The 47,916-nt window shown below is 34.5% G+C and carries 40 protein-coding genes and 1 tRNA gene (1 of these 41 cut by a window edge); 13 read left to right on the top strand and 28 right to left on the bottom strand.

What is annotated here, in order from left to right; genetic code table 11:
* From KBJ98_RS11960 to KBJ98_RS11995, 8 genes are all read right to left on the bottom strand, one after another.
* A protein-coding gene (locus KBJ98_RS11960; protein WP_210790979.1) for a hypothetical protein crosses the window boundary here: on the bottom strand, window positions 1-247 show its 5' portion. Its footprint begins 380 nt before the window's first position; 247 of the gene's 627 nt are visible here — the first part of the coding sequence; its start codon is at window positions 245-247; its stop codon lies off the left edge, out of view.
* An 11-nt stretch (window positions 248-258) separates the two neighbouring features.
* Window positions 259-942, bottom strand: coding sequence for a HupE/UreJ family protein (locus KBJ98_RS11965; protein ID WP_210790980.1), 684 nt, complete (start codon window positions 940-942; stop codon window positions 259-261).
* Window positions 943-1,010: 68 nt separating this feature from the next.
* Window positions 1,011-1,226 carry a hypothetical protein gene (locus KBJ98_RS11970; protein ID WP_210790982.1) on the bottom strand — a complete coding sequence of 72 codons (216 nt, stop codon included), beginning with the start codon at window positions 1,224-1,226 and terminating at the stop codon, window positions 1,011-1,013.
* 44 nt (window positions 1,227-1,270) lie between these two features.
* A complete protein-coding gene (locus tag KBJ98_RS11975; RefSeq protein WP_210790983.1) occupies window positions 1,271-1,699 on the bottom strand; it encodes a hypothetical protein in 429 nt (142 codons plus the stop codon).
* Window positions 1,700-1,950: 251 nt separating this feature from the next.
* On the bottom strand, window positions 1,951-2,304 hold the full coding sequence (locus KBJ98_RS11980; protein ID WP_225899122.1) for a hypothetical protein: 354 nt from the start codon (window positions 2,302-2,304) through the stop codon (window positions 1,951-1,953).
* 860 nt (window positions 2,305-3,164) lie between these two features.
* Entirely contained in the window at window positions 3,165-4,358 is a 1,194-nt protein-coding gene (locus KBJ98_RS11985; protein WP_210790984.1) for a nuclease-related domain-containing protein, read from the bottom strand.
* A 104-nt stretch (window positions 4,359-4,462) separates the two neighbouring features.
* Window positions 4,463-7,336 carry a type I restriction endonuclease subunit R gene (locus KBJ98_RS11990; RefSeq protein WP_210790985.1) on the bottom strand — a complete coding sequence of 958 codons (2,874 nt, stop codon included), beginning with the start codon at window positions 7,334-7,336 and terminating at the stop codon, window positions 4,463-4,465.
* 100 nt (window positions 7,337-7,436) lie between these two features.
* The gene (locus KBJ98_RS11995) at window positions 7,437-8,363 is read right to left on the bottom strand and encodes a tyrosine-type recombinase/integrase (RefSeq protein ID WP_210790986.1); all 927 of its coding nucleotides are present in this window, start codon (window positions 8,361-8,363) and stop codon (window positions 7,437-7,439) included.
* Between the two features lie 77 nt (window positions 8,364-8,440).
* Between KBJ98_RS11995 and KBJ98_RS12000 the strand changes: the two genes are divergently transcribed.
* Entirely contained in the window at window positions 8,441-9,538 is a 1,098-nt protein-coding gene (locus tag KBJ98_RS12000) for a restriction endonuclease subunit S (RefSeq protein ID WP_225899123.1), read from the top strand.
* Between the two features lie 49 nt (window positions 9,539-9,587).
* Here the strand turns inward: KBJ98_RS12000 and KBJ98_RS12005 are convergent, their stop codons facing one another.
* The 5 genes from KBJ98_RS12005 to KBJ98_RS12025 all read right to left on the bottom strand — a co-directional run bounded on the left by KBJ98_RS12005 (window position 9,588) and on the right by KBJ98_RS12025 (window position 15,527).
* Entirely contained in the window at window positions 9,588-10,817 is a 1,230-nt protein-coding gene (locus tag KBJ98_RS12005) for a restriction endonuclease subunit S (RefSeq protein WP_210790987.1), read from the bottom strand.
* Window positions 10,818-10,864: 47 nt separating this feature from the next.
* On the bottom strand, window positions 10,865-12,424 hold the full coding sequence (locus KBJ98_RS12010) for a type I restriction-modification system subunit M (protein WP_210790988.1): 1,560 nt from the start codon (window positions 12,422-12,424) through the stop codon (window positions 10,865-10,867).
* Between the two features lie 621 nt (window positions 12,425-13,045).
* On the bottom strand, window positions 13,046-13,786 hold the full coding sequence (locus KBJ98_RS12015) for a proton-conducting transporter membrane subunit (protein ID WP_210790990.1): 741 nt from the start codon (window positions 13,784-13,786) through the stop codon (window positions 13,046-13,048).
* Window positions 13,787-13,964: 178 nt separating this feature from the next.
* Window positions 13,965-14,681 carry an endonuclease/exonuclease/phosphatase family protein gene (locus KBJ98_RS12020; protein ID WP_132067606.1) on the bottom strand — a complete coding sequence of 239 codons (717 nt, stop codon included), beginning with the start codon at window positions 14,679-14,681 and terminating at the stop codon, window positions 13,965-13,967.
* A gap of 165 nt (window positions 14,682-14,846) precedes the next feature.
* Entirely contained in the window at window positions 14,847-15,527 is a 681-nt protein-coding gene (locus KBJ98_RS12025; protein ID WP_132067610.1) for a hypothetical protein, read from the bottom strand.
* A 251-nt stretch (window positions 15,528-15,778) separates the two neighbouring features.
* On the opposite strand from KBJ98_RS12025, the gene KBJ98_RS12030 reads away from it, so the two are divergent.
* Window positions 15,779-17,317, top strand: a complete 1,539-nt coding sequence (locus tag KBJ98_RS12030) for an IS1182 family transposase (RefSeq protein WP_225899124.1) — start codon at window positions 15,779-15,781, stop codon at window positions 17,315-17,317.
* 228 nt (window positions 17,318-17,545) lie between these two features.
* On the opposite strand, the gene KBJ98_RS12035 is transcribed toward KBJ98_RS12030, so the two are convergent.
* The 3 genes from KBJ98_RS12035 to KBJ98_RS12045 form a co-directional block, all read right to left on the bottom strand.
* Complete coding sequence (locus tag KBJ98_RS12035) at window positions 17,546-18,460, bottom strand: hypothetical protein (RefSeq protein WP_210790992.1); 915 nt, start codon at window positions 18,458-18,460, stop codon at window positions 17,546-17,548.
* Window positions 18,461-18,638: 178 nt separating this feature from the next.
* Window positions 18,639-19,628 (bottom strand): restriction endonuclease, encoded by a 990-nt coding sequence (locus KBJ98_RS12040; protein WP_225899125.1) that lies wholly within the window; start codon window positions 19,626-19,628, stop codon window positions 18,639-18,641.
* 414 nt (window positions 19,629-20,042) lie between these two features.
* Complete coding sequence (locus KBJ98_RS12045; RefSeq protein ID WP_113666504.1) at window positions 20,043-20,321, bottom strand: helix-turn-helix domain-containing protein; 279 nt, start codon at window positions 20,319-20,321, stop codon at window positions 20,043-20,045.
* A gap of 879 nt (window positions 20,322-21,200) precedes the next feature.
* Here KBJ98_RS12045 and KBJ98_RS12050 point away from each other — a divergent pair.
* From KBJ98_RS12050 to KBJ98_RS12060, 3 genes are all read left to right on the top strand, one after another.
* Entirely contained in the window at window positions 21,201-24,194 is a 2,994-nt protein-coding gene (locus KBJ98_RS12050) for a SusC/RagA family TonB-linked outer membrane protein (RefSeq protein ID WP_210790994.1), read from the top strand.
* Window positions 24,195-24,213: 19 nt separating this feature from the next.
* Entirely contained in the window at window positions 24,214-25,623 is a 1,410-nt protein-coding gene (locus KBJ98_RS12055) for a RagB/SusD family nutrient uptake outer membrane protein (protein WP_225899126.1), read from the top strand.
* Window positions 25,624-25,687: 64 nt separating this feature from the next.
* Window positions 25,688-28,210 carry a S9 family peptidase gene (locus tag KBJ98_RS12060; protein WP_210790996.1) on the top strand — a complete coding sequence of 841 codons (2,523 nt, stop codon included), beginning with the start codon at window positions 25,688-25,690 and terminating at the stop codon, window positions 28,208-28,210.
* Window positions 28,211-29,173: 963 nt separating this feature from the next.
* Here the strand turns inward: KBJ98_RS12060 and KBJ98_RS12065 are convergent.
* Both KBJ98_RS12065 and KBJ98_RS12070 read right to left on the bottom strand, forming a co-directional pair.
* Window positions 29,174-29,485 carry a DUF6922 domain-containing protein gene (locus KBJ98_RS12065; RefSeq protein ID WP_210790998.1) on the bottom strand — a complete coding sequence of 104 codons (312 nt, stop codon included), beginning with the start codon at window positions 29,483-29,485 and terminating at the stop codon, window positions 29,174-29,176.
* 48 nt (window positions 29,486-29,533) lie between these two features.
* Window positions 29,534-30,223 carry a nucleotidyl transferase AbiEii/AbiGii toxin family protein gene (locus KBJ98_RS12070; protein ID WP_210791000.1) on the bottom strand — a complete coding sequence of 230 codons (690 nt, stop codon included), beginning with the start codon at window positions 30,221-30,223 and terminating at the stop codon, window positions 29,534-29,536.
* 216 nt (window positions 30,224-30,439) lie between these two features.
* Here KBJ98_RS12070 and mobA point away from each other — a divergent pair, with 216 nt between their 5' ends.
* The 4 genes from mobA to KBJ98_RS12090 all read left to right on the top strand — a co-directional run bounded on the left by mobA (window position 30,440) and on the right by KBJ98_RS12090 (window position 34,100).
* The gene (mobA, locus tag KBJ98_RS12075) at window positions 30,440-30,871 is read left to right on the top strand and encodes a conjugal transfer protein MobA (RefSeq protein WP_132067459.1); all 432 of its coding nucleotides are present in this window, start codon (window positions 30,440-30,442) and stop codon (window positions 30,869-30,871) included.
* Entirely contained in the window at window positions 30,868-32,157 is a 1,290-nt protein-coding gene (gene mobB / locus KBJ98_RS12080; protein ID WP_210791002.1) for a conjugal transfer protein MobB, read from the top strand. Before mobA ends, mobB begins: the two co-directional genes overlap by 4 nt.
* A gap of 280 nt (window positions 32,158-32,437) precedes the next feature.
* Complete coding sequence (locus KBJ98_RS12085; protein ID WP_165355347.1) at window positions 32,438-32,593, top strand: hypothetical protein; 156 nt, start codon at window positions 32,438-32,440, stop codon at window positions 32,591-32,593.
* Window positions 32,577-34,100, top strand: a complete 1,524-nt coding sequence (locus KBJ98_RS12090) for a recombinase family protein (RefSeq protein WP_210791004.1) — start codon at window positions 32,577-32,579, stop codon at window positions 34,098-34,100. The genes KBJ98_RS12085 and KBJ98_RS12090 overlap by 17 nt, the downstream gene beginning before the upstream one ends.
* Here KBJ98_RS12090 and KBJ98_RS12095 read toward each other — a convergent pair.
* Together KBJ98_RS12095 and KBJ98_RS12100 are read right to left on the bottom strand one after the other, a co-directional pair.
* Window positions 34,091-34,165, bottom strand: a tRNA-Val gene (locus tag KBJ98_RS12095). The genes KBJ98_RS12090 and KBJ98_RS12095 overlap by 10 nt on opposite strands.
* 86 nt (window positions 34,166-34,251) lie before the next feature.
* The gene (locus KBJ98_RS12100; RefSeq protein WP_210791006.1) at window positions 34,252-35,472 is read right to left on the bottom strand and encodes a bifunctional folylpolyglutamate synthase/dihydrofolate synthase; all 1,221 of its coding nucleotides are present in this window, start codon (window positions 35,470-35,472) and stop codon (window positions 34,252-34,254) included.
* Window positions 35,473-35,600: 128 nt separating this feature from the next.
* Here KBJ98_RS12100 and KBJ98_RS12105 point away from each other — a divergent pair, with 128 nt between their 5' ends.
* Window positions 35,601-36,296 carry a MotA/TolQ/ExbB proton channel family protein gene (locus KBJ98_RS12105; protein WP_210791008.1) on the top strand — a complete coding sequence of 232 codons (696 nt, stop codon included), beginning with the start codon at window positions 35,601-35,603 and terminating at the stop codon, window positions 36,294-36,296.
* A gap of 1 nt (window position 36,297) precedes the next feature.
* Window positions 36,298-36,693, top strand: coding sequence for an ExbD/TolR family protein (locus KBJ98_RS12110; protein ID WP_210791010.1), 396 nt, complete (start codon window positions 36,298-36,300; stop codon window positions 36,691-36,693).
* Window positions 36,694-36,883: 190 nt separating this feature from the next.
* Here the strand turns inward: KBJ98_RS12110 and KBJ98_RS12115 are convergent, their stop codons facing one another.
* The 4 genes from KBJ98_RS12115 to KBJ98_RS12130 all read right to left on the bottom strand — a co-directional run bounded on the left by KBJ98_RS12115 (window position 36,884) and on the right by KBJ98_RS12130 (window position 40,709).
* Entirely contained in the window at window positions 36,884-37,777 is an 894-nt protein-coding gene (locus tag KBJ98_RS12115) for an energy transducer TonB family protein (protein ID WP_210791012.1), read from the bottom strand.
* A 178-nt stretch (window positions 37,778-37,955) separates the two neighbouring features.
* On the bottom strand, window positions 37,956-39,182 hold the full coding sequence (locus KBJ98_RS12120) for a Glu/Leu/Phe/Val dehydrogenase dimerization domain-containing protein (RefSeq protein WP_210791014.1): 1,227 nt from the start codon (window positions 39,180-39,182) through the stop codon (window positions 37,956-37,958).
* A 67-nt stretch (window positions 39,183-39,249) separates the two neighbouring features.
* Window positions 39,250-39,699, bottom strand: a complete 450-nt coding sequence (locus KBJ98_RS12125; protein WP_317192497.1) for a ribosomal maturation YjgA family protein — start codon at window positions 39,697-39,699, stop codon at window positions 39,250-39,252.
* Window positions 39,642-40,709 (bottom strand): anhydro-N-acetylmuramic acid kinase, encoded by a 1,068-nt coding sequence (locus KBJ98_RS12130; protein ID WP_210791018.1) that lies wholly within the window; start codon window positions 40,707-40,709, stop codon window positions 39,642-39,644. Before KBJ98_RS12130 ends, KBJ98_RS12125 begins: the two co-directional genes overlap by 58 nt.
* Before the next feature lie 88 nt (window positions 40,710-40,797).
* Between KBJ98_RS12130 and KBJ98_RS12135 the strand changes: the two genes are divergently transcribed.
* The gene (locus KBJ98_RS12135; RefSeq protein WP_210791020.1) at window positions 40,798-41,940 is read left to right on the top strand and encodes an acyl-CoA dehydrogenase family protein; all 1,143 of its coding nucleotides are present in this window, start codon (window positions 40,798-40,800) and stop codon (window positions 41,938-41,940) included.
* Window positions 41,941-42,122: 182 nt separating this feature from the next.
* Here KBJ98_RS12135 and KBJ98_RS12140 read toward each other — a convergent pair whose 3' ends face one another.
* Window positions 42,123-43,364, bottom strand: coding sequence for a glycosyltransferase (locus KBJ98_RS12140; protein ID WP_210791022.1), 1,242 nt, complete (start codon window positions 43,362-43,364; stop codon window positions 42,123-42,125).
* Window positions 43,365-43,473: 109 nt separating this feature from the next.
* Between KBJ98_RS12140 and miaE the strand changes: the two genes are divergently transcribed.
* Complete coding sequence (miaE, locus tag KBJ98_RS12145; RefSeq protein ID WP_166137921.1) at window positions 43,474-44,055, top strand: tRNA-(ms[2]io[6]A)-hydroxylase; 582 nt, start codon at window positions 43,474-43,476, stop codon at window positions 44,053-44,055.
* A gap of 54 nt (window positions 44,056-44,109) precedes the next feature.
* Here miaE and KBJ98_RS12150 read toward each other — a convergent pair whose 3' ends face one another.
* From KBJ98_RS12150 to KBJ98_RS12160, 3 genes are all read right to left on the bottom strand, one after another.
* Window positions 44,110-45,975, bottom strand: a complete 1,866-nt coding sequence (locus tag KBJ98_RS12150) for an OmpA family protein (protein ID WP_210791024.1) — start codon at window positions 45,973-45,975, stop codon at window positions 44,110-44,112.
* 19 nt (window positions 45,976-45,994) lie between these two features.
* Window positions 45,995-46,912: a PorP/SprF family type IX secretion system membrane protein gene (locus KBJ98_RS12155; protein ID WP_210791025.1), complete on the bottom strand. Its 918-nt coding sequence runs from the start codon at window positions 46,910-46,912 to the stop codon at window positions 45,995-45,997.
* A 63-nt stretch (window positions 46,913-46,975) separates the two neighbouring features.
* Window positions 46,976-47,916, bottom strand: a 941-nt coding sequence (locus KBJ98_RS12160; protein WP_210791027.1) for a gliding motility-associated C-terminal domain-containing protein, incomplete at its 5' end; no start/stop codon positions are given.

The following is a 47,916-nucleotide window of genomic DNA, read 5'->3' on the forward strand; positions in this document are numbered from 1 at the left end:
AACCTGCTTTTTCCATTTTTATTAAAGGAAATACTTTTTGAGTCGTTGTTTCCTGCTGATTTTCTTCCGCATTTTCTGGAACATGAAGTTTGCTGAACCCAAACAATTTGCCTGTTCCTATTGGATCTATTCCATATTCAGCAGGTAAAACTGCGCTTACTAAAATTATTACAGAAAGTACTAAAGCGAAGATAACAGCTTTGATAATTTGTTTTTTTTCTACTGTTTGATGATTTATTTCTGACATTTTTTAATTTTTTAAGATGTAAAATAACCTGTTAACTGATATCCGATTAATGTAAATCCAGCCGCCATAAGCAGCGTATTTGTTATTGTTGAAAATTTCATAAAGCTGGAATGTCTGCGCCATAAAGTAATCAGAATTAGCACAAAAGTTAATGCTATGAACTGACCAATTTCTACACCAATATTGAACCCAAGCAGATTGGTAAACAATCCTTCTTTTTCAAATTTGAAGTCTTGCAATTTGCTAGCAAGCCCGAAGCCATGAAACAATCCGAAAATCAAAACAGCTGCTTTTGTATTGGGTTGCGTTCCGAAAAATCTCTTGAAACCACCTAAATTATCAAAACCTTTATACACTATTGAAAGTGCAATGATGGCATCAATTAAATACGCATTGATTGATATATTACTCATAACGCCAAACAACAATGTTGCACTATGACCAATCGTGAAGAAACTTACATAAAGCAGTACTTCTTTAGGGCGATAGAGGAAAAAGATAACGCCAACTAAAAAAAGCAAATGATCGTAACCCGTAAGCATGTGTTTTGCACCAATGTAAAGAAACGGACCAAAAGCAACACCATCATTTCCTGACAAAAAAGTTTGTGTATTTTCATCGACACCATGAGCAAAAACGACTGTGATGCCAACAAAAAAAAGTAAAACAAGAAATATTATTTTTTTTGAATTCATTTTTATTTTCTTTTAAAAACTACTCCTCTCCTGAAATTTTCGGAAGAGAAGCAGCCTGTTAAATTATATTAATGCGTGTGTCCGTGAGCCGCATCAACTTTGTCTTGCTCCACTTGATTAATACTATCCATACTTTTTTGGTTAGTAGTATCTGTCATTACTTGCACCTGTTCTGTGGTTTCCGTAGTTTGAACTTCAGTGTTTTTAGTTTCGTTATCTGCTTTTTTGTTGCAAGAAATAAACATTCCGATTGCGATCGTTGCTACGATTAAATTTTTTTTCATAATTGTAAATTTAAATTGGGTTTATAAAGAATAATAAAATTGAATTAATGTTGATGTCCATGATTAATATCTTGTTCAGAAACTTCGCTGTTTCTAAATTTAGAAGAGATTGTTTTTCCATTTACTAGTAATGTAATTGTACAATAAGCATATATATTTGCTTTAGGAACATAGACAAATAAAGAATTGTTGGTGTCCAAAGAAACTGGATTAGTTGCTTTTGTTTTATTGAAAAATTCAAAAACAGCCGATCCAGTAATTTTTTTATTTGAAACTGTTTTTCCTTTTGCATTGAGTACGTAAAAACTAATATTGTTTTCTCTTTCGACCATTTCTATTTTGTAGTCGCCTGAATTTTGTATTATTCCACCGTGTGGCGTTTTGACAGTATTAGTGCTTACTTGTGCCTGTGAAATTGTTGTGCCTGCAATAGTTAACAGTATCGCAGCTGCAATGGATCTAATTATTTTCATCTTTGATGTTGAAGTGTTAAAAGTAATTGAGTATGTCTTAGACAGTACTAAAAAGTCAATTCATAGCGTATACGGCTAAAAAATGATTTTAGTTATTCGGATGCATTAACACACTAAAAACTTGTTTTTTTAATACAGAATGTTAGTGAAATTGATTCACAGAAAAATCCGCTATACGTATATAGCAAAGTACTTTTAATACTTAATTAGAAATATTCACAATATCATTAATTAAGCATTGAAAAATTAATTTAGCTCAATTTGGGTGGAAGCCAGATGCATGCAAAAACATCGGAATTGTAAAATTCAGGAGTAAATGGAACTGAACTCTTTACAGAAATAATATTTGGCTGACGAAATGAAAACTCGGTTATGTTTTCAAAGGCAAGGACATTATTAACAGATTGGTTAATAGTCTTAAAAGGTAAATTTTGATGATTGTCTTTTTCCTGATTAGAATGATGTTGGCTATCATTATAATGAATAGCTATAAAATCTAAAAAAGAAATCCCGTGCTTATCATCATCTTGATCGTGATGTTCTGTAAAGTGTTCTGCTAAGTTGGATAGTTTCAATAATTGCCCTACCTCTGTGTTGGCACACAAAAATATGGAAAGGAATAATATGGCAATTATTTTTTTCAGAGAATTAATTTTTACAAAAATAGAAAAAGTTTAGTAAGTTACGACCATATCTAAATATTAATATTTTTTGTTTTAGGAAAAAGTATTATAATTTTCATCTTGGGAATTACAAAACCGTATTCATTTTTTGCACCAATGGTGCGAATTTTACAATATATACACGGAGTTGATTTATTCTTTGCTATTTGGATTTAATAACTGGTTGTATATGAACCGAAATCAAATATATAAATTATCCCTTTGGGCCAAGATAGTATTTGTTATAGAATTTAATTTGATAACTCATCTGGTTCAGAACCTTTACATGTCTTATTATAAGTGTATTATCTATTTTGTAAAAAATTAAAAAAAATAGTCGAACCATAAAAAAGTCAGTAAAACTAAAGGTTTACAAGTTTTTTAAATTTAATGGTGGTCCATACGGTACCGTTTACGAACCATTTTATGTAGGATTTGAAGAAATTGAGTAAGTTGTAAATCAAATTAATTTGGTTCAAATCCAATCATGGTCACACTTTTAAATGCTAATAAACGAGAACCTTGATATACAAAAATTTGAACCTTTTACTAGAAGATCTCCAGCTTCTAAGCGTTTAACCAATGTAATTTATTTTATTGCGCGAAATATTCAATTCATCAGAATTGTTGATACAGCAAATTCAAATAATGTTATTTCTAATACATTGACATTTGAAGAAAAGAGCAGTATTAGTGGTTTTTGCTTTAAAATGTTAGATGAAATGAGAGCTAACAAAAAAAATATTATAGATTGTTTCTTTAGTTTAAAGTCGACTATATAGTTTTAAAGACAACTTCAAATCCTATTTATCAATAATATTTAGCTTCATGTGAATATTCTCATTTTTCACAAAGGCTTCAACCCTTTCAATAAGCATTAGATTGAGGCGGTCATTACTTCCTCGCGCGTGACCTATATACTGCATAAATTCGCGTAAATCGATGACGTTAAGATATATTCTGTTTTCGGTCATTGCATTAAATATCTTATATTCTATTTCCTTCCAATCACCAAAAGGGAATAATTCAGAAACCAAAACAATGCAATGAAGAAAAGGAGCTTTGTCAAAAATAATTTCCTCCAAATGCTTATCATATATTGTTGTGTTGGCTGTGATTTTTTTCGAAGCCCCGACAAGCTGGTCAATTCCTGTGGAGATTTGCTTTTGCAGACCCTTAACCTTCTTCTCCATAGCTTTATTAGAGGGACTGTCTATGACCCCGAGTGCCTTACTTTCTATTAAAAAAATACCATTATCAGAAATTGCAAGAACATCAGTTAATTCACGATAACCTTTAGTGCGTGCAATTTGTGGATTCAAGAATAGCTTTTGTTTAAAAAGATCATCAAGAATGATTGTTACTTCTTTTTCGAGAATGCTCCCTTCATCTTTATCATCAACCGTTACATGGTTTGTTTCGTTAAATCCGATGACTGTATTTTTCATAATAATCCAGTCCTGTAGTTTTCCCTCGATTGCAATGGTTTCTATTTTGTAGACATTCTTGTGTTGACTTTCCATTTTAATACTGTGGTCAAAACAATCCAGCGAACGAGAAATTCTTTCATCAAATTTACCGCAGTACAGACTTTCGGGATTGATTTGTAGATTTAGTACTCGGAACTGGTCGGCAATGCTGAATGAGAGCTTTGCAGTTGCAACGCAAATGCTAAGTTCATTATGAAAATGAATGTGCGTAAAGCTACGGTTCATGATTGCAGCAAGAGAGTTATGCTCGTCGGGGAAACGTGCTGTCCCTATAACTGCAGCATAATTTATGAGATCGTCATAAATTCGTAGTCCCGAATGAAATATTGCTGGTTGATGTAAGCAGTCCTTGCCGAATAGAAATTCAATGACACAACCTTTCATTATTGATTTTATAAGAGGCGAAGTTATCTTTACCATGACCTTCGCTCCAAAATCATCATTGATAAACCAAATTGATGCAGGTTCGTGTAATAGTTCTTTGTATATCCTTTCCTCAATTGTCATAGTTATTGCCCCATTTTTTTATAAGATCATGATTTATGTTGAAATATACTTCGATTTATACAGCAAAAAATTAATGCGATATGGCATTGTAATTTTGTTCGGTATTACAGTCCAGATATACCATTAACAAAAGTATCTACGAAATCTAAAATTTTATTCAATATTCGGTCACCCACTTCTTTAGATTTTAGAACGCTAGGCCTTCCGTCTATGCGAAGGTCTAAAATTTCTTTTCTTAAAGGTTCACGTTCCGTAAAAAGATAATTTTCTATAAGTTTTTCTGTTTTTTCTTCAGAAAGGTTTTCTGTTTTTACCAAATCTTGGAGTGCTTTTTCTTGTTCTTCATTCCAGAATTTTTCAAATTCTTCGGGGATAATATCAGTATCCTCAATGTGAGGTAGACTTTCTTGAATAAATTTCTCAATCAGTTCTCTTTTACTTCTTAATGACACTTCGGTATTCAATAAGTTTGTGATCTCCTTTTCAATACTTTCTTTATCTTTTGAACTGTGTTTTAATTTAAACTTAATTAATAGTTGAATAATGTAAGTAACATTGATTGTATCGCGTCTAATCAACTCCAATTCGAAGTCAATGTCGTTTAAAATAGATGTTTTTTCTATGAAAGTACTGTTGCTAAGTTTATCTTTCAAATCCAGATACTTACTGGTGTAATCTGCAAATAGCTGTTCCTCTATTCGTAAATCATTCCAAGTAAATTCGGAATAATGACTCATTTTTTTGTGTAAGCGGATAAGTGCCCTGAATGTCAAAATAAACTGTAGCTTATCTTCTTCAGTATATAAATCATCTACTGCACTAATCTGAGGAACAATTTCTAATAATTTTTGAGTTACTTCATTGAATTTTTCTGTATAAACTTCATAAGGTTCAACAATAATTTCGTCAATTGCCTCCTTATTACTAAATAAGGCAATTGCTTCATCTGTTTTATCTTTTAGATTTCGAAAGCATACAATATTTCCCTGTGTCTTGTTTTTGTCTAATGTGCGATTGGTACGGCTAAAAGCTTGAATTAGTCCATGGTATTGTAGGTTCTTGTCAACATACAATGTATTTAGATTTTTACTATCATAACCCGTTAAAAACATATTAGCAACTAATAAAATATCCGTTTCATGTTTAGGATGTTTTGATTTTCTGGCAACAGCATTATAATAATTATAAAAGCCTTCACTATCCTTGATATTTTCTGCCATTCCAAATAGTTCGTTGAAATCTTGCACATAGGTTTCCAATAATTCTCTGCGATGTGGTTTGAAACCATACTGTTCTTGGGGCTCAGCAGCCATATTCAGTCGACTGGATAATTGATCCTCTATCTCTTCCTCGTTTTGGGCATAACTAAAAATAGTTGCTATTTTTAAATTATGTTCACCATTCAGTTTCTTATGCTTAAAAATTTCGTAGTACTCAATAACGGCATCAATATCTTGAACACACATCATCGCACAGAATTTTTTTGATTGTGTTTTCTGATCGTGGTGTTGAATGATATAATCAACTATCGCTTCTTTACGTTCAGGAGCTTCAAAAACTTCAGCTTCATTAATTTTTTCAACTTTCAAATCAATTATATTATCTTTTTTCTTGAAAGTTTGAATATATTCAATTGAGAATCTTAAAACATTTTCATCTCTAATAGCATCTGTAATTACATATTTGTGAAGGCATTTGCCAAATAAGCTAGCTGTGGTTTTTTCTCCATTGGCATTCTCAGCTAAAATTGGTGTACCTGTAAAGCCAAATAATTGAATATTTTCAAAATAGCTAACAATATTTTGGTGCGTATCACCAAATTGTGAACGATGACATTCATCAAATATAAATACCATTCTTTCGTTCTTAAGGCCTTTCATTTTAGCTAAATTCCGCCCTGAAATAGCATTATTAAGCTTTTGAATCGTTGTAACAATAATTTTTGCATTCGGATCATTGAATTTCCTGATAAGGTCATCTGTGTTGGTTGCTGAGCTTACTGAGCCTTTGCTAAAGCTATCGTATTCCTTATTTGTTTGATAATCCAAATCCTTTCTATCTACTACAAAAACTACTTTTTTAATAGCTGTGATTTTTGATAAAATTTGGCTGGCTTTGAAACTTGTTAAGGTTTTTCCACTTCCTGTGGTATGCCAGATATATCCGTTTTTCTCTACATTATATCCATTTAATATTTCGTTTTCGGTAACTTTTTTGATAATACTTTCCACGGCATAATATTGATATGGACGAAGTACCATTAACCTTTTATCAGTTTCGTTAAGTACAATATATTTACATATCATTTTACTGATATGACAGGGCTCTAAGAAAGTGTCAGTAAAACCGTTCAGAATGTTATTAAGAGGATTATTGTTCTCGTCGGTCCAATGGAACGTTTGTAAATATTCCTGTTTATGAGTGCCGAAGTTGCTGAAATACTTGGTGTTTACACCGTTACTAATAATAAATAGTTGCACAAAATGAAACAAGCCTTTTCCTGCTCCAAAACTATGTTTTTGATAGCGATTGATTTGGTTGAAAGCTTCTTTCATTTCCAACCCTCTACGCTTCAGTTCTATCTGCACTAATGGTAATCCATTAATTAGCAAGGTTACATCATACCGATTTTCGTATTTACCTTCCTGTGTAATCTGATTTGTAACCTGATATTCATTTTGGCACCAATGTTCTATGTTTAGAAATTCAAAATAGAGGTTATCACCATTATCTCTTAAGATATGATGTTTTGTTTCACGCAAAATTTTGGCTTTTTCAAATACTGACCCTTTGTTAACAATATTCAGTACTTTTTCAAATTCAGTCTCACTAAATTGAATGTTATTGTGCTTTTCAAGTTGCGTTTTCAAGTTTGTCAACAACTCTTTTTCATTCGCAATAGTCTTATATTTATATCCTAATTTTTGTAATTGGATTATAAGTTGTTCCTCTAAGATTTGTTCAGACTGTTTGCTCAAAATAATTATGAATTAGGAGTTGTTATGTTTAGCTTTAAAATATCAAATTTAACAAAATAAAGAGGTTTCTTCCACTTCTCCTAATTCATAATCTAAAAGTTTACCTCAAAGCTTTAAACATTTGTTCGATTGCTTTCTTTTTCTGTTCCATATTGGGATGAACATAGAGATTTAAGGTTGTACTGATATTAGAATGTCCCAAAAGGACACTTACGGTTTTGTAATCGCAATTACTTTCAATACACCTAGTAGCGAAACTGTGCCTTAGCCCATGAAACTTCAAATCTGGCATCTTCAAATGTTCCATTAAGTTTTTATAATAACTGCGATAAGTCCGGGGCTCAGTTGGCTTTGCATCGTTGGTTAAAACAAAAAACGATGGGTTAACAATTTTTTTAAATGGTTTGAGTATTCTTAATAAATCTTTACTTATTGGGATTTCACGTATAGAATTTTTTGTTTTTGGTGTGTCTAAAATGAGTTCTGTTTTTCTACTTCCATCTTCAATAACGTAAATACGTTGGATAGTTCTGTTAACGCTGATAACACCATTGTCTGTATCAACATCTTCCCAAGTAAGGGCACAAACTTCTCCTATACGCATACCAGAGCTTAAGCAAATATAAACCCCTAAATTTCGAAATGTAAAATGCTCTTGTATGTAATTCATAATTTTTTTCTGATCTGAACGGTTTAATACCTCAATCGTATATTTTTCTCGTTCTGTTGGAAATTGTATGTCAAATGGAATATAATCCGTCCACTTGTGTTTAGCACCATACTTAAGAATCATTTTCAGAACAATTAGAATATCCTTGATTGTTTTTTGACTTAAACCTGATTCCAATTTTTGAAATACAAAAGCCTGCACTTCTGCTTCCTCAATCGAATATTTATTACCAAATATGGGTAGTATGTGATTTTCGATTAAAAGTGTATAAGCAGAAAAACTTGATTTTTTCACGTACTGTTTTTTGTTTGTTTTCCATAGGTCAATTACCTCTAAAATTTGTTTTTGATCATTCATTATTAATTAATTTTTTTATTAATTTCAAAGGAAAGAAATAAAGAATTGAGGATTTAAATATCACTAAGGTTCCTAATTTGAGATTTCCAGGGTTTACTGAAGAATGGGAAACGAAGAAATTGGCTGATATTAATATTATAAATCCTAAAAATGAAAACTTGCCCTTTTCATTTATCTATATTGATTTGGAAAGTGTAGTTAACGGACGTTTGTTAAAAGAAGAAAGAATTTCAAAAGATGAAGCCCCGAGTAGAGCCCAAAGAAGATTAACAAAAGGTGATATATTATTTCAGATGGTAAGACCTTATCAGAAGAACAATTTGTATTTTGATAAAGAAGGTGACTATGTAGCCTCTACAGGATATGCACAAATTAGAACATTACAAAATTCTCAGTTCGTTTTTCAGTATCTACATAATCAAAAGTTTGTTGACAAAGTTATTGAAAGATGCACAGGTACAAGTTATCCGGCAATTAATTCATCAGATTTAGGAAATATTAAAATACATTATCCCAATTCCCTAGAGCAAAGCAGGATAGCATTTTTTTTTGAACTATTAGATAATCGTATTCAAACCCAAAACAAAATAATTAAGGGTTTAGAAACATTAAAGTTTACGTTGAGCAATAAAATTTTTTCCCAAGAATTGAGATTTAAGGATGGAAGTGGAAATGAATTTTCAGGATGGTCTGAACTAAAAATTGGTGACATTTTGAAAATTGGGAATGGAAAGGATTATAAACATTTAGTGCATGGTGATATTCCTGTTTTTGGAAGTGGAGGCTATATGACATCTGTCAATTCATATCTATACGATGGCGAAACAGTATGCATTGGAAGAAAAGGTACAATAAACAAACCGATGTATTACAATGGTAAAATTTGGACAGTTGATACATTATTCTATACTCATTCATTCCAATATTGTATTCCTAAATTTGTATTTCATCTTTTTCAGACAATTAATTGGTTAGAATACAATGAAGCATCGGGTGTTCCAAGTTTATCTAAAACTACAATCGAAAAAATAAAAGTAAAAATTCCATCTATTGAAGAGCAGCTTACAATTTCAAAGTTCCTTTCAGCTTTCGAACAAAAGATTGGGAACGAAAAAGAAATTTTGATGCAGCTTAAGAAACAGAAAGAATATTTATCACAGCAAATGTTTATCTAAAACTGTCTTTTTTTTTTAAAGTTTGTTGATTTTTGTAGATCGCCGTAGATTAAACAAACATATTTTGAAGCAGATACTTTTTCTGTTCTTCTAACTTTTTTAAATACCCCGTTTCCATATCAATTTTGTTATCAAAAGTACAAAGGAAATCAGCTATTTTATTCTGTTCTTCGATGCAAGGCATTTCAAATAGAATTCTTGCAAAATTTTCATAAAAAAGATAATCTCTAACTCCTCCTTCGACATTCTTAAGAACTTCTTTATTAAATTTTTCGGTTTTAAGATATTGAAATAAAAAATTATCATCTATATAGTCATTTGTTATAAAACAAACATACAAAGAACTTATAATGATGTTTTCTAAATCTCTGCTATATCCAATAGATCCAACATTTATTCTTGCAGGATTATATGCAAAAGTATACTTATCAATTACTTTGTAAAGTGTGATGTCATAACCTCTATCGTCACTGCTAATACCTTCAAATTGCTCATTTTGTGGCACAAAGCCTAATCTGTTATTTATGGAATAAACAGGTAATTTTTCATTGTTTTTATTTCTCTTGCTCACAGGCAGTGTTATCTCTCCTAACTTTTTTATTTGCCAATCAGGATAGCTAATTTCATTATCATTATTAAATCTCAATTCTCTGGAAAATATTTTTTTAATCAGCGTTTGCTTTGACAATTTTAAACCCTCAATTATTTTGTTTTGGGTTTGGATTCTTTCATCAAGCTTAGAGAGAAAAGCAGAAATTTTATTCTGTTCTTTTAAAGTTGGCAAATTAAGATTCAACATAGCTAATTGGCTTGAATATAAATGGACTACGGAAATTCCTTGTGCCAAATTTGCTATTTCCATCTTTTTTTTACTGTTTAAGTAATAGGATAAAAATACACCGTTATTTTGCGTTTTTATTATATTCAAATCACCTCCTAAGACAACTCCCGATTTTAAAACACATGAAGCAGTTGCAATATCGATCGTTGTTTCTCCAGATGCCGGAATGATAACATCATTTGCTTCACTAAGCACCAATCTTGATACATTAGCATTAGTTCTAGACTTTATTTCATCTATAGTTTCACCATAATATGTGTATAATTCTCCGTATCTTATACATTCGTAAGTACCGCCTTCTTCAATATCACTTTTTGAGATTCCTTTCCCTTTTGAAAACGTAGCTACTTCCCCCATCTTTCTAACTTCCCACTCATTATCAAACCCTGGAAATCTCAAATTAGGAACGTTACCTACTTTTAATTTTTTATTCGGCATCTCGATTATTTATTTTTCGTTATTAAAAACATTAAGGATTTAAGAAATTAAAAAACTAGTTCTAATTCTTTTAAATAAACATCTATTTCCTTATCGAGATTGGTTCGTTTTGCTTCAAGTTCTTTAATTTCGAACATTACCTTTTGGATATCAATTTCTTCTTGTTCTTCGAATGTATCCACATAACGAGGAATATTTAAATTATAATCGTTCCCAGCAACTTCTTTTAAACTAGCCAAATGACTGTATTTTTCAATTACTGTTCTATTACGATAGGTTTCTACAATCTTAGTGATGTGATTGTCTCGCAACATATTTTGATTTTTAACCTTTTCAAATTCTTTGCTGGCATCTATAAATAAAATATCATCCGGTGTTTCTCGACATTTTTTGAAAACCAAAATACATGTAGGAATACTGGTGCCATAAAAAATATTTGCAGGTAAACCAATTACTGCATCTAAGTAATTTTTTTGTTCAATTAGATATTTACGAATGTGTAATTCTGCTGCGCCACGAAACAATACGCCATGCGGCAATACAATCGCCATGGTACCGTTTTCCGCTAAATGATAAATCATATGCTGTACGAAAGCAAAATCGGCTTTACTTGCCGGAGCCAACTTTCCGTATTGACTAAAACGGTCATCATTCAGAAATAAAGGATTTGCACTCCAATTGGCAGAAAAAGGAGGATTTGCCACAATGGCTTCAAATGGCATATCATTCAAATGTTGCGGGTGCTCTAAAGTGTCCTCTTGTTTTATATTGAATTTTAGATAATGTATGCCATGGAGTATCATGTTCATACGGGCAAGATTGTACGTTGTGCGGTTCATCTCCTGTCCATAAAAATTATTGACATCTTTTACCTCTTTGGCAACACGCAACAATAGCGATCCTGAACCACAGGTAGGGTCATATACTGATTTTAATCTATTTTTACCTGTTGTAACAATCTTTGCCAGAATTTTAGAAACCTCCTGCGGGGTATAAAATTCTCCTGCCTTTTTACCTGCACCACTAGCAAACTGACCAATCAGATATTCGTAAGCATCACCTAATACATCTAGTTCAGTATGCTCCAGCTTAAAATCAATTTCATCAAGATGCACTAAAACTTTTACTATGATTGCGTTTCTTGCTTCAGCAGTCCGCCCTAAATTATTACTGTTTAAGTCCATATCTGAAAAAAGATCTTCGAAATCTTCTTCACTTTGAGTCCCCATCGTACTCAACTGAATATTGGTTAGGATTTTTTGTAAATCTTCCAGAATGAAATTATTACTACCACTGTTTCCTCTTTTTGCAATTTCACTGAAAAGCTCAGATGGCTTCAAAAAATAGCCTAAGTTTTCAAGAGCTTCCTCTTTTATTGCCTCAATATATTCTTGACCCTCTACTGTGTTTTCGTCAATATTCCTGAATTGAATATTATCATGTTCTAAAATAGAGTTGGCGAAAATTTCCATTTTTTCAGCCAAATATTTATAAAATATAAAACCTAGTATATAATCCCTGAATTCATCCGCATTCATCTTTCCTCGTAAAGTATTCGCTATATTCCAAAGCTGTTGCTCCAATATTTTTTTCTGTTCTTCTGACATTTGAAATAATTGTTTATTAAGATTAGGGATTAATAATCCTTAAGAAGGCACTAATGTAATAAACTTTTGGTGTTATGACTTATGGATATAACGAATAATCATTTTTTAGTAAAAGATAATAATCATGCAATTAAAAAGGCTCAACTAATTAGTTGAGCCTTAATTATAAATAAGAATTATCCCGAAGTAATTTATTGATTAGTTTTTCAAGTCGTTGCATCATTTCATCTTTCTCCTTCAGCATCCTCTCATACAAAGCAATCTTGTCATCGTATAGTTCAAAGGTATTTAAAATTCTTTAAAAAAAATCGATTTTTGGTAAAAACAAGCTTGCTTTTGTGAGATACAATTCCCCTTAGTCGTTACGGCACAATCTATTGCTTCCTTGCATGTACTAAACAAAAATACAATTTTTCGGATAAGTATAAACTAAAATTTAAAATTATGAGTGCAATTGAATTTTCATAGCAAAAAAGAGTTGAAGGAAGTAATTACAGACCACATTAAAACATATGCTATTTATTGTTTTGGCAGGCAAGTATCAACAAAGTTTCGGGTTTGCTCAATGATGTAAAATAAGAAAGCCGAGCATTTGCTCGGCTTTCTTTGTTCGACTACTTTTTACTTATTTCTAATAGAGACAACTTCTATATTTATCTCTTGCCCATCTTTTAAATATCCAGGATTATACATATCTCCACCCAATACATTTAAGCCAGACACTGAAATATCACATATTTTTGAAGAATCAATCTTAATTTTAACTGACCCCGTAGGATCTGTTACATATTGTCCTACTTTATCAAAAGTTTTCATTAAATACCCAATCCCTTCTTTTCTTACGATTACAGTATCAAATTTATTAACTCTACGTTGCTTGGTTTCTTTATCAACTGAATTAATTGTTATAGTAATTTGATTTTCTTTTTCCTCTTCTATTTTGGCTTTTTGGTTATCCCATACCATAGCTAAAGCATTAAAACCGAGAATTGGCGTATAATAAATAACTATAAAAACATATAAGTAAGTTAATTTGTTGAATAAGAACTCTATTGAATATGTTATAAATATTAAAAATGAAATCCAAAAAGTAAGTAATATTACCGAAACAGACATATTATTTATTAAAGAAGTTTCTACTCTTGCTAATCTATTTACTTTATCACAAAACATTAAACTTAAGACAGAAGAAGTTACACTAACTATAATACAAAATGCTAAAACAACAATATTACCTGCCAATTTATAAAAATCATTTCCAAATAAATAAAAAGATATGTACCAAAAGGGAACTAAAAATAATGAAATTGAAAGTCCTTTTATTGAAATATGTGATTCGTTTAATTCTTTTAATATTGACATTAATTGTGTATTTTCTGTTCGGTTCAACAAGCTGTCTGCCAACGTTCTGGTACTACAGCGGGTTTAGGATTAAATTAAGCCTTATTTTCGGATTTGCCAAATCATCCAAGTAAAAAACTAACTTTCCATTATGTCTAATACCCAAATCCGTTGTAGTGGCTGTTGGCGGTCGTTGTTTTTATTCACATTGTTCAATTTCACACATAATCGGCATATGGTCACTTATTTTTATCCATCTATCAAATTGTCCAATTTCAAATTTTATTATTTTTTCGGTAAATTTTTGAGTACCAAAAATGTAATCAATATGATAAGGTCTTGTTGATTTTTTTTGAAAATGTAAAGTTGGTATAGTTTCTTTGCCGTGAAGTTCTCCTGTAAACTTGTGATAAAAACTTTCGATACCAATTTCTTTAAATTCTTTTACTACATCAGAGTGATTCCACCATCTGTCCCATTCGTCCCAAATTGTGTTACTATTAAAGTCTCCTGCAATAATTGACTCATTTAATTTGTCTTTATTGACTTGTAGATATTTCCATAATTGACCTATGTAACCAAAATTAGGCGAATTATTTCTGTGTGTCCAAACAGCAAGCAAGTTAAAATCCATATTTATTTTACAAGGCAAAAAATGCTTTACTGAATGGTCTTTGAATTGGTTAGACCAATCTAATTTTTCCAACTTAATCTCTGGTTTTGCAAAAATTGCTAGTCCTTTATTTTTGTTATCTCCAATCCAAATATAATTTTCAGCCCATTCTTGATATTTTTTGTCTTTGGATTCGGATGGGTTTTCACATTCTTGAATAATATATATGTCAGCATTTAAGTCTGTAATGTTTTCAAACTTTTTCCTAAATGCTCCGTTACAATTCCAAGTTATTATTTTCAATTTCGTCTGTTTCGTTTTTTACTATGACGGCTAACGTCCCCGCGCTACAAGTAGTTTGGGATTAAATTAAGCCCATTATTCGGATTTGCTTAATCTTCCAAATACAAAACCATATTTAAATTAAGCCTAATCCCCAAATTGCTTGTAGCGTGTGTTACCTGCAGGTTATATATTCATTATCTTGTCAATTTTACTTTGAGTATTGTCTACCGTTTTTAGAAAATTTATTAAATCGGGATTTATCCATTCGACAAGACTGTATAGTTTTGTCCTTATATCAATTGCTTCAGAGCAATCAATATTATGAGCGTTAAAACATATTGGTTCACAGTGATTTACTCTATTTCTGAAACTTCGTAAATCATCAAGTTTTGAGTATAGGCTTGCTCTATCTTCTACTGCGGGTTTATTTGGGAATATGTATATAGGCTGACCACCAACTAGTGCATAATGATGTGGTAAAAAGAATGCCAACCAAAAACCAAAATTTTGATCGGATATTATTTTTCCACTTGTAATTGGAATTCCTCTCCGTGTCAAATTATTTTCTGTTTTACGGACTGAACTTCTAAGAAAATTATGAGAACTATTCAAAGAAGGATGACTCATAAAGCCAGATTTTTGATTAATTATCCAATCTGGGTCAGCAAAATGAGTTGACATTTTTAAACAAAGAGCATTTCTTAAAATAACTTCAAATTGGCTCAGAATAGGATGAAATGCTTGAGCTAATCTTATATTTGCATTATATAATCTTTTTGCTCTTTCATTATTATTCGCAGTTGCTGCTAAATAGCGATTATATCTTGGTCTCGATAAATATTTATAGCGTAAATCTTTTTTCATATGTGTTGCAATTTAAATATTTATTTGTAAATTTGCAACATATAGACTTGATAAAGCCTCTTTCCTTCGTGGAAACGTAATTAAGTAAAAGATTAAAAAAAGGGTTCTTAAATTTAAGAGCCCTTTTTGTTTTTAGTCCCATCGTGTTGATAACTTGCAGGTAACGTCAGTCTGTGAAAAAACCTCCGTTGTATTAGCACCAAATATAGCAAAATACTTGTATAAAAAGAAGATTATTCTTATTTTTAAGAATGCAACACATCACCGGAATTTCCCGCCAACAAATTCGTTTTTCAAGTTTAGAAGACACTATAGGTCCTGATAATCAGGTACGCTTTATTGATGCCTTTGTAGAGAATATGAACCTTTCTAAGCTCGAATTTGCTATAAAAACGCTCAAGACCGAAGGTCGCCCAAGTTTCAATAGTAAAGTGTTTCTAAAAATGTATTTATACGGCTATCTTAACGGAATCAGGAGTGGTCGCAATCTAGAAAAGGAATGTTTGAGAAACATCGAAATGCAATGGCTTTTAGAAGACATTCGTCCCAATTACCACAGTATTACCGATTTCAGAAAAAACAACCCAGTTGCTTTAAAGAACACCTTCAAACTATTTGTTTCCTTCTTGAAAGAAGCCGATTTGATAGGCGGAGAAACCATTGCTATCGATGGCACCAAAAGCCGAGCCCACAATAGCAAAAAAGCCAACTTCAACCAAAAGAAAATCGACAAACACCTTGAATATATTGAAAGTAAAACCCAAGAATACCTAGACGCTTTGGAAGAAAATGATGCTAAAGAAAACCCGGCTAAAATCCAAAACATTCAACAAAAGATAGAACGATTAAAGCAAAACAAAATCCGCTATGAATTGCTGGAAGAAAAGCTGAAAGAAAGTGGTGAACCTCAAATAAGCACCACCGATGGCGATGCCAGGGCATTGTTGGTTCAAGGGCAGGTGGTTGAAATCTCCTTCAATATGCAAGCGGCAGTAGATGCCAAACACAATCTTGTGGTGGCTACCCACACGATCAACCGTAATGATCGCAGTGCTTTATCGGCAATAGCTATCGAGGCCAAAGAGAATCTAGGGATTGACACCTATACAGCTTTAGTTGATAAAGGCTATCATAACGGGCGGGAAATGGAAGCCTGCAAACAGGCCAAGATCACTACAATTGTAGCACAGCCCGAACAAGGAAAAAGTAACGAAAACGGCACAACTACCGATTATCTAGTAGCCCAATTTAAATACGACAAAACAACCGATACCTACACTTGTCCACAAGGAGAAACACTCAAAACTACAGGAAGGTGGCACAAGAAAACTAGCTTAAAAGACAGTTATGAGTTTAAAAAATATCGAACGCCAAAATGTAAAGAATGTCCAGTAAAGCATTTATGTACCAGTAGAGCAGCAGGTCGGGAAATAGACCGCAGTCAATATGCCGATGCCGTAGAAGAAAACAACAAGCGCTATCATGAAAATCCACAGCTCTACCGCAAGCGACAGGAAATCAACGAACATATTTTTGGCACCATCAAACGGCAATGGGGCTATAACCATACCAACTTAACGGGATTAGAAAAAGTAAATGGAGAACACAGCCTGATTATGCTGGTGTATAATATCAAACGCAGTATCAATATCCTCGGCGTTCCCGAGCTCATTGCCAAACTCAAAAAATGGAACCCACCCTACAAGGTAAAAGTCTTGTTTTTACTAAAAATGGAGCATTTAAAGCTAAATTTAGAACACTATTTCTATCAAACTAAATTTGTAGCCTAAAAAAAACGACTCGTTAAATGTCTTCTATTTTAGTCTTGAGCAGAATTATCTAAAGATTTTGAAAGTGAAATAAGGTTTTTTCACAGCCTGACGTTCTTGCGCTTGGCGAGGTTGGGGAATAAAGATGCGAGATTTTCGGTTAATCACTTTTAATTAAGTACAAAACCAACTTTCCATTAAGCCAATTGTCCAAATCCGTTGTAGTAGATGTTGGCGGTTAGCTTTTTCTTATGCCAAATAGAGTTTAACTTTCGAACTTATTGATTGTAGATTCGAAAGATATGATTCCATGACATTAAAATGCTTTTCTGTTATTGATTCCATATCTATGAATGCACTGTTAACTTGATTACCAATATCATTAATTTCAATCGCGTTCAAATCTTCCGGCACATATTCAAATGCGATATTAATTAAAGGTACAACGAACTCAGAATTCAATTTTGATCTGTCTTTTAATCCATTGTTATCGATAATCGACGTATCTTGGGACGTCTTCAAAATCAATTCAGTATATCTCGGCATAAATTTATCATCGTCGTGAAATTTCCATTTCTTTACACCCTCGTCTATAATAATTGATTCCGCCCTAACATTACAAATTGAAAAATACTTTGTATAAAGAAGTTGACGATATAAATAGAATTTACTTTCATGATAATTATATTTTTTCAAGTATGATCTAACTTCATCTCTTAACGACTCTCTAAAATCATAAAGTGTGTATAATGATGTCATCAAATTATTTATATTACTAATAGCCTCAATATTATTAAAACCAGCATTTTTATATAAATATTTGACATTTATAAATTGTAGAAAATCAACTTGAATGGCAGAATGAAATATTAATTTGAAATCTTTATTGACAATATAACTTTGTAAATCAATAATTTGTTTTTCAATAGCACTATTTAATTCTATTAGACTATTTTTGAATAATTGAACTTCTGAATTTTGAATGTTTAAATCTTCTGTATTTCTATCAATCTTCTCCTTTTTATAAATTCTTTCCGCAAGATAAAATGCAAGAAATATACTCGCAGTACTGATAACTAAAGAACTAATTAACGAAAACCAATCAAACCAATTGGGAGTAGCTTGACTAAATTCTCCAAATTGAAAATTAAAGAATGAATTCATATTATCTCTTTAGTATTTACGTTCTTTAAAATTACCGCCAATGTTCTGGTACTACAGCGTCTTTGGTACTAAATTAAGCCCTATTCTCGGATTTACCAAATCATCCCAAATACAAAAACAACTTCCCATTAAGCCTATTGCCCAAATCCGTTGTAGTGGCTATTGGCAGAAGTAATTTTTAAGGTTTTGAATATGGTTCTTTGTCAATTATTGCTTTTCTTATTTTTGCTTTAAAATATTGTGTCAAGTCTTTTTCATTTTCAAGAATATTAATAAATTCTTCAAGGTCAGTTAGCACTAAAATGGCTTTATTAACTAATGCTTCTTTACTTGCAATAATTCCTGAATCTGAAAAACCTGATGCAGAAATAAAAATTCCTTGCGCACTTGTTCTGTGATAAATTCTTCCTAAATGTGCAAAAATATCCTCACTTCCAATTTTGTCTTTTTTCCATTTCATTTCAACCAAATAAATTTGGTTATCAATTTCTATTACTCCATCAATTTGTTCAATAATTCCTTCACCATTATCTCCTTTGCGAGCAAATGCTTCTCTAACAAGTATTCCGTAAATGGAAAAAAGTGAATTTAAAACACCTTCTAATTTTTTACCTCTTTCTTGGGGATTAGTTATACTGAAAAGACCATAAAAATCTTTTTTAGTTAATTCAATCTGTTCAGTTCGCTTTTTTATTTCTGCAACTTTTTTATTATAATCTTCACTATGTTTTGCTTGTGCATTTTCTTTTTCCTGTTTCATTCTTGTAAATGTATCTTTTACGTTTACAATATTTCTAATTTCTGCAACAAGTCCTTTTGCTTTATATTGGTCCGTTTCCCAACAATTAGTAAATGATTCAAATTCTACAACACGTTTTAAAAGTTCCCTTCTTTCTCGAATGTAAGCATCTGTTTTTTCATTTATTCTTGTTAGAATAGTTCTGGCAATTTCATATTTATTAATACTATCCTTATTAGAATCTAGTTTATCAGAAAGGTCTTTAAGCAATTTATCTGCAATTCCTGCACCACGAAAAAATAAAATCACCGATTTTTTTGAACGGTTCAAGATGGGTATAGTTTCAACAAGAAGCTCAAAGAGTTCTGGTGGATAATGAAATGTGTCGGTTTGATTCATTTTAGTTTTTTCTGGTATTATTTCTGCCAACTAGTGGATAGTTCTGATAAAATCAGACCTATCACACCAAATTTAGAAAGATAGGTCTGACTGCGGTCAGACTTTGTTTCAGATCAAATGTATAAATATTTTTTTACAAATCATCAAATGGACTTTTTATCTGCTGAATACTTTTCGTACTTACATAAGTATAAATTTCAGTTGTTTTACTACGATTATGATCCGGTAATTCTTGTATATATCTTCGAACTGAGCTTAGTATATACATCCTTTTTGGTTAAATTACTGAAAGTTCATTTCGATAATTTATATTCAATAACTAACGTACAAAACCCTTTCTAAAATTCTTTACGGTTTTCCAAATAGGCAATAAAAAAAATGCCTAAGCATCTTTTTATTTCATTTTTTTTATCCGTTATAGTTCTCTATCTGTGTTTACTTATTTTACTTCCGTTTTGCATTCTCTTTAATAAACTTATCTACATTAATTTCTACATTTAAGATATTGATAGTTTTGAGATTTAATGCTTTTCCAAGAAAAATTAATTTTTCTAACGTAGGATTAGCACTACCTCTTTCGATTGTACCAATTAAATGTTTTGTTAAACCAATATTTTTATCAGCAAGTTCTTGCTGAGAAATATTTCCATTATTATAGTCTGAGCTTGGTATTTTTTCACGGAGTTTTCTCATTTCCTCTCCTAACTTTTCTTTTTCAGTCACATCGTTTTTATTAGCTTTTGCTAAAATTCATTCTTATTTACGAAATTAATGGTATGATATATCATACCGTGTTATTTTTTTTATTATGTTTGTAATATAATTGCATATTAAATGTAATTTTGCGATTCTTCATATAAAATATTTGAAGCATTCGCTTTGAATCTCGCGTCGAAAAACTGGTACTTTAAGCAACGAGATGATAAGTTAGATGCTCACGTCCCATGGCGTGGGCTCACTTATTGTTGCACGGTATACCAGTACCTTCGGCGCAATAAGCTGAGTTCCATGCCATTTTTTATGCGCAAAAGTTACTCCCTTTTATTCTTAGCAAATCTTCTTTTTATAGTATCGTAAATCAATGAATTTATTGAATTAGTTTGTTTGGAAACGCACTGCCTGCGTTGGGCTGCAACTGGCAACGGCAGTGTACTTTCCTAAAAAAAACAACATCAATTCAAAAGCCTTTGCACCCAAAAAAAGAGTGCTCTCAAGATCTGTGGTAACAGCAATAGCGCAAATCGAAATAATAAATTGAAAAACAGGAAACAAACAAGGAAAACATGAAATACTATAAAACTATAAAAGCTACTTTAATTCTAGCTTTCATTACACTGATAATTTGTTGGCTTTATGGTTCCGATGCTTTTATATAAATAGCAATAACTAAGAAAAATAACTATTTATTTTCACATCACACAGCGTGCTTAGATGTAATAACACCTAATAATATTCAGATAACGCCTATGACTTAAAAAATAAAAATCTATGCCTTAGCGCTTTCGAGGCTAATCACAAAAAAAGGCCCTCTAACTCTTCTTGGCGGACGAATAGAGGACCAAAGCAAACTAAACCGAAGTCTCATTTAACCAATTCAAAAGTATGAAAAAAAAATCATTTTTGAAGTTTTGGACAACAACACAACTGTCCAAACTGTACTGCATCCTTTTCCTGTGCTTCTTTGCAGGATTAAATGCTCAAACACGATCTATTAAAGGCAAAATCACCGATGATACCAGCACAGTTCCTGGCGTAACCATAAAGGTTAACAATAAGCCAACAACAGCATTTTCTGATGAAAATGGAAATTACACAATACTAGCAGCTGAGAATGATGTTTTGGTTTTTTCCTATCTAGGCTATAAAACGATTCAAATTGTAGTTGCAAATCAAGCAACTATTAATGTAAAATTGACTGAAGATGCAACGACTTTAAAAGAAATCGTAATAAATGCTGGATATTATTCTATTAAAGAAAAAGAGCAAACCGGTAGCATTGCGAGAATGACTGCGAAAGACATCGACAAGCAACCTGTCACAAATGTATTAGCCGCAATGCAAGGAAGAATGGCAGGTGTCAATATCATTCAAGATGGGGGAACTCCCGGCGGTGGTTTCCAAATTAAAATTAGAGGTCGTAACAGTATTCGCCTTGATGGAAATGAACCATTATACATTATTGATGGAGTTCCCTATTCAAACGAGTCCATAGGAAGTGCGAACACATCAACGGCATTACCAAGCCAAGCCAGCCCGCTCAACAGTATTAATCCCAATGATATAGAAAATATCGAAGTATTAAAAGATGCCGATGCGACTGCAATTTACGGCTCAAGGGGAGCAAACGGTGTGGTCTTAATTACTCGAAAAAAAGGAAAGTCAGGTAAAACAAACATTTCAGTAACTGCCTCAACAGCCGTTGGTACAGCGACTAAATTTGTAGATCTGATGAATACGGAGCAGTATCTGTCGATGCGTAAACAAGCATTTATCAATGATGGAATTCCAATATCGGATACTGATTATGATGTAAATGGAGCTTGGGATCAAACTCGATATACCAATTGGCAAAAGGAATTATTAGGCGGTTCAGCAAAAATTAATGACTTTAGAACCAGTATCTCTGGTGGTAGTGAAACAACACAATTCTTGATGAGTGGGAACTACAGAACCGAGGGAACAGTCCTTCCGGGAGATTTCAGGTACATTAAAGGAGGGATTCTTAGCTCAATAAACCACACTTCTTTAGATAAGAAATTCAAAATCTCTTTTTCGGGAAATTATACGGCACAAGACAATCTACAAGCAGCGACAGATTTGACATTAACAGCGCGTTATTTGGCACCAAACGCTCCCGCACTCTACGATTCAAATGGAAATTTAAACTGGGAAAATGATACCTTCGAAAATCCTTTGGCACCTCTAAAAAGCACCTACCGTGCGAACACCAATGACTTGGTGGCCAACAGTGTGTTGTCATATGAACTAATTCCAGGTTTAGAAATAAAATCAAACTTTGGTTTTACCGATTTAAAAACCAAAGAAGTGCGAACGATACCATCCACCATTTACAATCCCGTTTACGAAGTTGGGAGTGACAATTCCTTAATGTACTTAAACCTTACCAGCAGACAATCATGGATTATAGAGCCACAACTAAGAGGTTTCAAAAATTTTGGAAACCACAAATTTGATGTGCTACTGGGGATGACTAGCCAACAGCAACGTACAGAACGCCTATTCCAATCGGGTATTGGTTTTGCAAACAACAATCTGATTAACAACTTAGCTTCTGCAATTACAAAAAACACAACCAATAGCGATACTTTTTTATACCGTTATCAAGCTTTTTTTGGTCGCATCAATTACAGTTACGACGAAAAATACTTTTTAAACTTTACAGGTCGTCGGGATGGTTCCAGCCGATTTGGACCAGGCAAACAATATGCTAATTTTGGTGCTATTGGTGCCGCATGGATTTTTAGCAAAGAAAAATTCAATCCAGAAAACAGTAAAATGAGTTTTGGAAAACTCCGTTTTAGTTATGGAACTACGGGCAATGATCAAATTGGAGATTATCAGTTTTATGATACCTACGGTACAACTGGTGCTAATTATCAGGGCATAATTGGGTTACAACCTACACGACTTTATAATGCCGATTTTGGATGGGAAACCAATCGTAAACTAGAATTAGCTTTAGAAACTGGTTTTTTTAAAGACAGAATTTTTAGTACGCTAGCGTTGTATAGGAATCGTTCGTCGGATCAATTGGTGGGTATTCCTATGCCAGCTACAACAGGTTTCTTGTCATTGAATGCGAATCTTGATGCTACCGTTGAAAATTCAGGTTTTGAATTTTCCGTACGAACCCTAAATATTGATTCAAACTCTTTTAAATGGTCAACAAACTTCAATGTGGCCGTTTCAAAAAATAAATTACTTTCTTTCCCGAATCTTTCAGGTTCCACTTTTGCAAATCGGTATGTGATTGGACAATCAATTGATATTGTAAAATTATACCAAAGCAAAGGTGTTAATCCACAAACAGGATTATACGATTTTGAAGATTTAAATGGGGATGGAAGCATAACAGCAGGCGACAAGCAAATTATTAAGGACTTATCTCCTAAATATTTTGGAGGCATCCAAAACCAATTGGACTATAAAAATTGGCAATTGGATTTTTTATTGCAGTTCGTAAAAAGAGACAATTACGATTACATTTCAAATGTTCCGGGAGGTGGTCAAGTAAACCAAAGCAACACTATTGGCGATGCTTGGCAGCAAATTGGGAATCAAAGCAGTTCGCAACTGCATACTACGGGACTAAATGGTGCAGCGGTAAGCACCTATTATAGGTACATAGAAAGTGATGCCGTAATTACAGACGGCTCTTTCATCAGACTAAAAAATATATCACTTTCCTATGATATTCCGTTACAAGCGACCACTAATGTAAAATGCAAACTTTTTATTCAAGGTCAAAACCTACTGACATTTACATCTTACAAAGCAGGTGATCCCGAGTTTAAGTTCTCAGGATTCCTCCCTCCGCTAAAAGTGATCAGTGGCGGAATGACATTAAACTTTTAATCCTCAAAAAAATAGTAATATGAAAAATTTACAATTTATAATGGTACTAACAAAGCCATTCCAGCTGTATCGCATTCTTTTGGTTTTGGCACTAATACTGTCTTCAAGTTCCTGTAGTGATTTTGTCGAGGTTCCATTACCTAATTCTCAGCTTACAGGAACTACAGTTTTTGAAAGTGAATTGACAGCAAATGCAGCAATGGCACAAATCTATGCACAACTTCGTGACGGCGGCATCCTATCTGGATTACCTACTGGTGCATCTGTTAGAATGGGATTGTACGCTGATGAATTACAAGATTATACCAACTCTACAATTTCCTTACCTATTTACAACAATGCGCTTACGGCTGACAATGCTACTGTGGCGTCACTTTGGACTTCAAGCTATAGTCAAATATATAATGCAAATTCAGTTATTCAAGGTGTTGAAAATTCGACTGGGTTACCTATTGCGGTTAAAAACAGAGTGTCGGGTGAAGCACTATTCGTTCGTGCTCTAGTGCATTTTTATCTGTTGCAAATTTATGGTAGCATCCCCTATATTACAGGAACCAATTATGAAATTAATAGAAAAGTTACACGTAGTGCTGCTGATGAAGTATATGCAGCAATCGCGAAGGATTTAGAAATTGCCAGTTCTAGATTGCCTGAAAATTATAGTTCTTCGGATCGTGCAAAACCCAATAAAATGGTGGCCAAAGCCATGCTGGCGAGAGTATATTTATACATGAATAAAAATACAGCAGCAGCAAATGAAGCAACTACTGTTATCAATAGCCCGCTTTATGCTTGGGAAACGGATTTAAACAAGATTTTTCTAAGAAATAGTAAAACTACTATCTGGCAATTAGCATCAGCAACAGCGGTACGAAATAGTAATGAAGGTACAACTTTTATTTTCGTATCAGGACCGCCACCAGTTTGTGCGCTTCGTACCGATTTTATGAATGCATTTGAAACAGGCGACCAACGCAAAGTGAATTGGACAAAGTCAGTTACCACCGGACTAAATACTTGGAATCATCCCAATAAATACAAACTACGTACAGCAACAACAAGTTCGCAGGAATATTCTATTGTGTTGCGCTTAGCAGAACAATATTTGATCAGAGCCGAGGCTAGAGCAAAACAAGGCGATTTATCGGGGGCAAAAGAAGATTTAAATAAAATAAGAACGACCGCTGGCTTACCAGTAACTACATCATCTATCGCCACTGAAATTTTGGCTGAAATTCAAAAACAACGAAGATTTGAGTTTTTTACGGAACACGGGCATCGCTTTTTTGATTTAAAGCGCAGTGGAACAGCCGATGGAATACTATCTGTTTCAAAACCAGGTTGGAACAGTGCAGATATTTTGTGGCCTATTCCAGAGCTAGAATTGAACGCAAATCCTAATTTACAACCACAAAACACAGGATATTAAAGTTATGAAGCTATTAAAAAACCATAGTAATCACACTTTATGTTATTCTTGTAAAAAAACAATTTTGACATTTTGGATAGTAATATCCTGCTCTATTTACGGGCAGGATAAATCCAAAAAGAATATTGCTGTAGCAGAGTATGAAAGGTGGGGCAAATTAGAAAACAGAGCTATTTCCCAGAAAGGAAACTGGATATCATTTGATATGCAGTACAGCAATGGTTCAGATACATTATTTGTAAAACATACGCAGAAAAATATTGGATTTAGTTTTCCACTAGGAACACAGGGCAAATTTGGCGGTGAAATTACATTTGGTGCCTTTCAAGGAGATAAAGTAATAGTAACCAACTTAGAAAATAGTGAAAGTACTGTTATAGCGAATAGTGCTGCTTTTGAATTTGCAAATAATGGGAAAATTATTGTGACCTATTCCAATGATGGGGAATTAATGGTAAGGACCATAAAAAATAAAGAAACCATCCAACTTTCAAATGTAACAGAATACCAATTAGACCAGCTTAATAATATCCTGACTTATCTCACTAACACTAAAGGGAAAAGTAGTTTCGGAACAATAAATCTTAGGACAAACCAAAAAACAGAATATCACACATCGCAAAACAAATTATCTGGTCTGACATTAGCAGAATATGGAAAAGGTGTTTTTTGGGTCGAAGAGGGCATCAACGGGAAATACACAAAACTGAACTTTTACAAAAATCAAGATAACACTATTCAAACCTTTGAACCAAAATCATTCTTAAATTTTCCAAAAAAGCATGAAATTGTTACCACAAAATCTTTCAAAATTTCAAGTGATGGTAAAAGAGTGTTTTTTGGAATCGCAAAACTTAAAGAAGAGGCAACACCAAAAAAAGACGATGTCGAGGTTTGGGATACAGAAGATTTATGGATTTATCCAAAAGCAAGCAGGGAAAATTTAGAAGGGTATTCCACTTTATCGGTTTGGTTTATTGAAGAAAATCGCTGGAATACGATTACAAGTAAAGAACTTCCTTTTGTACAGCTTAACGGCAGTAAATCAGTTGCATTACTTTACAATCCAACTGCATATGCACCTCATTTTAAACGTTATGGTGAGGTTGACTATTTCTTGTACAATCTGGCTGATGGTACCAAAAAGCTATTTCTAGAAAAGCAACCTGGCGAAAATTACTTATTGTCTTTTTCTCCAAATGGAGCGTACATATGTTATTTTAAAGATAAAAATTGGTGGCTGTACAATATAAAAACACAATCTACGGTGTCAATTGTGCCACCTGCAGGTTCCGAATGGGTTTCAAATGATTTAAAGTACATAACAAGACCACATGTTTTTGGAATGAAAGGATGGAGTGATAATGGAGAATACCTTTTGGTACAAGACGAATTCGATGTCTATCAATTTCACATCAAAACAAGTAAACTAAAACGCATTACAAACGGACAAGAAAGCGATACTTACTTCACTGTAGATGGTTCAAACATCAAGCAAATAGGAAATGATAATTACAATGGTTGGGCTCTTACTGAAATTAATGCGACTAATAATTTAATCGTTTCATCAAGAAATGCGACCACCAAAGCACAACAATTCAAATTAATTTCGACTTCCAACGCTTTAATTCCAGTAGCAAATAATGATACAAAATCAGATGAATTGCGTAGAGCCAATAATGAAGTCTATGTCTATCGAGAACAATCACATAATGAGTCTCCAAGAATTGTATCATTTAAAAACGGTGTAAATAAGGTTCTTTTTGAAAGCAATACCCATGATAAAAACTTTAATCAAGGAAAGGTAGAACTAATTTCATTTTCGAATTCAAAAGGAGACAAACTGCAAGGATTATTGTATTATCCAGTAAATTATGAAGTAGGCAAAAAATATCCGATGATAATCAATGTGTATTCTCAAATCACTAACGCACTGCACGAATATTGCATTCCGACTTTATACAACGATACCGGTTTTAATGTAAAACATTTTGTGCAACGGAATTATTTTGTATTGATGCCTGATGTGAAATATTATGAAGGAGAAACTGGAAATAGCGCACTGGATTGTGTTGTTGCTGCAAACAATGCCGTTGTAAAAACAGGAATGATTGACACAAAGCGTATTGGTTTGATAGGGCATTCTTTCGGAGGTTATGAAACAAATTACATCATTACAAAATCGAAAATTTTTGCAGCTGCAGTGTCGGGTGCAGCAATTTCAGACATGGTAAGTTGGTATTTTAGTAACTCAAAAAGTCTCAATATCCCAGAATTGTGGCGAAGTGAATCGCAACAATGGAGAATAGGAAAATCTATTTTTGAAGACAAAGAGTTGTACCTAAAAAATTCACCAATACTTTATGCGGATAATGTTACTACACCATTACTTTCTTGGGTGGGTAAAATGGAGACTAATTTACCCTACGAACAAAGTTTACTTTTTTATAATGCATTGAGGAGAGCCAAGAAAAAGAATGTTTTATTGGTGTATCCAAAAGACCAGCATGTAATTGTAATCAAGGAGAATAAAATGGACCTTACTAAACGAATTACCGATTGGTTTGACCGATATTTAAAGGAATAAAATAAATAAGTGCAGTTTGAAAAAACTGCACTTATTCGTTAATCGTAAATCCATTTATAATTTTAATAAAACACCGACTTCGGAGGTGTTTTCCAGTCCCGCACGGGCAAGTGGTTTTGAGATGCTGAATTCATTTCAAGCATCTCAAAACACAACTTGCTATTTTCTCTCGAAAATATTATTACAGATGGTTTTAATGGAAAGGGCTTGAGGCCCTTTTTTTGTTTTGCGGATATTTAGGAATTGTTATGTGTTGTGATTGGCTTGAACAAAATCAACCTTGATAAGGCTGTGTAGAAATAGAATAGTGTTGACATTCCTGGCTTTAATGGGGTCAACTCTATAAATTCCAGAGAAGCTTAACTGCCGTTATCTGCCGAATTAGAAAATATGCATATATGTACCTTCAAACATAAATATTTAAATTTATCTTCTCATACTTATTGAGGTATCAATGCAATTTTGTACGTATGCACTGATTTAAAGAAGTATTTAATCCCATAAGTAAATGCGCTTTTATAGCTGTATGTATGTACACACGTTTTTACAGTTTTATGCTTTTACATATATATGCTTTTACGCAAAGACATGAATGCTCCCCTGTGTAAATAAGTAAATAAATAGACTTTTAGATACACACATATACCCATATCTTGAAACATAAATTTATTTTCCAAAGAAAACCGAAAATCGGAAAAAAGAAAAAGAAAGCAATTTCAAAGGACGGGATGCAGACAGGACAAAAGGAAACGGAATAAGTCCCGAAGGGTGGTTTGTGAGGCACGAGCTAACCATTATGCCGTAGTCTTTTGGACAGGCTCATCCAGCACGTCCTACCTTGGTTTTCTTTTTAATATTTCTTTGAGTAAAATATAAAGTCCAACCAGTCAAAAGAGACGGAACAAAGCAAAGATGAGGAATTAAACAAACCAAGAAAAACCCGTTTAGGGATTTAGGTATTCACTAAATCCAGCTGTAGGGTTTATCTTTACGGTTAAGATAGCAATACATCTCTTCCTTTTTGAGTTCGGAAAAGAATTTAAGAGCATTCTCAATGGCATAGTTGGGAAGAAAGAAAATCTCGTCACGGATAGAAGTAATTACTTTTTCACGACCATAAAAACGGACGATTTCGTCAATTTGATCCTGACCTCCACGCTCAACAATACGGGCAATTACCATTTTATATCCTCCATCCCAGTCAATACTGTCGAATCTAAAATCCCAGAAGAATTTAGGGTGAAGATTAGGTATATGTTTGGTTAATGGCTTCATTGTTTTTTTTAATTGGTGTAGTATCAAATATAAGTATTTTTTGCTTAATTACCTGCGAAATCCTCTATTTTTGTTGGGATTAATCGGTAAATCCTGGCTTTCTGATTTAAATTTATACAAAGGATTTTTTACTGCCAGTTCCAGCCGTTTTTGGATAATTTTCCAGTTTTGCTCTTTTTCTTTCAGCATATCTATACCTTCAAAGGTACTAATCTTGTCATATGTATTCAGACCTATGGAAGCCCAGTAGGGATCCTTATCGTATTTTCTCAGATAGGCTTGTAGGTAGAACTTTAATGGTTCTCGTTCAAGCATAAAGTACATGTCAACAAAATCCTTGTACCTGTCTCCGCTCTGATGAATCGCATGGAGTTTCATTGCTCCAATATCTTCATTGGAAATCATGCGGACTCCTTCAGCTGTTTCCACGGAATTCAGAAGAGGGTAATTGTGTGTAACAATATCGACTTTTATATCATCGATGTAGGTAAGAACAGTGTTCGGGAAGAACTGGCTTTCCTTTTCATTTACATCGTAAGTGTCATGCAGATATTTGAGCATCATCTGCGAATTAAAAGTTTTTGTTGTAAAAAGATCTAGATCCACTGATAAGCGATGTCCCAGTCGTAAGGCTAACGCCGTACCGCCAACCAATATATAGTCTTTCAATTTTTCATCTTTCATAAGCCTTTGGAGAAGTTCCCACATCTCCTTGCTAACTGTTTCTTTGTAGAGCATAATTTCACGTTTCTCATGAAATTAATCCCGAAAGCGAGGCACTCTTAGAAAGGGTCCTGTCGTGGCTTTGTTTGACGGAAGTTGTCCTTAAGGCGAAAATCAACATGCGGAAATAGTAAGCCAAATGCTTCCACATTCACCAATATTTAGAGGTCATTACTAATGATAAAGTATATTGGTTTTTAAATTGTTTAAACGAAACCAGTAATAACGGTAATGGAAAGCAACGGCAAAACCACCCCGCATAAAGGAGGCAGGCATCCCAAGAAAGATCCCGCCGTTCACCGCTATTCTATAAGTCTTAGTGCTGAGGAAAATGCACGATTCCTTTCTCTCTACGAAGCTTCACGCATGGATGTAATGGCACATTTTATTACGGCATGTATTTTCCAAAAAGCAATTACGAAGGTAACGGTTGACAAGGCAACCATGGATTACTATATGCGCCTGACTACCCTATTCGGACAGTTCAGGGCTGTAGGAACCAATTATAACCAAGTGGTAAAAATACTGTACCGCAATTTTTCTGAAAAGAAAGCCGCAGCCTATCTCTATAAATTGGAAAAACAGACAGCAGAAATGGCGGTATTGTGCCAAAAAATCATTCTACTAACTGAAGATTTTGAAGCAAAACACCTGAAAAAATGATAGCTAAGATAGGAAGAGGAAACAATCTGTATGGCGCATTGGCATACAATCAGCAGAAAGTGGAAAAGGAAAATGGGCAGGTTTTGTATACCAATAAGATAATTGAAACTCCTGATGGCATTTACGCCACTAGTCAACTGTTGCGTTCATTTGAACCGTACCTGCTGGCCAATCGAAAGACTGAAAAACCAATATTACATATCTCTCTCAATCCTGATCCGAAGGATAAAGTAAGTGATGAACAATTTGAAAAGCTGGCGCAAAAGTATATGCAGAAAATGGGTTACGCTGAACAGCCTTTTGTGGTATTCAAACATACTGATCTTGAGCGTACCCATATTCATATCGTATCAGTTTGTGTGGATGAAAATGGCAGGAAAATATCGGATAAATTTGAAAAAAGGCGTTCGATGGATGTCTGTCGCGAATTGGAAAATCAATACTGCCTGATATCGGCTATCGAGAAAAAGCAAAATCCACAAAATCAAATATTCAAACCCGTTGATTATAAGGCTGGTGACATAAAGAGCCAGATGGCTTCGGTAATCCGTAATTTGCCAAAGTATTACAAATTTGAGGGTTTCGGCACCTACAATGCCCTGCTTTCCCTTTTCAATATTACCGCTGAAGAAGTCAAGGGCGAATTTAATGGAATCCCAAAACAAGGACTGGTATATTTTGCATTAAATGAAAAGGGAGAAAAAGCAAGCAATCCCTTTAAGGCTTCGCTGTTCGGTAAACAGGCAGGATATGTTCAGCTTCAACAACACTATGCCCAGTCCAAAGAATTGTTGAAAAATGAGCCATCCGAAGCTTTGCTTAAGACAACCATTGAGATGTGCTTGCAGACGGCATCGAATGAAAAAGAATTCAAAAAACGGTTGTTGGAACGAGGTATTAATACCGTTGTAAGACGAAATACGCAAGGCAGAGTTTATGGAATAACGTTTATTGACCATAGTTCAAAATCCGTGTGGAATGGTTCGCAATTAGGCAAAAACCTTTCGGCTAACGTATTCAATGACTGGTGGAATAATGGCAATAAAATAGAGCAACCTGTGCAGGGAAATGGTGCTTCAAAGAACAATGCGACTATAAATGAAGATGTCAAACAATCACACAAGCTGTTTGACTTTTTGGTTAAGGAAAATATGTCCTATAGCCACGAAGAAAACAACCTTATTGAAGTCTTTGGAGGGGTATTATCCATTGGAAAAGCAGAAGACTATGATGAAGAATTATTTGTCAACCAAATGAAAAAGAAAGCCAGACGCAAAAAAAGATAGTGCATACTATCAATTTTAATCGCCAGCCTTTTTATTGATTCACGACAAAGGAGTGATTCATCAAATTGGCTGTACCAACTCTTTTTAAAAACAAAGACTGTCCTGACGATAAGGAGGGATTGTCTTTGTTTTTTTACAACTGTTTCTAATATTGCTTTGAGACTAATGCAGCCAAAGAGTTCCTCGGTGAGACTTTAATTACTCCTAAGCTGTCAGATGGTTTAAATTCATAAGACTTAAAAACAAACATCGTTTTACCAAAAGACAAAGGAGGTACAAAATGAAACAGGAATTTATCAAACAGACTGATGTAGAAGAATATATCTTAAAAAATTATGAAGATATAGAACGGGAAAAAGAACAAAAATTCGTAGATTTAATGATTGAAATTATTGTATCATTAACATTGAAAGAATTATATGAAGAGGGCGATTAGATATTTAAGATTTAGTCAATTAGGGCAAAGTAATGGCTCGATTGAAAGACAGGAATTGTATACCGATCAATACCTGCAATATAATAATATACAGTTGGTGGATTCCTTCATTGACAGGGGTAAAAGTGCCAAGACTTTTGACCGTCCAGATTTTATAAAATTACAGGCATTCATTGCCAAGCATTATAAATCGGTAGACTACCTTCTTGTAGACCAGCTTGACCGCTTTAGCAGGGATGCGGGTGAAGCTATGAGTTTGGTCAAACAATTCCAAAAAAAATACAGTATTCAGATTATCAGCGTGACCGAAGGGATCGTTTTTGATTATGATACACCGGGAAGCTTTTTCCGAGCAGGCTTACAATTGTTGCTAGCTGAAGAAGACAATATCAACAGGAGTATAAAAGTGCGTGGCGGACTCTATACAGCCCGTGCAAAAGAAGGTCGCTTCCTTACTAGAGAAAAACCTTTCGGCTACAGCAAGGTTGGAGAAGGAAAACAGCGCCACCTTGAAGTAAATGAGATAGAAGCTAAAATTGTCAAAACAATTTATGATATGTATCTGCGTGATGTGCCGTTATATAAAATCAAAGAAATAGCTTATCAATCAGGTTTTGACAGGAAAGGCAACATGGCTATTGATCGTGTGCTTGCAAATCCTGTTTATGCAGGGCTTGTAAGGGTTGAGCCGTTCAAAGATCTGCCGGGAGGTCTTTTTCCAGCCATTCATGAGCCAATAGTTGATAAGACAACATGGACAATGGTACAGTCCAAAATGAAGAAAGTTGATAAAGTAAAGGTAGTTATCGATGATGAAATACCGCTACGGGGCGTTGTAAAATGCCATTGTGGAACTCCGCTTACTGGTGCGCCTTCTCGTGGTAAATCTGGAAAATACTTCTACTATTATAAATGCAAGCATTCAAAACATAACAATATAAGTGCAATCAAAGCACATGAGCAATTCTTAAACGTCTGCGATCTCATGAGCGTTCCCGAAAGACAAATTAAAGAGATAAGAGATGGCAGTTACTCCTCAATTGAACAGGAAGTAAAGGCAAACAAGAAAAAAGTAGCAGACAAAAAACATGAGCTGGAGGAAGTACAGCAGCTATTAAATGCAGTAGAAGAAAAATGGTTTAGAGACGAGATAAACAAGGATACCTACGAAAGATGGTATTCAACCTACAGTGACCATATATTGACCATTACAGCAGCAATAGAAAGACTTAGCCCAAATCAAGGGAAGGCCTTCGAGATTTTAGACCGTAATCTGGATTTATTGGGTGATATCAAACATGTCTACACAAAGTCAGATACTTTGCAAAAGCGTGAGTTTGTAAAGATGGTGTTCAATGGTAACTTATACTACCAAGAGGGTATATATCGAACACCTACAATTTTAGATATATTTTCTCATAATGCCATTAAAATGGAGGAAAAGGGATGTCTTATATACAAAAAAAAGAGGGAAAACCTTTCGGTAATCCCTCACAGTGGGCGATGAGGGGTTCGAACCCCCGACCCCCTCGGTGTAAACGAGGTGCTCTGAACCAGCTGAGCTAATCGCCCTAGTGCAATTCGATAATTTTCATTTCCTTATTGCGAGTGCAAATATAAGACTGTTTTTTGAATATGCAACTATAAAAACAAAAAAATTACAAAATTTCTGCAACTACAAAAGTACTTCCTCCTACGTAAACAAAGTCAGTTGCTACAGCATTTTGCAGTGCTTTTTGATAAGCTTCTGAAACAGAATTGTATACTTCGCCATGCAACTCAAACAATGCCGCCTTTTGTTGTAAAACTTGTGCATCCAATCCGCGAGGAATATTAGGCTTACAAAAATAATATTTTGTATTTTTTGGAAACAAAGGCAAAATTTCTTCTAAATCTTTATCATTTACCACTCCCAAAACAAAGTGTAATGCGTCAAATTTCTCTTTTTGTATTTGTTTCAATACGATCTCTAGACCGTTTTTATTGTGAGCAGTATCACAAATAACCTTTGGAGCTGTATGTATTTGCTGCCACCTGCCTTGAAGTCCTGTATTTTTTACCACATGTAACAAACCATCTTGTATATTTTGAGGGGAAATTTCAAATTCAGTCTGCTTATTCAAAACCTGTATGGTTTGCAAAACCGTCTTTTTGTTGTGCACTTGATAATCTCCAATCAAGTCTGAAGGATAATTTTCGAAAACTAAATCTGCTGCAAAATAAATCTCCGAGCTTCCTTCTTTGGCTCTAGACAAAAAAACAGGTTTTGTTTCAGATGTGTACTCTCCAATAATTACAGGGACATTGGGTTTAATAGTTCCTGCTTTCTCGAAAGCAATTGCTTCAAGTGTATTGCCTAAAAACTGAGTGTGATCTAATCCTATATTGGTAATTACAGAAACCAAAGGCGTGATAATATTCGTTGCATCCAATCTTCCGCCCATTCCTACTTCGATAATGGCGATATCCACTTTTGCAGCAGCAAAATAATCAAAAGCCAAACCAACGGTCATTTCAAAAAAACTCATGTCATTAGCTTCAAAAAATAGTTGATGCTCCGTTATGAAATCTTCAACAAATTTCTCAGATATTTCGACCCCATTTATCTTTATACGTTCTCTGAAATCTTTTAGATGTGGCGATGTATACAAGCCAACTTTATATCCAGCTTCTTGTAAAACAGATGCCAACATATGAGAGGTGGATCCTTTACCATTGGTTCCTGCCACATGAATGCATTTCAATTTTTTTTCAGGATAATTCAGGTGTGCTGCAAGTTTGCGAGCATTGCTTAAGTCCTTTTTGTAAGCTTGCGCGCCTTGTAATTGGTACATCGGGAGCTGATTAAACATCCAGTTTATAGTGTCTTGATAATTCATTTTATAGGTAAATTGGAATTGTTTAAAATATTTTTCGATTTTTTTAGTTTAATACTACATCGAAAAGTATCTTTATTGCAAAATTGAAACAAATTTTAGAATTAATGATTAAAACACAATAATATTATATGTTTAGTTTTATCCAATTACAAGCAGACACCCTTACTAATGCCGCATCAAGCGCAGTTGTTGAAAACATTGCTCCAAACACCGAAATTTCTACTTTAGGATTCTTATTAAAAGGCGGTATTTGGCTCATCCCAATTGGGATCTTGTTGTTTTACACTTTTTACCTCATTATTGAGCGCTACTTATACATTAACAAATCCTCAAAAGTAGACTCATTACTTTTACGTGATATACGGGATCAGTTAAATTCGGGCAATTTAGATTTAGCACGGTCACTTGCTGAACGAAATAATACCGCATCGGGAAATATCATCAAAGAAGGTATCCTTGTTATTGGCCGCCCAATAGGTGAAATCGAGTCGAATATGGATCGTGCAGCCGATATAGAAATTGGCGAAATGGAAAAGCACTTGGGACATTTGGGACTCATAGCTGGTATTGCGCCTACCTTAGGTTTCATTGGTACTATTTCCGGAGTAATTAAAATTTTCTACAGCATATCAGTTACTGAGAATATTAGTATCGGGAATATCTCTGGCGGATTGTACGAAAAAATGATTAGTAGCGGAGCGGGTTTGATAGTAGGAATTGTTGCCTACAGTGGATACCACTTGTTGAACGGAAAAATTGATAATTTTGCATTGAAAATCCAAAAACAAGTACTTGAATTTGTAAATATTATTCAAAAATCATAACATGTCTATCAAAAGAAAAAGAAGATTTCATGCCGAGGTCGCGACTTCTTCATTAAGCGACATCATGTTTTTTCTACTATTGTTTTTCTTGATTATTTCAACGCTTGCCAACCCAAATGTAATCAAGATGACTTTGCCAAAAGCGCAATCAAACGAAAAAACCAACAAGCAATTCATCAGTTTATCTGTCACTGAGGATAAAAAATTCTATATTGACAAACAACCTGTTTCATTTGAAGAACTCGAGGCAACGCTCATGTCTAAAATGGATACAACAAAAGACCAAACCGTTTTGGTTAGAATCCCATTCAATCTTCAGGTGCAAGATTTGGTAGATGTATTACAAATAGGAGTACGCAACAATCTGAAATTTGTAATCGCCACCAGCCCGAAATAAAAACGATATTAATTTAGGACACGTCTTGCTTTTGGGCGTGACCGCAATAAAAAAATGGAGCCAATCAACTTTTATGCTGATGTGCTCCATTTTTTTATTGCCGTCGGGCTATTCGCAGTACTGCGGTACTTGCTGCTATCCCTCACGCGAAATATCGTATAAATTGACAATTATCTTTTAAAAGTGACGTTTAATTAAGACTAAAATTATAAGTAATTTTACCCACTTGTTTTTCCGGCGCATCCGAACTAGGATCCCATTTCGTATTCATGGCTGCAATTCGAGCTTGATCAAGCAAACATCTTGCCGTATTTGTTGTTCCTTTTACTCCCGCAGTAGCGCTCATGGTGCGCCCGTTACGATCTACAGCTACCTCCACGACTACCCTACCTTGCTCATTACAAGTATATTTTGGTTCGGGTTTAGATAGTGCTCTTCTATTACCAAGAGAATATCCTATTCCGCCACCAGAACCACTTCCGGATCCGCCACCGCTTCCAGAGCCTGAACCTTTGCCGGTACCTGTTCCAGTTCCGTTTCCTCCTCCGGTACCTCCTCCAGAACCGCCTAAACCATAATAATCACCTGAATTTAAATTCCCATTTGACTTTCCTTTATTTCCAGCTGTTTTATCATCACCATCACCACCTTTATTAGATCCTTTCAATATACTTGACAACGCATCATTGGTCGCATTCGATACCTTTGGTTTTACTACCACAGGTTTTGTTTCTTCTTTTACAACTACAGGTGTCTTTTTAGCGGGAACTTTAGTCGGGATCACCACGCTTTCATCCGTACTATTTTCTTGAGAAAGAATTGCTTCGTCAGGAGTACTGTTAACTGGTAACGCTTTCGCTTGATTTTTTACTTCTAAGACTTCACTTTTATAATCCGAGCCCGACCCGAAATCACTATCCCCAAAATTCACCGTAACTCCACCACCGCCTCCACCGCCTGCAAGCTCCACTCCATTTGCCGGAGGCCAAAAACGGATGAAAAACAAAATCAACAACATTGCCGCATACAAAAGAGTGGTAATGATTAAAGATTTCTTTTGATTGGTTGAATTAGTAGAACTCATTGTATTGGTATTTGAAAAAAGGATATGACTAAAAACGTTGAAAAGTACTAAAAATTGTCAAGAGTAGAAAGCTAGTGTTCAATTATAAATTAGATTGCATTCAAAGTAAAATGGGAATCAGTAGCCTTTTATGTCTACCAATTCCCATTTTGTATACTTGTAATTATAAGTGCTTGAATTAAGTAAGTTGTTTCAATGCAATCTCAAAAGCAGTAGCGCTAATATTAGTTTTACTAGGATTAAGTGCATGTGCTTTCTCAATCGCTTTTTTAATAATTTCTGAAGTATCAGAAAAAATAGCTTCGTCAGTCATTTGTACTTTTTTCTCCATGAAATAGGCAAATACACGAGCCATTCCGCAATTCGAAATAAAATCAGGTATCAAACTTACTTTCTGATCTACATCTTCCATAATTGGACCAAAGAAAATCTCTTTGTCCGCAAAAGGAACATTTGCTCCACAAGAAATAACTTCTAAACCATTTGCCATTAAACTGTCAATTTGCGACTGCGTAACCAAACGAGATGCTGCACATGGAGTAAAAATTTCGGCACCAATTGTCCAAATTTTTTGATTGATTTCTTCAAAAGGAATCATGTTCTCAGCCACTAATTTGTTACCGTCTTTGGCTAAAAATAAAGCTCTTATCTCTTCAAAAGAAAAACCATCTTCATTGATCACTCCACCATCTCTATCGATAATACCAATTACTTTGGCGCCCATATCTGCAAGGTAAAAAGCGGCAGCTGAACCTACATTTCCAAATCCTTGAACGATTGCTTTTTTACCCTTAACATCGCCACCATAAATAGCATAAAAATTACGAACCGCCTCAGCAACACCGTAACCAGTTATCATATCAGCAACTGTATATTTTTTTGAAACATCAGGAGAGAATTTTGGGTTTTCAATTACCTTAACAACTCCTTGACGCAACTGACCTATTCTATTGATTTTATCTGCTTCGGTTGGTTTGAAGTGCCCATTAAAAACACCTTCTTGCGGATGCCAAACACCACATTCTTCAGTCATAGGAATCACCTCATGAATTTCATCAACGTTCAAATCGCCACCAGTTCCGTAGTAACTTTTTAACAAAGGGGAAACCGCTTTGTACCAACGTTGCAAAACTCCTTTTTTGCGGGGATCATTCGGATCAAAATTGATACCCGACTTTGCTCCACCTATCGCAGGACCAGAAACCGAAAATTTAACTTCCATGGTTTTTGCCAATGACAAAACTTCATTCATATCCAAACCTTTTCGCATACGAGTTCCACCTCCAGCAGCGCCTCCACGAAGCGAATTGATAACTGTCCAACCCTCAGCTTCGGTTTCAGCATCTTTCCAATGGAAAACTATTTCAGGTTCTTTATTTTCGAATTTCTTTAATAAATCTTTCATTTGTTGCGATATGTTTAATTTTGGCAAATATAAAAAATAGAATAATGTGAATTATGTGTTTTCGAGTTTATTTCAAAAGTTTATCTATTCCATTACTAGACCTCTCTAATACTACCCGCTCGAAAACCACCGCCAGCAGCACACCAAATGTGTAGGCAATTAAATCTGCGAATAAAAAATCTTGTCCCAAAACCAAGCGCCCAACTGCAGTACCTCTAATTTGCAACAACCAATTCCAGCGCACCAATTGTAAAGTCTCGATCGCAAAACAAAAGAATAAACTCATTATCGCGATGACGACCGCTGTTTGTGTGGTGAAGAAAAACCGAAAAATAAAATAAATTAAAACGGCGTAAAGTAAATCTCCAACAAATAGCGGTACTACGGAAAAAACTCGACTGCACAATCCCAACAAAATAGTTGCCATTGCCACTACTAAATAGCTTTTTCTAGATGGTATCATGGCTTGTAAACCATTCCAGCAGAATGGTCTTGTTGGGCTCCAGTTACGCTGCACAGCACATTAATTTCACCTCTTAACTTCAAAACGCCTAACAATCCAAAAATTACTGCTTCTTTAAATTCAAGTACTTCTCGATCAGGAATTATAATTTGCATTTTAGGTAAGTAGGATTGCGCACGCTCTATCAAGAAATCATTATAGGCACCACCACCGGTTACAAAAATCTGACCGGTTTTGGCAGGAAGCGCAGCAGCAATTTGTAAGGCAACATGCTCTGTAAAAGTGTTCATTTTATCGGCCACTGCTAAATTATATTTTTCAATTAAAGGCAACACAACGCCCTTTACAAATTCAAAACCCAAGGATTTAGGATATTTTTGCGAGTAAAATTCAAGCGCATTCAATTCGTCCAATAGTTCTTGGTAACAATTACCTGAACGTGACATCGCTCCTTTATCATCATATTCGAAACCTAATTGTTGCGCATAAAAATTCAATACGGTATTTACAGGCGAGATATCAAAAGCAATACGCTGTCCATCTTTCTCGAACGAAATATTTGAAAAACCTCCCAAGTTCATGCAATAATCATAAGAGGAAAATAAAATTCGATCTCCAATTGGCACCAAAGGCGCACCTTGTCCTCCCAAAGCTACATCCTGAACTCTAAAATCACAAAGTACTTTTTGCTGAATCAAGGTAGCAAGCTGCGGTAAATTCCCTATTTGTAGTGTGATTCCCTTCTGAGGTTGATGCAATACCGTATGCCCATGTGAGCACACAGCATCTAAATTTTTAATAGCGTTGTTTTTTATAAAATCATTGATAACCGTTGCCAAATGACTGGTGTATTCATTATTTAGGGCTCTTAGTTCTAGACTTGTAAGTGTTACAGCAGTTTGCAGTTTGTTTAACCAATAAACAGAATACGGAACCGTTTCAGCCTTTAAAATTTCAAATGACCATTCGTTCTCAACCTTAGTAAAAACGATATGCGCCAAATCGACGCCATCTAGCGATGTTCCTGACATGACACCTACTACAAAATACTTTTCTTTAAACATAGGCTAAAATTACGAAAACGTTTGAAATCTACTATTTTATAATTACTTTTGTGGTCAAATTTAAGAACATTTAATTTACAATAAAAATATGGATTTTAATCTAACCGAAGAGCATTTAATGATTCAACAAGCGGCTAAAGATTTTGCTGTAGCAGAATTATTACCAGGTGTTATTGAACGTGATGAACACTCAAAATTCCCTACTGAACAAGTAAAAATGATGGCCGACTTAGGCTTCATGGGAATGATGGTCGATCCTAAATACGGTGGATCAGGTCTTGACAGCATTTCGTATGTTTTGGCTATGACCGAAATTGCAAAAATTGATGCCTCGGCAGCGGTAATCATGTCTGTAAACAACTCATTAGTTTGCGCCGGTTTAGAGAAATATTGCAACGAAGAACAAAAAATGAAATACCTTGTGCCACTTGCAAAAGGAGAAGTGATTGGAGCATTTTGTCTTTCGGAGCCAGAAGCAGGATCTGATGCTACATCACAAAAAACTACTGCAATTGACAAAGGCGATTACTACCTTTTAAACGGAACAAAAAACTGGATTACCAACGGAAGTACTGCATCAACATACATCGTTATCGCTCAAACTGATATCGAAAAAGGACATAAAGGAATCAATGCTTTCATCGTTGAAAAAGGATGGGCAGGTTTTGACATTGGACCGAAAGAAAAGAAAATGGGAATTAGAGGTAGCGATACCCATTCACTAATGTTTACTGACGTAAAAGTTCCAAAAGAAAACAGAATTGGTGCTGACGGATTTGGTTTTGCTTTTGCTATGAATGTACTAAATGGCGGTCGTATTGGTATTGCCTCTCAAGCATTAGGAATTGCAACTGGTGCTTACGAAACCGCTTTAAAATACGCACACGAACGCAAAGCATTTGGTAAAGAAATCTTTAACCACCAAGCTATCGCTTTTAAATTGGCCGATATGTATGTAAAAGTAACTGCAGCCAAATTATTAGTAATGAAAGCCGCTTGCGAAAAAGACGCCGGAAAAGATATTGCACACTCTGGAGCTATGGCTAAACTTTACGCTTCGGAAATCGCTTTAGAAGTTGCCAATGAAGCGGTACAAATTCACGGAGGAAACGGTTACGTAGCCGAGTATCATGTAGAGCGCATGATGCGTGACTCAAAAATCACTCAAATTTACGAAGGAACTTCAGAGATTCAACGTATTGTAATTTCACGTGGTTTGATGTCATTGTAAATCAAATCTTCAAAATATAAAACTCGCCTTACTGTATTTTAAGGCGAGTTTTTTTATGGCATGCCCTTACTTTCACTTTCGTTACAGTAAGGCCGGGTCATCCGCTTTATCTTTTTAAGCCTCGCAAAAAAGCGAGCCTAAAAAAGGATGCCGCTTCTACCCCTCATGCAAGACTCGCTAACTTAGCTGTTTTTTGCCTCAATCCATTTCGACATATACTTGGTGCTTTTTAAAGTATGATGTTGTAGCAAAGCACCCATAAAGTTACCCAAACGGTGCGCTTCTAAATTCTCAATCAAGTCAGTCATTTGACGTGCAAATTTCTCAGCAAAAATAACTTCGTCATATAAATTTTCAACCAACATAAAACCATTATCCTGTGAATTCAACCAATAACTTTTATCCTGATACAAACGCACAGCTTCTTGAGCAAAAAGTATAGGATCATCAACTACAGCACCATTCCAAGGCATATTCCCGTGCATCGACTCTGCGCCAATACTCGTTGTCACATTAGGTGTACCCCATTGCATACTTTCTAACAATTTACCTTTAATACCTGCACCAAAACGCAAAGGTGCTAGAACCACTCGCGCTTTTTGTACCACATCTTTAGCCCCAGCAGCACGACCAAGAATTAAAAAACCAGACTTTTCATGATGCAATTGTATTACTTTTTGTGACGGATAAGCACCATAGACATGCAATTGCGCTTCAGGTAACTGTTTCCTTATTAAAGGCCAAATAGTTTCTTTTAAGTACTGAACTGCATTCCAATTGGGTTCATGCAGAAAATTTCCAATAAAAACAAAATTAGCTCGGTCCTCAAAAGATGGAACTTGCTCTGCGACAAACATTTCTTGTTTTCGAACCAACAAAGGCAAATAAAACAACAAAGCCGCATCGATTTTAAAAACTGTTTGCAGTAATTCCATTTCAAAAGTAGCAATCATCAAAGTGATATCACACCGGAGTATACTAGCAATTTCTCTTTTAGCTACTTCCTCGACAAGTAAATCCTCAATCTTAAAATCACGCTTTTCTTTAAATGAGCGCTGTCTTGCTAAACGCAAACAATGTAGATCCTCGGTATCCAATACACGTAATGCTTTAGGGCAAAATTCAGCCACACGCCACCCAAATTGTTCTTCCATCATAAACCGATCAAAAAGAACGATCGCCGGATTTAAATCAGCAATAAAAACATCAAAACTCCCGCAATTCAGGACTATATTTTTTTTAATAACTCCAAATCCACTTAAATCCACCATAAATTCAGAATCTTGCGCTGGACTGGCAAAAGTTACGGCATACCCTTGCGATTGATACAATCGAATTAATTGCATCATTCTTCCACCTGCTGCGGATGACTTTGGCTCCGGCCACACAAAACCTATAATTAGAACTATTGGTTGTACGCTCATATTTTCTCCATCTTTAGAATACAAAATAATAGTAATTTTATCGATAAAGCTTTGTTATCAAACAAAATCATTGAAATAAAGAGTAATTTTGTAGCAAAAGAAAACGATTATGTTGGGACTTAAGTTAGCTACAGACCCGAGATGGGTTACTATTGTAGAATCGAACATCGAGGAAATACTTACCGATCACGCTTGGTGCGAGCAGAAAGCAGCATCAAATGCTATCAGTTTGATCACACAAAATTCTGAAAAAGAGGAATTAGTCACTGAACTTACTATTATTGCTAAGGAAGAATTGGAGCATTTTGAAATGGTGCATCAATTAATCAAAAAACGTGGACTTACTTTTGGTCGCGAACGAAAAGACAGTTACGTTAATGAGCTTTTTAAGTTTATGAAAAAAGATGGAAGTCGAAACGATGCCTTATGCGAGCGTTTACTTTTCTCGGCAATGATTGAAGCGCGCAGCTGCGAACGTTTTAAAGTTCTGTCTGAAAACATAAAAGATCCTGAATTGGCTAAATTTTACCGAGACTTGATGATTAGTGAAGCCGGTCACTACACAACCTTTTTAGGCTTTGCCAGACAATATGCAGATAATGTTGATGTAGATAAAAGATGGAAAGAATGGATTGCTTACGAAACCTCGATAATTACAAATTACGGCAAGAACGAAACAGTACATGGATAAAAAAAACAGCATACCTAAAAGCTATGCTGTTTTTTTTATACTTAGAATTCTGATTTATTTTCTAATCAAAAACTCAGAACGTCTATTTAAGGCCATCTCTAACTCGGTACAATCTTCTTTACAGTCAATTTTTGGGGCACCTTCTCCCAATCCTTTACCTGAAATACGTTCGGCAGCAATACCTTTTTCAATTATATAAGCTACTGTAGCTTTTGCTCTTTTTTCAGATAAAGTCAAATTATATGAATCAGTTCCACGGTAATCAGTATGAGCTACAACATCAATTTGTAATTTTTGATTTTGAGACATTACATAAACTAATTTATCCAACTCAGCAGCTCCCTTTTCTGTAATTTCACTTCTATTAGAATAAAAATAAATAGGATTCAATATAATCTCCGTCTCAGTTACAATTACTTCAATTGGCTCCAAAGCAACTTCAACTAAATTGGAACCAGCCACTGCGATCACTGTTTTACTTTGTGTTACATAACCATCTTTTAAAATTTGCACCTTATATGATTTACCACAAGTCATGTCGTAAGATAATATTCCCTTATCATCTGACATCTGATTTACTATTTGTTCCTGACCATCCATAACTATTTCAACTCTGGTAGACGCAAGAGCAGCACCATCTTTGGCATTTTTAACAGCTACCATCAAATTGGATTTGCAAATTGGATTCAGCACATAAATATCATCTTGCCCTGTTCGGTTACTAGAGAGAAAAGCAATGTTATTTTCAGTATTGAATGTAAAAGAAAAATCGTCTTTCTCAGAATTGACAGGTTTCCCTAAATTTTTTGGAGTACCTCCAACTTCTACTAAATCAACAGCAAATACATCAAAACCGCCATACCCCAACAAACCATTTGATGCAAAATACAATACACCATTATCAGCTATAAAAGGGAAATTTTCATCTGCTGCGGTATTAATACTTGGACCTAAATTTTCTGGTTGGCCATAACTACCATCTGCATTAATTTGTACTTTCCAAATATCTGTACCGCCAATACTTCCAGGCATGTCTGAGGCGAAATACAAAACAGTTCCCTCTTTATTTACAGAAGGGTTTCCGCTTGAGTAACTTTTATTATTCCAAGGCAATGGAGTTATTACTGACCATTTATCATTTTCTTTTTTAGCACTGTAAAGACTAACTTGACCAAATTTTAACCTTCTATTTTTATCTTTTTCAAATAAATCATTTTTAAAACTTTCACTCGTAAAATACGCAATTGATCCAGACTTCGTAAGTGAAACTGACCCTTCATGAAATTGCGAATTTAATCCCGCAACTTCCTCTGGCGCTTCGAAGTTTCCATTAGACAATCTTTTTGCTTGATAAATATCTAAAAATGGTTCATTATTCCAGCTGTAGACTTTCTTGCTTTCGTTGCGCGCACTAACAAAATACAATACATCGCCGTATAAGGTTGCGCCCCAATCCGAGCGAGCAGAATTAATATTCAATTTTCTAATTTCATACGCAGCATCAATTCTTTCCAACTGATCCAAATAATTAGGATTAGCACCAAACTTTTGAGCACGACTATCATTTGGACTTAGTTGAGCAAAACGCTGTAATTGAATATTTGCTTCTTTATACTTTAAGTTGGCTTTTAAAACCTGTGCGTATCTAAAAAATACTTCGGCATCTTTTTGCGATGTTATGCTTTGATCATACCACTTCCCGGCTTCTTTAAAGTTGTCAATGTAGTAGTAACAATCAGCCAATTGCTTCTTAATGTACAAATCATTGTTGCCCTGCCTTACTAAAGTTAAGTATGCTTCAATAGCACCGTAATAATCGTAACTACGCACTAAATCATCAGCATTTTTGGTTTGTTTATTTTGTGCAATAGTTGAACAACTAATTATTGCGACAAGAACCAATAGAAAATATTTTTTCATCAAATAGTTGAATTAAACGTTAGAAAAACCTCGGAGAGCGAGATACTTTTTTAGATTCGAAAAGATCATACAACAAAATAAACTCATGTGATGACGGCGTACTCACTCTCAAATCAGAAACAATATGGTCATATGCATACCCAATTCGTAATGATGGACTAACGGCTACATTAATCATACCTCCAAAACTATCTTGTAATCGGTATGTTGCCCCTATCTCAAATTTTTCTTGGTATAAAAAATTAGCTGATAGATCTAGTGAAGGCGTTACATTTATGGCAGATTTCAACATGAATGAAGGCTTGAATTTTAAATCATAATTCAAATCCATTACATATCCTGCTGTTAAAAAATAATGCGACACATCGGAACCATAAGATCTTCCATTAAAATCAAGATGAGCAGCCTTTAACATATTAGGTACTGAAAATGCTACATAATATTTATCTGAATAATAAAAAAGTCCAGCTCCTACATTTAAGGTAGCGTCACTTATGTCTTGTCCAAAAATCCCCTCAGAAGGATCTGGTAAACTAGATTGTAAATCACGTAGTCCTACATTATGAAAAGAAGCTCCGGCCTTTATACCAAAAGCAAGTTTATCTGTTTCATTTAATTGTAGCGTATATGAAAAATCTCCATAGACGTTTTGTTCTGTAACAGGACCTATTTTATCTGAAAGAAAAGAAATACCCATACCCACATTTTTTCCAACCGGAGTATGACCTGAAAATGAAAATGAAGAGGGTGCTCCTTCGATATTAACCCATTGCTTACGGTACAACAGTCCAAAAGATAAATTTTCTTTTGATCCCGCATAAGCTGGATTAATGACATTCATATTGTACATGTATTGCGTATAGTGTGGATCTTGTTGCGCACTTACCTCACAAAGAGAAAAGCAAACTAACAGAGAAATTAATAGTATTTTGTTCATATCGTTTTTGTTTTTTATCAAAGTCAATTAATACTTCTTGAGACTATTGCTTTAGTACTACTTTTATTTTTCTCGAATTAAATAAATCCAACCCGTTTTTGGCGTTCCAGATTCAAATTCAATTACATAGTAATAGGTAGCACTTGGCAAAGCTTCGCCAGAATTGGATTGCCCTGTCCATTGATTTGTATAATTAGATTGACTGTACACCTTGATACCATATCTATTAAAGACTTCTAATTTTTTAACTTTCATAAAAGTTAAATCAAAAGAATCATTAGAACCATTTCCATCCGGAGAAATCCCCTTTTGAATGTTGCAAAAAATAGACTCAATTGTAAAAGTCTGAGTAGTCTCGCATCCAGTCGCCGCAGAACGAATTGAAAGCGAAAAAACTGCAGGAAACACAATTGAATTTGAATTAGATGCTACTTGAGAGAGATTAAGGCTACTTGCTGTACCTACTACCATACCATTTGGATCTTTCCATTGATAGGTAACTTGGGAAGGGTCATAACTTGAACTACGCGGAATAGCCGTTAGCACAAATTCATTATTTACACAATTGGATCCGGTCTCGAATTGAATTTGCTGCGGAATTGCATTGATAGTAACTATTCCGCCTGTCGCAATACATGCAGGACTGTTAGTAAAACGAACTGTAATAGTATAATTTCCTGGTATTAGATTAGAAAAAACTGGACTATTTTGATATCCATTACCGATACTGTATTGCACATTTTGCTGCGCACTAATAGTTATGCTTCCCGTAGGAACCGCACAAGTGGGCTGCACAATTGTAGTAGCAGTAGGAATGGTTGGTAACTGTGGTAGCGCATCAATAGTTACCGTTTGTGTTGATGAAGTAATACAAGTGTTATCCGTTGTACTTCTAACGTAAAGTGTATATGTATTTGGAGCTAATCCTGACAACACATTTGATGTTTGATAGTTGGTTCCATTCAAACTATACTCCACTCCATTTTGTGTACTCACTGTAATAG

It is taken from the genome of Flavobacterium erciyesense, from assembly GCF_018069925.1.
Taxonomy (GTDB): Bacteria; Bacteroidota; Bacteroidia; order Flavobacteriales; family Flavobacteriaceae; genus Flavobacterium; species Flavobacterium erciyesense.

Excerpts from the sequence above, each read along its gene's own strand:
- KBJ98_RS12105 (WP_210791008.1), top strand. The coding sequence starts at position 35,601 with ATGTTTAGTTTTATCCAATTACAAGCAGACACCCTTACTAATGCCGCA.
- KBJ98_RS12090 (WP_210791004.1), top strand. The coding sequence starts at position 32,577 with ATGAAGAGGGCGATTAGATATTTAAGATTTAGTCAATTAGGGCAAAGT.
- KBJ98_RS12110 (WP_210791010.1), top strand. The coding sequence starts at position 36,298 with ATGTCTATCAAAAGAAAAAGAAGATTTCATGCCGAGGTCGCGACTTCT.
- KBJ98_RS12150 (WP_210791024.1), bottom strand. The coding sequence starts at position 45,975 with ATGAAAAAATATTTTCTATTGGTTCTTGTCGCAATAATTAGTTGTTCA.
- KBJ98_RS12035 (WP_210790992.1), bottom strand. The coding sequence starts at position 18,460 with ATGAATTCATTCTTTAATTTTCAATTTGGAGAATTTAGTCAAGCTACT.
- KBJ98_RS11970 (WP_210790982.1), bottom strand. The coding sequence starts at position 1,226 with ATGAAAAAAAATTTAATCGTAGCAACGATCGCAATCGGAATGTTTATT.
- KBJ98_RS12130 (WP_210791018.1), bottom strand. The coding sequence starts at position 40,709 with ATGTTTAAAGAAAAGTATTTTGTAGTAGGTGTCATGTCAGGAACATCG.
- KBJ98_RS11965 (WP_210790980.1), bottom strand. The coding sequence starts at position 942 with ATGAATTCAAAAAAAATAATATTTCTTGTTTTACTTTTTTTTGTTGGC.
- KBJ98_RS12030 (WP_225899124.1), top strand. The coding sequence starts at position 15,779 with ATGCAACACATCACCGGAATTTCCCGCCAACAAATTCGTTTTTCAAGT.
- KBJ98_RS12100 (WP_210791006.1), bottom strand. The coding sequence starts at position 35,472 with ATGAATTATCAAGACACTATAAACTGGATGTTTAATCAGCTCCCGATG.
- KBJ98_RS12010 (WP_210790988.1), bottom strand. The coding sequence starts at position 12,424 with ATGTCAGAAGAACAGAAAAAAATATTGGAGCAACAGCTTTGGAATATA.
- KBJ98_RS12070 (WP_210791000.1), bottom strand. The coding sequence starts at position 30,223 with ATGCTCTACAAAGAAACAGTTAGCAAGGAGATGTGGGAACTTCTCCAA.
- KBJ98_RS12025 (WP_132067610.1), bottom strand. The coding sequence starts at position 15,527 with ATGAAAAAAGATTTACGCTATAAATATTTATCGAGACCAAGATATAAT.
- KBJ98_RS12055 (WP_225899126.1), top strand. The coding sequence starts at position 24,214 with ATGAAAAATTTACAATTTATAATGGTACTAACAAAGCCATTCCAGCTG.
- KBJ98_RS12155 (WP_210791025.1), bottom strand. The coding sequence starts at position 46,912 with ATGAACAAAATACTATTAATTTCTCTGTTAGTTTGCTTTTCTCTTTGT.
- KBJ98_RS12135 (WP_210791020.1), top strand. The coding sequence starts at position 40,798 with ATGGATTTTAATCTAACCGAAGAGCATTTAATGATTCAACAAGCGGCT.
- miaE (WP_166137921.1), top strand. The coding sequence starts at position 43,474 with ATGTTGGGACTTAAGTTAGCTACAGACCCGAGATGGGTTACTATTGTA.
- mobB (WP_210791002.1), top strand. The coding sequence starts at position 30,868 with ATGATAGCTAAGATAGGAAGAGGAAACAATCTGTATGGCGCATTGGCA.
- KBJ98_RS12085 (WP_165355347.1), top strand. The coding sequence starts at position 32,438 with ATGAAACAGGAATTTATCAAACAGACTGATGTAGAAGAATATATCTTA.
- KBJ98_RS11985 (WP_210790984.1), bottom strand. The coding sequence starts at position 4,358 with ATGACAATTGAGGAAAGGATATACAAAGAACTATTACACGAACCTGCA.
- KBJ98_RS12005 (WP_210790987.1), bottom strand. The coding sequence starts at position 10,817 with ATGCCGAATAAAAAATTAAAAGTAGGTAACGTTCCTAATTTGAGATTT.
- KBJ98_RS11995 (WP_210790986.1), bottom strand. The coding sequence starts at position 8,363 with ATGAATGATCAAAAACAAATTTTAGAGGTAATTGACCTATGGAAAACA.
- KBJ98_RS12015 (WP_210790990.1), bottom strand. The coding sequence starts at position 13,786 with ATGTCAATATTAAAAGAATTAAACGAATCACATATTTCAATAAAAGGA.
- mobA (WP_132067459.1), top strand. The coding sequence starts at position 30,440 with ATGGAAAGCAACGGCAAAACCACCCCGCATAAAGGAGGCAGGCATCCC.
- KBJ98_RS11975 (WP_210790983.1), bottom strand. The coding sequence starts at position 1,699 with ATGAAAATAATTAGATCCATTGCAGCTGCGATACTGTTAACTATTGCA.
- KBJ98_RS12115 (WP_210791012.1), bottom strand. The coding sequence starts at position 37,777 with ATGAGTTCTACTAATTCAACCAATCAAAAGAAATCTTTAATCATTACC.
- KBJ98_RS12140 (WP_210791022.1), bottom strand. The coding sequence starts at position 43,364 with ATGAGCGTACAACCAATAGTTCTAATTATAGGTTTTGTGTGGCCGGAG.
- KBJ98_RS12050 (WP_210790994.1), top strand. The coding sequence starts at position 21,201 with ATGAAAAAAAAATCATTTTTGAAGTTTTGGACAACAACACAACTGTCC.
- KBJ98_RS12065 (WP_210790998.1), bottom strand. The coding sequence starts at position 29,485 with ATGAAGCCATTAACCAAACATATACCTAATCTTCACCCTAAATTCTTC.
- KBJ98_RS12120 (WP_210791014.1), bottom strand. The coding sequence starts at position 39,182 with ATGAAAGATTTATTAAAGAAATTCGAAAATAAAGAACCTGAAATAGTT.